Source organism: Pseudomonas agarici, from assembly GCF_001543125.1.
Lineage (GTDB): Bacteria > Pseudomonadota > Gammaproteobacteria > Pseudomonadales > Pseudomonadaceae > Aquipseudomonas > Aquipseudomonas agarici.
This window is the reverse complement of record NZ_CP014135.1, coordinates 767720-825390: the sequence shown is the minus strand read 5'-3', so window position 1 is coordinate 825390 and position 57671 is coordinate 767720. Positions and strand designations below refer to the sequence as shown.

The 57671-nt window shown below is 59.9% G+C and carries 47 protein-coding genes (2 of these 47 running past the window's edge); 22 read left to right on the top strand and 25 right to left on the bottom strand.

The window, feature by feature from the left end:
- The 8 genes from recO to lptF all read right to left on the bottom strand — a co-directional run.
- Positions 1-210, bottom strand: partial view of a DNA repair protein RecO gene (gene recO, locus AWM79_RS03760; protein ID WP_017130781.1) — the 5' portion only. The gene continues 480 nt to the left of window position 1, outside the view; only the first 210 of its 690 coding nucleotides appear in the window; the start codon lies at positions 208-210; its stop codon lies beyond the left edge, outside the window.
- A 110-nt stretch (positions 211-320) separates the two neighbouring features.
- Complete coding sequence (gene era, locus AWM79_RS03755) at positions 321-1223, bottom strand: GTPase Era (RefSeq protein ID WP_017130780.1); 903 nt, start codon at positions 1221-1223, stop codon at positions 321-323.
- The gene (rnc, locus tag AWM79_RS03750) at positions 1216-1905 is read right to left on the bottom strand and encodes a ribonuclease III (protein WP_017130779.1); all 690 of its coding nucleotides are present in this window, start codon (positions 1903-1905) and stop codon (positions 1216-1218) included. The genes era and rnc overlap by 8 nt, the downstream gene beginning before the upstream one ends.
- Entirely contained in the window at positions 1902-2279 is a 378-nt protein-coding gene (locus tag AWM79_RS03745; RefSeq protein ID WP_017130778.1) for a DUF4845 domain-containing protein, read from the bottom strand. Before AWM79_RS03745 ends, rnc begins: the two co-directional genes overlap by 4 nt.
- A gap of 65 nt (positions 2280-2344) precedes the next feature.
- Positions 2345-3199, bottom strand: a complete 855-nt coding sequence (lepB, locus tag AWM79_RS03740) for a signal peptidase I (protein ID WP_017130777.1) — start codon at positions 3197-3199, stop codon at positions 2345-2347.
- Positions 3200-3204: 5 nt separating this feature from the next.
- The gene (gene lepA / locus AWM79_RS03735) at positions 3205-5004 is read right to left on the bottom strand and encodes a translation elongation factor 4 (RefSeq protein ID WP_017130776.1); all 1800 of its coding nucleotides are present in this window, start codon (positions 5002-5004) and stop codon (positions 3205-3207) included.
- Between the two features lie 168 nt (positions 5005-5172).
- Positions 5173-6234 carry an LPS export ABC transporter permease LptG gene (lptG, locus tag AWM79_RS03730; RefSeq protein WP_060782181.1) on the bottom strand — a complete coding sequence of 354 codons (1062 nt, stop codon included), beginning with the start codon at positions 6232-6234 and terminating at the stop codon, positions 5173-5175.
- Positions 6227-7345, bottom strand: coding sequence for an LPS export ABC transporter permease LptF (gene lptF, locus AWM79_RS03725; protein ID WP_017130775.1), 1119 nt, complete (start codon positions 7343-7345; stop codon positions 6227-6229). The genes lptG and lptF overlap by 8 nt, the downstream gene beginning before the upstream one ends.
- 285 nt (positions 7346-7630) lie before the next feature.
- Here lptF and AWM79_RS03720 point away from each other — a divergent pair, with 285 nt between their 5' ends.
- The 5 genes from AWM79_RS03720 (at position 7631) to rlmF (ending at position 14252) form a co-directional block, all read left to right on the top strand.
- Complete coding sequence (locus AWM79_RS03720; RefSeq protein WP_017130774.1) at positions 7631-9121, top strand: leucyl aminopeptidase; 1491 nt, start codon at positions 7631-7633, stop codon at positions 9119-9121.
- A 58-nt stretch (positions 9122-9179) separates the two neighbouring features.
- Positions 9180-9608, top strand: coding sequence for a DNA polymerase III subunit chi (locus AWM79_RS03715; RefSeq protein ID WP_060782180.1), 429 nt, complete (start codon positions 9180-9182; stop codon positions 9606-9608).
- 8 nt (positions 9609-9616) lie between these two features.
- Positions 9617-10030 carry a hypothetical protein gene (locus AWM79_RS03710; RefSeq protein WP_017130772.1) on the top strand — a complete coding sequence of 138 codons (414 nt, stop codon included), beginning with the start codon at positions 9617-9619 and terminating at the stop codon, positions 10028-10030.
- 237 nt (positions 10031-10267) lie between these two features.
- Positions 10268-13114 (top strand): valine--tRNA ligase, encoded by a 2847-nt coding sequence (locus AWM79_RS03705; protein ID WP_017130771.1) that lies wholly within the window; start codon positions 10268-10270, stop codon positions 13112-13114.
- Positions 13115-13223: 109 nt separating this feature from the next.
- Complete coding sequence (rlmF, locus tag AWM79_RS03700) at positions 13224-14252, top strand: 23S rRNA (adenine(1618)-N(6))-methyltransferase RlmF (protein WP_017130770.1); 1029 nt, start codon at positions 13224-13226, stop codon at positions 14250-14252.
- Positions 14253-14314: 62 nt separating this feature from the next.
- On the opposite strand, the gene AWM79_RS03695 is transcribed toward rlmF, so the two are convergent.
- Entirely contained in the window at positions 14315-14596 is a 282-nt protein-coding gene (locus AWM79_RS03695) for an HU family DNA-binding protein (RefSeq protein ID WP_010445708.1), read from the bottom strand.
- A gap of 394 nt (positions 14597-14990) precedes the next feature.
- Between AWM79_RS03695 and yejK the strand changes: the two genes are divergently transcribed.
- Both yejK and AWM79_RS03685 read left to right on the top strand, forming a co-directional pair.
- Positions 14991-15998, top strand: a complete 1008-nt coding sequence (gene yejK, locus AWM79_RS03690) for a nucleoid-associated protein YejK (protein WP_017130769.1) — start codon at positions 14991-14993, stop codon at positions 15996-15998.
- Positions 15999-16001: 3 nt separating this feature from the next.
- Positions 16002-16361, top strand: a complete 360-nt coding sequence (locus AWM79_RS03685) for a glutaredoxin family protein (protein WP_060782179.1) — start codon at positions 16002-16004, stop codon at positions 16359-16361.
- Here AWM79_RS03685 and AWM79_RS03680 read toward each other — a convergent pair.
- The 8 genes from AWM79_RS03680 to AWM79_RS03645 all read right to left on the bottom strand — a co-directional run bounded on the left by AWM79_RS03680 (position 16358) and on the right by AWM79_RS03645 (position 24330).
- Positions 16358-17293, bottom strand: a complete 936-nt coding sequence (locus tag AWM79_RS03680; RefSeq protein ID WP_017130767.1) for a glutathione S-transferase family protein — start codon at positions 17291-17293, stop codon at positions 16358-16360. The two genes, AWM79_RS03685 and AWM79_RS03680, sit on opposite strands and share 4 nt — an antisense overlap.
- Before the next feature lie 142 nt (positions 17294-17435).
- Positions 17436-17753 (bottom strand): GIY-YIG nuclease family protein, encoded by a 318-nt coding sequence (locus tag AWM79_RS03675; RefSeq protein WP_060782178.1) that lies wholly within the window; start codon positions 17751-17753, stop codon positions 17436-17438.
- 93 nt (positions 17754-17846) lie between these two features.
- Positions 17847-19160: a CynX/NimT family MFS transporter gene (locus tag AWM79_RS03670; RefSeq protein ID WP_060782177.1), complete on the bottom strand. Its 1314-nt coding sequence runs from the start codon at positions 19158-19160 to the stop codon at positions 17847-17849.
- Positions 19150-19809: a FadR/GntR family transcriptional regulator gene (locus tag AWM79_RS03665; protein WP_060782176.1), complete on the bottom strand. Its 660-nt coding sequence runs from the start codon at positions 19807-19809 to the stop codon at positions 19150-19152. The genes AWM79_RS03670 and AWM79_RS03665 overlap by 11 nt, the downstream gene beginning before the upstream one ends.
- Before the next feature lie 361 nt (positions 19810-20170).
- Complete coding sequence (locus AWM79_RS03660; RefSeq protein WP_017130763.1) at positions 20171-20935, bottom strand: amino acid ABC transporter ATP-binding protein; 765 nt, start codon at positions 20933-20935, stop codon at positions 20171-20173.
- 10 nt (positions 20936-20945) lie between these two features.
- A complete protein-coding gene (locus tag AWM79_RS03655; protein ID WP_060782175.1) occupies positions 20946-22040 on the bottom strand; it encodes an amino acid ABC transporter permease in 1095 nt (364 codons plus the stop codon).
- A 10-nt stretch (positions 22041-22050) separates the two neighbouring features.
- Positions 22051-23232, bottom strand: coding sequence for an amino acid ABC transporter permease (locus AWM79_RS03650; RefSeq protein WP_060782174.1), 1182 nt, complete (start codon positions 23230-23232; stop codon positions 22051-22053).
- Between the two features lie 66 nt (positions 23233-23298).
- Positions 23299-24330, bottom strand: a complete 1032-nt coding sequence (locus AWM79_RS03645) for an amino acid ABC transporter substrate-binding protein (protein ID WP_060782173.1) — start codon at positions 24328-24330, stop codon at positions 23299-23301.
- 470 nt (positions 24331-24800) lie between these two features.
- Here AWM79_RS03645 and AWM79_RS03640 point away from each other — a divergent pair, with 470 nt between their 5' ends.
- Both AWM79_RS03640 and rhlB read left to right on the top strand, forming a co-directional pair.
- The gene (locus tag AWM79_RS03640; RefSeq protein WP_017130759.1) at positions 24801-25457 is read left to right on the top strand and encodes an alpha/beta hydrolase; all 657 of its coding nucleotides are present in this window, start codon (positions 24801-24803) and stop codon (positions 25455-25457) included.
- A gap of 75 nt (positions 25458-25532) precedes the next feature.
- A complete protein-coding gene (rhlB, locus tag AWM79_RS03635) occupies positions 25533-27008 on the top strand; it encodes an ATP-dependent RNA helicase RhlB (RefSeq protein ID WP_060782172.1) in 1476 nt (491 codons plus the stop codon).
- A gap of 22 nt (positions 27009-27030) precedes the next feature.
- On the opposite strand, the gene moaE is transcribed toward rhlB, so the two are convergent.
- The 5 genes from moaE to AWM79_RS03610 all read right to left on the bottom strand — a co-directional run bounded on the left by moaE (position 27031) and on the right by AWM79_RS03610 (position 31192).
- On the bottom strand, positions 27031-27480 hold the full coding sequence (moaE, locus tag AWM79_RS03630; RefSeq protein WP_060782171.1) for a molybdopterin synthase catalytic subunit MoaE: 450 nt from the start codon (positions 27478-27480) through the stop codon (positions 27031-27033).
- A 1-nt stretch (position 27481) separates the two neighbouring features.
- The gene (locus tag AWM79_RS03625; protein ID WP_017130756.1) at positions 27482-27724 is read right to left on the bottom strand and encodes a MoaD/ThiS family protein; all 243 of its coding nucleotides are present in this window, start codon (positions 27722-27724) and stop codon (positions 27482-27484) included.
- On the bottom strand, positions 27721-28194 hold the full coding sequence (gene moaC / locus AWM79_RS03620) for a cyclic pyranopterin monophosphate synthase MoaC (protein WP_017130755.1): 474 nt from the start codon (positions 28192-28194) through the stop codon (positions 27721-27723). Before moaC ends, AWM79_RS03625 begins: the two co-directional genes overlap by 4 nt.
- A 141-nt stretch (positions 28195-28335) precedes the next feature.
- A complete protein-coding gene (locus tag AWM79_RS03615) occupies positions 28336-29730 on the bottom strand; it encodes a PhoH family protein (RefSeq protein WP_017130754.1) in 1395 nt (464 codons plus the stop codon).
- A gap of 337 nt (positions 29731-30067) precedes the next feature.
- Complete coding sequence (locus AWM79_RS03610) at positions 30068-31192, bottom strand: polysaccharide deacetylase family protein (RefSeq protein ID WP_017130753.1); 1125 nt, start codon at positions 31190-31192, stop codon at positions 30068-30070.
- Positions 31193-31363: 171 nt separating this feature from the next.
- Between AWM79_RS03610 and yaaA the strand changes: the two genes are divergently transcribed.
- From yaaA to AWM79_RS03545, 13 genes are all read left to right on the top strand, one after another.
- Complete coding sequence (yaaA, locus tag AWM79_RS03605; RefSeq protein ID WP_017130752.1) at positions 31364-32143, top strand: peroxide stress protein YaaA; 780 nt, start codon at positions 31364-31366, stop codon at positions 32141-32143.
- Between the two features lie 1019 nt (positions 32144-33162).
- Entirely contained in the window at positions 33163-34479 is a 1317-nt protein-coding gene (locus tag AWM79_RS03600) for a nucleotide sugar dehydrogenase (RefSeq protein WP_017130751.1), read from the top strand.
- A gap of 104 nt (positions 34480-34583) precedes the next feature.
- Positions 34584-36065: a mannuronan synthase gene (gene alg8, locus AWM79_RS03595; protein WP_017130750.1), complete on the top strand. Its 1482-nt coding sequence runs from the start codon at positions 34584-34586 to the stop codon at positions 36063-36065.
- A gap of 36 nt (positions 36066-36101) precedes the next feature.
- Positions 36102-37274, top strand: a complete 1173-nt coding sequence (locus AWM79_RS03590) for an alginate biosynthesis protein Alg44 (protein WP_017130749.1) — start codon at positions 36102-36104, stop codon at positions 37272-37274.
- Positions 37275-37283: 9 nt separating this feature from the next.
- Positions 37284-38687 (top strand): alginate biosynthesis TPR repeat lipoprotein AlgK, encoded by a 1404-nt coding sequence (algK, locus tag AWM79_RS03585; RefSeq protein WP_060782170.1) that lies wholly within the window; start codon positions 37284-37286, stop codon positions 38685-38687.
- Entirely contained in the window at positions 38684-40183 is a 1500-nt protein-coding gene (locus AWM79_RS03580; RefSeq protein WP_017130747.1) for an alginate export family protein, read from the top strand. Before algK ends, AWM79_RS03580 begins: the two co-directional genes overlap by 4 nt.
- Complete coding sequence (gene algG, locus AWM79_RS03575) at positions 40183-41799, top strand: mannuronan 5-epimerase AlgG (RefSeq protein ID WP_060782169.1); 1617 nt, start codon at positions 40183-40185, stop codon at positions 41797-41799. Before AWM79_RS03580 ends, algG begins: the two co-directional genes overlap by 1 nt.
- Before the next feature lie 11 nt (positions 41800-41810).
- The gene (locus AWM79_RS03570) at positions 41811-43244 is read left to right on the top strand and encodes an alginate O-acetyltransferase (protein ID WP_017130746.1); all 1434 of its coding nucleotides are present in this window, start codon (positions 41811-41813) and stop codon (positions 43242-43244) included.
- An 11-nt stretch (positions 43245-43255) separates the two neighbouring features.
- Positions 43256-44374 carry a mannuronate-specific alginate lyase gene (locus tag AWM79_RS03565; RefSeq protein ID WP_017130745.1) on the top strand — a complete coding sequence of 373 codons (1119 nt, stop codon included), beginning with the start codon at positions 43256-43258 and terminating at the stop codon, positions 44372-44374.
- Positions 44375-44506: 132 nt separating this feature from the next.
- Positions 44507-46057, top strand: coding sequence for an MBOAT family O-acyltransferase (locus AWM79_RS03560; RefSeq protein ID WP_017130744.1), 1551 nt, complete (start codon positions 44507-44509; stop codon positions 46055-46057).
- A gap of 11 nt (positions 46058-46068) precedes the next feature.
- Positions 46069-47247, top strand: coding sequence for an alginate O-acetyltransferase (locus AWM79_RS03555; RefSeq protein WP_017130743.1), 1179 nt, complete (start codon positions 46069-46071; stop codon positions 47245-47247).
- Between the two features lie 16 nt (positions 47248-47263).
- Complete coding sequence (locus AWM79_RS03550) at positions 47264-47920, top strand: alginate O-acetyltransferase AlgF (RefSeq protein WP_017130742.1); 657 nt, start codon at positions 47264-47266, stop codon at positions 47918-47920.
- Between the two features lie 109 nt (positions 47921-48029).
- Positions 48030-49481, top strand: a complete 1452-nt coding sequence (locus AWM79_RS03545; RefSeq protein ID WP_060782168.1) for a mannose-1-phosphate guanylyltransferase/mannose-6-phosphate isomerase — start codon at positions 48030-48032, stop codon at positions 49479-49481.
- 185 nt (positions 49482-49666) lie between these two features.
- Here the strand turns inward: AWM79_RS03545 and AWM79_RS03540 are convergent, their stop codons facing one another.
- From AWM79_RS03540 to AWM79_RS03530, 3 genes are all read right to left on the bottom strand, one after another.
- Entirely contained in the window at positions 49667-52525 is a 2859-nt protein-coding gene (locus AWM79_RS03540) for an RHS repeat domain-containing protein (RefSeq protein ID WP_082712570.1), read from the bottom strand.
- Between the two features lie 449 nt (positions 52526-52974).
- The gene (locus tag AWM79_RS03535) at positions 52975-57459 is read right to left on the bottom strand and encodes a SpvB/TcaC N-terminal domain-containing protein (protein ID WP_060782167.1); all 4485 of its coding nucleotides are present in this window, start codon (positions 57457-57459) and stop codon (positions 52975-52977) included.
- A 104-nt stretch (positions 57460-57563) separates the two neighbouring features.
- Positions 57564-57671 carry the 3' end of a Tc toxin subunit A-related protein gene (locus AWM79_RS03530; RefSeq protein WP_060782166.1) on the bottom strand. The gene runs 4764 nt beyond the window's last position, so only the last 108 of its 4872 coding nucleotides appear in the window; its start codon lies off the right edge, out of view — the gene reads right to left on this strand; the stop codon is at positions 57564-57566.

Here is a 57671-nt window from a genome sequence, read left to right as displayed (position 1 = left end):
ACCAACGTTCTTCAATTCGCCGCGACCGCGAAACTCGACTTCAAGGGGCACGAAGGGTCGCGCCAGAGTCCCGGCTTTGCCCCGCGCACCGCGTAGTACCGCACGAAGCCGGCCTTGTGGGGTGATGAAATCCACCAGCGCACTGCTTTCGCGGTAAGCACGGGAGTGCAGGACGTAGGCCGGTTGGCCGGGAGGGGGCTGGGTGGACATCGGCGTATGAATGTCTCTGAAAGGATACTACGTGTGGCGGGCAAACTGATGGTGGCGAGCAGGCTTGCCCGCTCGCCACCAGAGCGCGTGCTTAGCCACAGGGTGCCGTGTTACAGATCGCCATAACCCAACGAGCGCAGCGCTCGCTCGTCGTCGGACCAGCCGCCCTTCACCTTGACCCACAGGTTAAGCATGATCTTGGCGTCGAACAGCAGTTCCATGTCCTTGCGTGCCTCGGTGCCGATGCGCTTGATGCGCTCGCCCTTGTCACCAATGATGATCTTCTTCTGACCGTCACGTTCCACGAGGATCAGCGCATGGATATGCAAGGTCTTGCCTTGCTGCTTGAACTCTTCGATTTCCACGGTGATCTGGTAAGGCAGTTCCGCGCCTAGCTGGCGCATGATTTTCTCGCGCACCAACTCAGCGGCGAGGAAACGGCTGCTACGGTCGGTGATCTGGTCTTCCGGGAAGAAATGCTGATTTTCCGGCAGATGCTGGGCAATCAGGCCTTCCAGGGCATCGAGGTTATGCCCTTGCTGGGCGGAGATCGGCACGATCTGCGCGTTCGGCAACTGCTCCTGCAACCAGGTCAGATGCGGCATCAACTCGGCTTTGTCTTCGATTCGGTCCGTCTTGTTCAACGCGACAATCACCGGACCTTCGACGTACTGGATCCGCTCCAGGACCATCTGGTCCTCTTCGGTCCAGCGGGTGCGGTCGACGACAAAGATCACCACATCGACGTCTTTCAACGCCGCCGAGGCTGTCTTGTTCATGTAACGGTTCAGCGCCTTCTCGCCACCTTTGTGCATGCCTGGTGTGTCGACGTAGACCGCCTGGATGGTGCCCTCGGTCTTGATCCCGAGCATGTTGTGGCGGGTGGTTTGAGGCTTGCGCGAAGTGATCGCCAGCTTTTGTCCAAGAATATGGTTCAGCAGCGTGGATTTGCCCACGTTCGGCCGGCCAACGATGGCGACGTAGCCGCAGCGTGTTGCAGTTGAATCAGTCATTACCATTCTCCACGCCCAGGGCGATCAATGCAGCAGCGGCCGCTACCTGTTCGGCAATACGACGGCTCACGCCTTGTCCTCGGCTTTTTTCATTCAATAGAGTGATTTCGCATTCGACGAAGAACATCCGGCAATGCGGTTCACCCTGGATATCCACCACTTCGTAGCGCGGCAGTTCACAGGCACGCGACTGCAGGAATTCCTGCAAACGGGTCTTGGGGTCTTTGTTGGTGTCCACCAGCGTCAGGCTGTCGAACTCCGAGGTCAACCAGGCGAGCACACGCTCGCGGGCCATGTCCATGCCCGCGTCGAGATAGATCGCACCGATCAGCGCTTCCAGGGCATCGGCCAGGATCGACTCACGGCGAAAACCACCACTCTTCAACTCACCGGAGCCCAGACGCAGGTAATCGCCCAATTCGAAACCACGGGCCAGTACCGCCAGTGTTTCACCTTTTACCAGGCGTGCGCGCAAACGCGATAACTGGCCTTCACGGGCCTGTGGAAAGCGATCGAACAGCGCCTCACCGGCCACGAAGTTGAGAATTGCGTCACCGAGAAACTCCAGGCGCTCGTTGTTGCGCCCGGCAAAACTGCGATGAGTCAGGGCCAGGACCATCAGCTCCTGATCCTTGAAGGTATAGCCGAGCTGACGCTCGAGACGGCTCAAGGACACGGTCACGGTTTACCCACGCTGAATTCGTGGTCGAACTTGACCACCAGATCGATGTTTTGGATCAGTGGATCACGCTGCTCGTATTTCAAATGGGCGAGGAACCGATTGTTCTCCACCGTCACGCTTAACGCTTTGTTCAAATCCACATCCTGAATACTGTTGACCTGCATACCGCGGGCAACATGAGTGTAAAAGTCGCTGACGGTGATGACGCCCGCTACCTTGTCGGTTTCCACCGACATGATGATTTTCTTCATCGACAGGTAGTCGAGGTAATGTGGGACCAACTTGAATGCCGTGCTGGCGACAAAGGCAACCAGCGCCAGCGCCAACAACCAGCCAAAAAACGACAGACCTTTCTGGGAAGCGGCGGATTTCATCGTTGCTCTCATATTGTTCAAGCACCTGAAAAGCATTCGGCGCCGTATTCACAGCGCCGCTTGGGTTACTTGATCAGGCCGACCCGCGAGAAATTCGGCAGGTGGCTGAACTTCGGATCAGGCCAGCTCATCCAGACCGCGAAGGCCTTGCCGACGATATTCTCGTCGGGAACCATGCCCTGTTCCTCCTTGGGAATATTGGGATCATCCCAATAGCGACTGTCGTTGGAGTTGTCGCGGTTGTCGCCCATCATGAAATAGTGCCCGGCAGGCACTTTCCACTCATGGTCAGGCGGCGCGCGATAACGGCCCATCTCTTGACGGATCAGGTGTTCGGCGGCGCCCAGCTTCTCTTTGTAGATTTCGGCACTGCCGAGCATGCCGGGCTCGCTGCCCACCAGTTGCTGGGCCACGGACTCGCCGTTGACGAACAACTTCTTGTCGCTGGTGTAACGCACCACGTCACCCGGCAGCCCGACTACACGCTTGATGTAATTGACATTCGGATCGCTGGGGTAGCGAAACACCATCACATCGCCGCGCTTGGGATCACCCATCTGGATCACTTTCTTGTCGATCACCGGCAAGCGGATCCCATAGGAGAACTTGTTCACCAGGATGAAGTCACCGACATCCAGGGTCGGTTTCATCGAGCCGGATGGAATCTGGAACGGTTCGACCAGAAACGAGCGCAACACCAGCACGATGAATAGCACCGGGAAGAAGGATTTGCCGTACTCAACCAGCAAAGGCTCCTTGTTCAGCTTCTCGACCACCTCGGCCTCGGGCTGCGAGACGCTGCCCTGGTAGGTGGAGATCGCAGCACGCCGACGTGGCGCCAGAAAGACCAGATCGAGCAACGCCAACAAACCGCAGACGGCGACGGCGATAACCAGCAACAGCGGGAAATTGAGTGACATAGGACCTAACTATCCAACTTGAGCACCGCAAGGAAGGCTTCCTGTGGAATTTCCACGTTGCCTACTTGCTTCATGCGTTTTTTACCGGCCTTCTGCTTTTCCAACAGCTTGCGCTTGCGGCTAACGTCACCACCATAGCATTTGGCCAGTACGTTCTTTCTGAGCGCCTTGACAGTTGTGCGCGCCACGATCTGCCCGCCAATGGCGGCCTGGATGGCAACATCGAACATCTGACGAGGAATCAGTTCTTTCATCTTTTCGGTCAACGCACGCCCTTTGTAGTGCGCGTTGTCACGATGCACGATCAACGCCAAGGCGTCGACCCTCTCACCGTTGATCAGCACATCCAGCTTGACCAGATTAGCTGATTGGTAGCGATCGAAGTGATAATCCAGCGAGGCATAGCCGCGACTGGTGGATTTGAGGCGATCGAAAAAGTCCAGGACCACTTCGTTCATCGGCAGATCATAGGTGACTTGCACCTGCGAGCCGAGGAACAGCATGTCATGCTGGAGCCCGCGTTTTTCGACACACAGTGTAATGACGTTGCCCAGATGTTCCTGCGGTACCAGGATATTGGCCCGCACGATCGGTTCGCGCATGTCTTCGATGGCGGACAGGTCCGGCAGCTTGGACGGGTTGTCAACGTAGATAGTTTCGCCGTTCTTGAGCTTGAGCTCGAAGATGACCGTCGGCGCGGTGGTGATCAGGTCCAGGTCGTACTCGCGCTCCAGGCGCTCCTGGATGATCTCCATGTGCAGCATGCCGAGGAACCCGCAACGAAAGCCGAAGCCCAGGGCGTCGGAGCTTTCCGGCGTGTACTGCAGCGAGGAATCGTTCAACGTGAGCTTTTGCAGGGCTTCGCGAAAGTCTTCGAAATCGTCGGAGCTGACCGGGAACAGGCCGGCGTAAACCTGTGGCTGGATGCGTTTGAAGCCCGGCAGCACGTCGACATCGGGAGTGGTGCTCAGGGTCAGGGTATCCCCCACCGGCGCACCATGAATGTCCTTGATACCGGCGATGATAAAGCCCACTTCGCCAGCCTTCAGGTCGACGGTGGCGGTGTGCTTGGGATTGAACACGCCAACGCTGTCGACCAAGTGCATCTTGCCGGTGGACTTGACCAGGATCTTGTCGCCCTTCTTCACGCGACCGTGGCGCACGCGCACCAGGGATACCACGCCCAGGTAGTTGTCGAACCAGGAGTCGATGATCAACGCTTGCAGCGGATCTTCGATATTGCCGGTCGGTGCGGGGATCGTGGCGACCAGGCGCTCAAGTACCTCATCGACACCCAGGCCGGTCTTGGCGCTGCAGGTGACGGCGTCGGTGGCATCGATGCCGATGATTTTTTCGATTTCTTCCTTCACCCGCTCGGGCTCGGCCTGTGGCAGGTCGATCTTGTTCAGCACCGGCATGACTTCCAGGCCTTGCTCGATCGCCGTATAGCAGTTGGCGACGGATTGGGCCTCGACGCCCTGACCGGCGTCGACCACCAGCAATGCACCTTCACAGGCAGCCAAGGAACGGCTGACTTCGTAGGTGAAGTCGACGTGGCCTGGGGTATCGATGAAGTTCAACTGGTAGGTGATGCCGTCTTTGGCTTTGTAGTACAGGGTAACGCTGTGGGCCTTGATGGTGATCCCGCGCTCGCGCTCAAGGTCCATGGAGTCCAGCACCTGCGCTTCCATTTCGCGCTCGGCAAGGCCGCCGCACATCTGGATGAAGCGATCGGCCAGAGTCGACTTGCCATGGTCAATGTGGGCGATGATGGAGAAATTGCGGATATGACTCAAATCACTCACGGGTCAACACTCAAAAAGGTTGCAGGCAGACTGCCCGCCGAAAAATAGCCGGGAATTGTACCTGATGCGCGACCTAGGCGTCACGCTCACAGGCAAGGCGACTGGCACAAAAAAACCCTGCTAACCGGCAGAGGCTTTTTTTCGGCCAGCCTGACGTGGTTGGCAGCCTTATCCGGCACGACGCAACAGCCAGAGCCCGGCGACGGCACAGATTCCCGCCGGAACCAGCACCGCCAACAGCGGCGAAAAGCCGAATACCAGGCTCGACGGCCCCAGCAGATCCTGGGCGATACGGAAGGTGAAGCCCACCAGCACGCCGGTAAACACCCGCTGGCCCAAGGTCACCGAACGCAAAGGACCGAAGATGAACGAGATCGCCATCAGCACCAGCGCGCCCGTGACCAGTGGCTGCAGGATCTTGACCCAGAACGCCAACCAGTAACGGCCGTTGGCCAGCCCCTGCTCCGACAGGTAATGGATGTAACCCCACAGGCCGCTGATCGACAGTGCTTCGGGCACCATCACCACGGTACTCAGCAGATTCGGGCTAAGGGATACACCCCAGACCTCCTCCGCTGTATTGATGACCTCGGTGTGGTCACCCCGGAAATAGGTGGTGGTGACATCCGTCAGGTTCCAGTGATCTTTGTCGAAGCGGGCCTGCCTGGCGAAGCTCGACGACAGCAGATGCCGCTGCTCGTCAAAATGATAGCGAGTCACCCCATAGAGCAGCCCTTGGGGTTGCACGGCGTTGATATGGATGAACTCATCGCCCTGGCGATGCCACAGGCCATGCTTGGAGCTCTGGGCATCACCCGAACCCTGGGCCAGTGCACGATTGGCCTGGGCCTTGCTCTCGGTGACCGGTGCCACATACTCGCCCACCAACACGCCAACGATCATCAGCACCAACATCGGCTTCATCACCGCCCAGACGATACGCCCGACGGACACACCCGCTGCACGCATGATGGTCAGCTCGCTGTTGCTTGCCAGGCTGCCCAGGCCAATCAGGCAACCGATCAGGCCGGCCATCGGCAACATGTCGTAGACCCGACGAGGCGCCGTCAACGCGACAAAACCGAGGATATCGCCCCATGTGTAGGTGTCGCTGACATTGCCCATCTCGTCGATAAAGGCAAACAACGAGGCCAGGCCCAGAATAATCCCGAGCACCGCCAGGATCGCCAGGAATACCGTGCTGCCAATGTAGCGGTCGAGCTTAACCACGAGCCATCTCCTTCAGGTGGCGGCGACTCGCCAGCTTCAAACGCAACGGTTCCCAATACAGCAGCCCCAGGCCGATCACCAAGAACAACCCATGCACCCACCACAAGCCGAGCAGTGGCGACAGGTGGCCTTTCTCCAGCGAACCACGGGCGGAAATCAGCATGGTCAGGTACGCCATGTACAGCAAGATCGCCGGCAACAGCTTGAGAAAGCGACCCTGGCGCGGATTGACCCGCGACAGCGGCACCGCCATGAGGGTCACGATAAACACCAGCAGCGGCAACGACAGACGCCATTGCAGCTCGGCAATCGCCTTACGTTCGCTGCTACCCCACAGGTCGCGGGTCGCGAGGGCGTCGCGGTCGGTCACCTCGTTGCTGATTTCCGGTTTTTCCATCTGCACGCCATAGGTGTCATATTTGATCGAGCGATAATCTGCCTGCCCCGGACTGCCGTCATAGCGGTAGCCGTTCTCGAGAATCAGGTAACGATTACCGTCAGGCTTGACCTCCAGGCGCCCGTGATCGGCGACCAGCACCGAGATGCCACGGTCTTTCTTGTCCTGGCCGAGACGCTTTTCCGAAATGAACACGCCGCCCAGGCGGGTGCGGTCATCCGACAGCTTCTCCGTGTAGGTGATCCGCGAACCATCGTTCAGTGCCTGGAAGCGCCCTGGCTCCAAGGTGTCGAATTCGGTCAGGGCATCCTGCTTGTTGAGCACCAGTTGGAACTGGTACGCCCCTTGGGGCGCCAGGCTCAGGCTCAACCAGGCCACCAACAGAGCCACCAGCAGGGCCGGCGCCATGGTCATGCCGAGCAGCCGCCGCTGGCTCATGCCGGTGGCGGACAACACGGTCATTTCGCTTTCCAGGTACAACCGGCCATAGGCCAGCAAAATCCCGAGAAACAACCCCAACGGCAGAATCAGTTGTAGGAAACCAGGCAGGCGAAAGCCCATGATCAGGAACAATGCTCCCGGATCTAGCGCGCCCGAAGCGGCCTGGGCGAGGAACTTGACGAAGCGCCCGCTCATGGTGATCACCAGCAGCACGGCGCTGACGGCAGTCAATGTAACCAGGACTTCGCGAGACAGATAACGAAAGACGATCAAACCAGACACTCCAGGGTTGTCAGGCTAAGGCGGCCGAACAAGCAGGCAATCAACATCGGCCCACACGGTGGACCGCCTAAAAAGATGGCACATTATCCTGTGATTGACCGCCCCTGTCACTGCGCACGCTCAACCGCGCACGCAAAGCTGTAATGCAGGGTTGTCAGCGGCGGGCGGCGAGGTTCAAACTGCGGCCTTTGTCGCTTGCACGCTACCGCGCTGCCAAGCCACCCAACGCGGAGCGCACGCTCGGCGCCCACTGAACCTTTATTCAGGGACCCAGACATGGAACTGGTTGTAAAGAGCGTTAGCCCGGAAACGTTGAAAACCGCCACCCTGGTACTCGCTGTCGGCGAAGGCCGCAAACTGGGTACTGTCGCGCAGAAAGTCGATGAACTGACTGGCGGCGCCATCAGTGCGATCCTCAAGCGCGGCGACCTGGCCGGCAAGGTCGGCCAAAGCCTGCTATTACAGAGCCTGCCGAATCTGAAAGCCGAGCGTGTGTTGCTGGTGGGCGTGGGCAAAGACGCCGAGCTGGGCGACCGGCCATTTCGCAAGACCGTCGCCGGCATCCTCGGCACCCTCAAGGGCCTGGGTGGCAGCGATGCCGTGCTGGCCTTCGACGAACTGGTGGTCAAGGGCCGCGACAGCTACGGCAAAACCCGTCTCCTGGCACAAAGCCTACTGGATGGCGAATACAGTTTCGATGCCTATAAGAGCCAGAAAACCGATCCGCAGGCCCTGAAGAAAATCACCCTGGTCACCATCAAGGCCGCCCAAGCCGAAGTCGAGCGCGCCGTGACCCATGCCAAGGCAATCGCCAACGGCATGGCTTTTACTCGCGACCTGGGCAATACCCCGCCGAACATCTGCCACCCCATCTACCTCGCCGAGCAGGCCAAGCATCTGGGCAAGACCTACAAGGACCTGAAGGTCGAGATCTTCGACGAGAAGAAGATCAAGGAACTGGGCATGGGCTCGTTCTACGCGGTAGGCCAGGGCAGCGACCAACCACCACGCCTGATCGTCATGCAGTACCACGGCGGCAAGAAATCCGAGAAGCCGTTCGCCCTGGTCGGTAAAGGTATTACCTTCGACACCGGCGGCATCAGCCTCAAGCCAGGCGCCGCAATGGATGAAATGAAGTACGACATGGGCGGTGCCGCCAGCGTCTTCGGTACCCTGCAAGCCGTGCTGGAACTGAAGCTGGCGATCAACCTGGTGTGCATCCTGGCCTGCGCCGAAAACATGCCAAGCGGTGGTGCGAGCCGTCCGGGTGACATCGTCACCACCCTCAGCGGCCAAACCGTGGAAATTCTCAACACCGACGCCGAAGGCCGCCTGGTGTTGTGTGATGCCTTGACCTACGTCGAGCGTTTCAAGCCCCAGGCAGTGATCGATATCGCCACCCTGACCGGCGCCTGCATCGTTGCCCTCGGCGCCCACACTTCGGGCCTGCTGGGCAACAACGACGAACTGATCGAACAATTGCTGAACGCCGGTCGCCAGGCCGACGACCGCGCCTGGCAACTACCACTGTTCGATGAGTATCAGGAGCAACTGGACAGCCCGTTCGCCGACATCGCCAACATCGGCGGTCCGAAAGCCGGCACCATCACCGCCGCCTGCTTCCTTTCGCGCTTTACCAAGAACCTGAACTGGGCTCACCTGGACATCGCCGGCACGGCCTGGACCAGCGGCGGCAAGGACAAGGGCGCCACCGGTCGTCCGGTTCCCCTGCTGACCCAGTACCTGCTGGATCGCGCCAAGGCCTGACATTGCCGACCACGGCGTCCTCCTCGGCGGAGGATGGCGCCATGGCTCAGGAGCCTCTATGACCCAAGTCGACTTCTATATCCTGCCCAGCCCCGATCCTTCAGCGCGGCTGGACTTTGCCTGCAAACTGACCGAAAAAGCCTGGCGCCTGGGACACAAGGTTTACCTGCACTGCAGCGATGCCAGCCAGCGCGATGAGCTGGATGCCCGTCTGTGGCGTTTCAAAGGCGAGTGTTTTATCCCCCACGGCCCGGCGGAAAGCGAGCCCGAGGGCAGCGTGGTCCTGGGATTGGGCGAAGACCCCGGCACTCATCAGGACCTGCTGGTGAACCTCGACATGAAAGTACCGACCTTTGCCTCGCGCTTTGCCCGCGTGGCGGAAGTGGTGGTGGAGGACCCAGCGATCCGCCAGGCGGCGCGAGAGAGTTTCCGCTTCTACCGCGGACAGGGATATCCTCTGCAAGATCACCGTCTACAGCGATTTTGAGCACCCCGATGGACACGCCAAAACAACCACAAAAAGCTGCACCGCTACTTGATGAGCTCGAATCGATCCGCAAGTTGCTGGGCGATGACACCCTGCAGCCACCGCTGCTGACCGAAGCGGTGACCAACGAAGGGCAGATTCCGCTGTTATTCGACAGGGTGAGCAAAAAAGCCGAAGCCGACGCGCTCCCTGAGATCGCCCCCACCGTAGAAGCGCAACCGGCGCCCGTCGGCGTCGTGGCAGCGCAACCGCTGAAAACCAGTGGCCAAGACGCCCTGTTGCACCTGGACAGCGAATTGCGCGCCGCCGCGCAACTGATCATGCAGGATGTGATCGACGACTTCGCCCCGCACATCGAAACCGAGATCAAACGCCGCCTGGAAGCCCGGATGGAGCGCCTGCTGAGCCAGTATCCTTCCTGACGCATCTCGCCCACCTTGTGGAAGCAGGGCCTGTTCCAATACCCGTTGGCAAAAAAATCGACGCCGAGCGCGACCTCGTGGTGAGCGCGCTCGATTGCAAACTCTCTGAGCTGACCGAGACTGAAAAGCCAGCGCGCATATTTGTACCGCCAGCCCTCGCCTCACTCTACGCCCCGCGCAATATCCCCGTTATACTTGTCGGCTTTCCTGAATTAATGCCTAAGGGTCCCGCCGCGCATGGATAAGACCTACCAACCGCACGCCATTGAAACTTCCTGGTACCAGACTTGGGAGTCCGAGAATTACTTCGCCCCGCAAGGCGCGGGCGACTCCTACACCATCATGATCCCGCCGCCGAACGTCACCGGCAGCCTGCATATGGGTCACGGCTTCAACAACGCGATCATGGACGCCCTGATCCGTTTCCGCCGCATGCAGGGGCGCAACACCTTGTGGCAGCCAGGCACCGACCACGCGGGGATCGCCACACAGATGCTGGTGGAGCGCCAGCTCGAAGCCCAGGGCCAGAGCCGTCACGACCTGGGACGCGAGAAGTTTCTCGAGAAGGTATGGCAATGGAAGGATCAATCCGGCGGCAATATCAGCCGGCAGATCCGTCGCCTGGGCTCTTCGGTGGACTGGAGCCGCGAGCGCTTCACCATGGACGACGGTCTTTCGGAAGCCGTCAAGGAAGCGTTCGTGCGCCTGCACGAAGACGGTCTGATCTATCGCGGCAAGCGCCTGGTCAACTGGGACACCCAACTGCACACGGCGATTTCCGACCTTGAAGTGGAAAACCACGACGAGAAGGGTTTCCTGTGGAACCTGCGCTACCCGCTGGCCGATGGCGCCAAGACCGCTGAAGGCCTGGATTACCTGATCGTGGCAACCACTCGTCCGGAAACCATGCTTGGCGACGCCGCCGTCGCGGTCAACCCACAGGACGGACGCTACAAGGCGCTGATCGGTAAGTTCGTCGAACTGCCGCTGGTCGGCCGCCGTATCCCGATCATTGCCGACGATTACTGCGACCCTGAATTCGGCACCGGCTGCGTGAAGATCACCCCCGCCCACGACTTCAACGACTATGAAGTCGGCAAGCGCCACGCGCTGCCATTGCTGAACATCTTCGACAAGAACGCCCGCGTCCTGTCCGCCTGCCAGGTGTTCAACCTCGACGGCACGCTCAATGACAGCATCGACGGCAAGATCCCGGCGCAATACGCCGGCCTCGATCGGTTCGAAGCGCGTCGGCAGATCGTCGCCGCTTTCGACGCCGCCGGCCTGCTGGTCAGCGTTGACGACCACAATTTGAAAGTGCCGAAGGGCGATCGCTCCGGCACCATCATCGAACCATGGCTGACCGACCAATGGTATGTGTCGACCAAACCTTTGGCCGAACCGGCCATCGCCGCCGTGGAAGACGGCCGCATCGCCTTCGTGCCCAAACAGTATGAGAACATGTACTTCTCCTGGATGCGCGATATCCAGGATTGGTGCATCAGCCGCCAACTGTGGTGGGGCCACCGGATTCCGGCCTGGTACGACGAGTCGGGCAAGGTCTATGTCGGTCGCGATGAGGCCGAAGTCCGTGCCAAGCACAACCTCGGTCCGGATGTTGTCCTGCAACAGGACAACGACGTTCTCGACACCTGGTTCAGTTCGGGCCTGTGGACCTTCTCCACCCTGGGCTGGCCGCAGCAGACCGACGCCCTCAAAACCTTCCACTCCACCGATGTGCTGGTGACCGGCTTCGACATCATTTTCTTCTGGGTCGCCCGGATGATCATGCTGACCATGCATCTGGTGAAGAACGCGGACGGCACGCCGCAGGTTCCGTTCAAGACCGTGTACGTCCATGGCCTGGTGCGTGATGGCCAGGGCCAGAAGATGTCCAAGTCCAAGGGTAATGTCCTCGACCCGCTGGACATCATCGACGGTATCGAACTCGAAGCGCTGGTGCACAAACGCACCACCGGCCTGATGCAGCCTAAGTTGCAGAAGACCATCGAGAAGCAGACCCGCGCCGAGTTCGCCGAAGGTATCGCCAGCTATGGCACCGATGCCCTGCGCTTCACCTTCTGCTCACTGGCTTCCACCGGTCGCGACATCAAGTTCGACATGGGCCGCGTCGAAGGCTATCGCAACTTCTGTAACAAGATCTGGAACGCCGCTCGCTATGTGTTGGACAAAGGCGAAGACTGCGGCCAGAACGGTGAAGCCTACGAGCTGTCCCTGGCGGATCGCTGGATCATCTCGCAGTTGCAGCGCACCGAAGCCGAAGTGACCCGCCAGCTCGACCAGTTCCGCTTCGACCTCGCGGCTCAGGCCCTCTACGAGTTCATCTGGAACCAGTACTGCGACTGGTATCTGGAGCTGTCCAAGCCGGTCCTGTGGGACGAGAACGCACCGATCGAGCGCCATCGCGGCACCCGTCGCACGCTGGTGCGCGTGCTGGAAGTGGCCCTGCGCCTGGCACATCCGTTCATGCCGTTCATCACCGAGGAAATCTGGCAGCGCCTGGCGCCGCTGGTCGGCGCTGTCGGCCCGACCATCATGCTGCAACCGTGGCCGGTGGCCAGCGAAGCGCGTATCGACCCGGTTGCCGAAGACGATATCGAATGGCTCAAGGGCTTGATGCTCGGCGTGCGCAACATCCGCGCCGAGATGAATATCGGCCCGGGCAAACCATTGGCGTTGTTCCTGAAGAACCTCAACGAGCAAGACCTGCGTCGCCTGAACGAGAACGAGCAACTGCTGAAAAAGCTCGCCAAGCTCGAATCGATCACCGTGCTGGCTGCTGGCGACGAGGCCCCGCTGTCCGCTACCGCCCTGGTGGGCGAGATGGAAGTGCTGGTGCCGATGGCCGGGTTGATCGACAAGAGCGCCGAATTGGCCCGCCTGGACAAGGAAATCCTGCGCCTGCAAGGTGAAGTGCAACGGGTGGGCGGCAAGCTGTCGAATGCCGCGTTCGTCGACAAGGCGCCCGCCGAAGTCATCGACAAAGAGCGCGCCAAACTGGCCGAGGCCGAACAGGCCCTGGGCAAGCTGGCCGAGCAACATGCGCGGATTGCCAGCCTGTAAGGCTGATGTTTGACTGAAAAAGGACTCTGCGGAGTCCTTTTTCATGGGCACTACCGGTGAATATGGGACAATGCCTGCCCTTCAAGTCCTACCCGAATCGATCCTGCCCATGAACGCCCCGAGCCACCCCAAAGCCCCGCGCAAGAAGCCCAAGCCCGTCGCCTCGGTCAAGGCCGTCGAGCCACGCGAGAAAGCCAGCCTGCACCCACGCAACCGTCACCAGGGCCGCTATGACTTCCCGCAACTGATCAAGGGTTGCCCCGAACTGGGCAAGTTCGTCATCCTCAACCCCCATGGCAAGCAAAGCATCGACTTTGCCGACCCGGCCGCCGTGCGCGTGTTCAACCGGGCGCTGCTCAAGGCCTTCTACGGTATCCAGCACTGGGATATTCCCACCGACTTCCTCTGCCCACCGGTGCCGGGACGTGCCGATTATGTGCACTTTCTCGCCGACCTGCTGGCCGAAAGCAATGAAGGCAACATTCCTCGTGGCGCCGCCGTGCGCGTGTTGGATATCGGGGTCGGCGCCAACTGCATCTACCCATTGATCGGCCACAGCGACTATCGCTGGCAGTTCCTCGGCTCGGACATCGATACCACCGCGCTGGCGGCCGCCAAGGCAGTCGTCCAGTCCAACGGCTTGAACAAGGCCATCAGCCTGCGCCAGCAAGGCAATCCAAAGCACATCCTCAGTGGCCTGCTGGAAAGCACCGAGCGTTTTGAGCTGACAATGTGTAACCCGCCATTTCACGCCTCCCTGGACGAGGCCCGGAGCGGCAGCCGGCGCAAATGGCGCGCCCTGGGCAAGGCTGATCCCAAGCGCAAGCTGCCGGTGCTGAATTTTGGCGGCCAATCGGCGGAATTATGGTGTGAAGGTGGCGAAGCCCGCTTCGTCACCCAACTGATCAGCGAAAGCCCGCCGTTGGCGAACCAGGTGCTGTGGTTCAGCACCTTGGTATCCAAGGCCTCAAACCTGCCGGCCATCGACGTGGCACTGAAGAAGGTCGGCGCCGTGGAGAGCAAGGTGGTGGAAATGTCTCAGGGCCAGAAGCAGAGCCGTTTCATTGCCTGGACCTTCCACAACAAGGCCCAGCAACAAGCCTGGGCACGGCAGCACTGGAGCGCGGCTCGCGCCTGAGTCTTTCACCAGGCGAAAAAAAACCGCGCCCGGATCGCTCCGAAGCACGGTTGCGCTGCGTCTTACTTGTTAACCGCGTCAGTCAGAGCCTTAGCCACGACGAGCTTGATAACTTTCTTGGCAGCGATTTCGATGGCGGCGCCAGTCGAAGGGTTACGGCCAGTACGGGCAGGACGCTCGGTCACTTTCAGCTTGCCAACGCCTGGCAGAGTGATTTCGCCACCATTTTCCAATTGATCAGCAACGATATCGGTCAGTTGCTCGAGAACCTTACGCACTTCAGTCTTCTGCAGAGCGGTAGCTTCGGCGATATCAGCGATCAGTTGGTCTTTAGTAATAGCCATTGAGATGTTCCTTCCCTATCAAATTCATTTGGATTGCAGAGTGCAGTGTCAGCCGTCGAGCCAAGTCTTGTGGACCTGACACCCCGCTGATAAACCACCACGGATCGCGGATGTAGATAACAAAAGCGGGGTTTGGTTCGACCTGATAGCTGCTGAATGCGCGCTTTGCGCCCTTACTGGGCGCAAGACGGGGCAAAACTAGCACAGAGACGGGGAAATATCCGCTTCTACCTAGCCATTTGGCCAGCTTTTGCTCCGGTTTTCGAAAAAAACTGCCAGAAACCGCCGCTCGACCCCGTTTGGCCTCGCGAACGCTGATTCCGTCCGCGTCTACGGTACACTGATAGCTTTTCCGGGGAGCTGCTGCTCCCCCTGACAATCAGCCGAGAAGCCCATGCCGATCCGTCATTGTATCGTCCACCTGATCGACAAGAAACCCGATGGCACACCTGCCGTACTCCACGCCCGCGACTCCGAATTGAGCGAGTCCCAGGCCATCGAACACATGCTGGCCGACCTCAACGAAAGCTATAACGCCAAGCAGGGCAAGGCCTGGGGTTTTTTTCACGCCGAGTCCGGCGCCCACCCTTTCAGCGGCTGGCTGAAAGAGTACCTGGATGGCGGCAGGGACTTTACCGCGTTCAGTCGGGTCGCCGTGGAGCACCTGCAGAAGCTGATGGAAGAGTCCAACCTCTCGGTCGGCGGCCATGTCCTGTTCGCCCACTATCAGCAAGGCATGACTGATTACCTGGCGATTGCCCTGTTGCACCACAGTGAAGGCGTGGCAGTGAATGCCGAGTTGGACGTCACCCCTTCCCGTCACCTGGACCTGGCCCAGTTGCACCTGGCTGCACGCATCAACATTTCCGAGTGGCAGAACAACCAGCAATCCAAGCAATACATTTCCTTTATCAAGGGCAAGAACGGCAAGAAGGTCTCGGAGTACTTCCGCGACTTCATCGGCTGTCAGGAAGGTGTCGACGGTCCGGGTGAGACTCGGACACTGCTCAAGGCCTTCAGTGACTTCGTCGAAAGCGAAGACCTGCCCGAAGACGATGCCCGCGAGAAAACCAAGACTCTGGTGGACTACGCCAGCAGCCAGGCCAAGATGGGCGAACCCATGGGCCTGGAAGAGCTCTCGGGGCTGATCGACGAAGACCGCCCGCGGGCGTTCTACGAACATATCCGTAACAAGGATTATGGCTTGTCGCCGGAAATCCCAGCCGACAAACGCACCCTGAACCAGTTCCGTCGTTTCACCGGTCGCGCCGAAGGTCTGTCCATCAGTTTTGAAGCGCATCTGCTGGGCTCGAAGATCGAATATGACGAGGAAGCCGGGACCCTGATCATCAAGGGCCTGCCGACCCAGCTCACCGATCAGCTCAAGCGCCGCAAGGACTGAATCGTGCTCCATGGCATGTTGAAGAAATTCCTGCTAATCCTGCTGGTGGTCGTGGTCCATCAGAACTGGGGCAAGATCGAGCGGCTGCTCAATCTCGGTTCGGCGGTCCCCGAACAAACCCTGGCCAAGGCCCGAGTGACCCTCTATGCCACCGACTGGTGCGGCTACTGCAAGCCGACCCGACGTTTTCTCGACCAACAAGGGATTCCCTATAAGGAATTCGATATCGAGAAAAACGCCGAGGCGCGCAAGGCCTATACTGCCCTGGGCGGCGCGGGCATTCCCATGCTGGATGTCAACGGCACCTTGATCCGCGGTTATCAGCCGGAGGCGATCATCGCCGCCCTGAAATACCCCCCCTAACGAGCCTCGATCTTGAACCCAAGGCGTGGAAAATGCACATGCACAACACCCGCGCGTTCATCTTCACGTCGCAGGATCAGTTCCTCGCACCCCGCAAACAGCAACTCGCCGACCACCGGATCAACACCGTAATCGGTCGCGGCAATTACCACCTCCTGACCGGCCTTGAAGCCGTTCGGGTCATTGAAGACTTCATCGGGGAGATCGGTTGGCGTGGCCTCCCGAGCGACCTGCAACGCTTCGTCCGCGCTCATGACATTCGAAGCGCCATGCCCGAACCTCATCACCCGAGCGAACCAGGCAGAGACAGCCGGATACTCGTCAACCAGCGGCGACGTGACAGGCGTGGCCTTGAGGAACCACAGCGAATGGGCCACTGCAATATCGGCAATGGATGGTTCGCCAAACAGGAAGTCACCCCCTTCACGCTGCAACTGCTGTTCCAGGCGCGCCATAAAGGTCGGCCACTGATGTTTGGCCTCTTCCAGGCGCACCCGCGTGGCCGAACCACCACTGAAAAGGCCGGCGCGATCAGCCTTGAAGACCTCGAGCTGCTCCGCGGACAATCGGGCAAAACGCACCGCCGCCGACTCCGGCTGGAAGACCAGGCTCGCCGCGTGCCTGAACAGTACCGAGTCGGCCCAAGCGGCGAAAGTCGCCACGACCATTTCCCGCCCTTCGGGGAACAGCGTCGGCGAAGCCTTTTGTTGTTCGAGACGCCGAGCGATCAGCTCGGTATCGCAATAGATATCCGCGCCCACCTGTAACACCGGCGTCTTGCGATAGCCACCGGTCAATGCCGTCAGATCCGGCTTGGGCATCACCGGCGAAATAGTCACCGAACGCCAGGACAGACCCTTGAACCCCAGCAGCAGCCGGGCCTTTTCGGCGAAAGGAGAAGTGGCATAGTGGTGAAGAATCAACTCAGACATGCTGGCGTCCCTCGGACAGATAGGAACTCGCAGCTTAGCCCGCAAATCGCAGGCAGCCTACCTGGGTGGCCTGATGTCGCCTTAGCACTGGTATCAATGACAGGCCAGCCTGTTTGTGATGGGCGCCGAAAGACGCCCTTTGTCATTTTTGGCTAGCCGAAAAGTCCTTCAGGCTGAAGCTCGCCGCCAAGTGTTCCTTGGCACTTTTTCGCAATTTCTTGATCAGGCGTTCCTGGCGCAAGGCCTCGCCCTTGTCCCGGCATGCCTCGACATACACCAGCGCCACTGCTGGGCTCGAATGAAAGAAGCGCGCGCCCTTACCGCTCTGGTGCGAAGCAAAGCGCCTTTGGGGATCATCGCTGATGCCGCAATACAGCGAGCCGTTGGCTGCCCGGACCAGATAGACAAACCAGGGCTTGGCAACTTCAGTGACGGCAATCGGCGCTTGGCAGGTGTTCACGTGACAACAGAACTCGGTGGCAGCGGGGCCGGCATTTTAGCAGACCTTAGCGGCTCGCCTGGAATCCCTTCAAACCGTATAGCGCGAGGTACTTCAGAGTTTTTCGCTGCTAACCTGCACATAGCGCGCCCGACCGGCGCCAAGGCCGGCAATGATGGCACCTAGACCGATCACGCCGAAGATCCAGCCCAGTGCCTGCCAGCTACCCGTGAAATCATGCACCAACCCCACCGCGAACGGCCCCATGGAAGCCAGGGTGTAACCGACACCCTGGGCCATGCTCGACAGGTTTGCCGCCACATGGGCATCCCGTGAGCGCAGCACGATCAGGGTCAGCGCCAGGCTGAAAGTGCCACCCTGCCCCAGTCCCAGCAGGATCGCCCAGCCCCACAGCCCATCGAGCGGCGCATACAGGCAACCGAACAGACCGCCCAGGGTCAGCAGCATGACCACCAGGATCGCCAGACGCTGGTCTTTGCCACGGGTCGCCAGCCAGGGCGCGACCAATGAGCTGGCCAATTGCAGGAGGATCGAACCGGACAGCACGATCCCCGCCTGGGTCGCCGTCAGGCCGCGACCGATCAGCACCGAAGGCAGCCAACCAAAGACAATATAGGCCAAGGACGATTGCAGTCCCATGTATAACGTCACCTGCCAGGCCAGGGGATCGCGCAACAGACCGCGCACGCGATACCCCGCCCGATGGGCGCCGTGCTTGCTGCCGACCTGTGGCAACCACAGTAGCGCCGCCACCAACGCGGGGATCACCCAGAAGCCCAGGCCCAGCGACCAACTGTTACCCAGGTGCTGGCTCAGTGGTACCGTCGCCCCCGCCGCCATCGCGGCGCCCAAGCACAGGGCCATGGTGTAGACCCCGGTCATGGTCCCGGCCTGTTTGGCAAAGTCGCGCTTGACGATTCCCGGCAACAGGACACCGATCACCCCGATACTCGCGCCCGCCATGATGCTGCCAGCAAACAAACCGAACTCGCCGAAAGAACTGCGCACGATCAGGCCCGCCGCCAGGGTCAACAGAATCCCCAGCACGACCCGCTCACTGCCAAAGCGTCGTGCCAACACTGGCGCCAAGGGTGCAAACAGCCCCAGGCAAAGCACCGGCAAGGTAGTCAGCAAGCCGGCTCTGGCCGACGACAGACCCAGGCTGCGGGACACCTCGCTGAGCATCGGTGCCATGCTCGACAGCGCGGGACGCAGATTAAGGGCCACCAGGATCAGCCCCAACAATAACAACCAGGGACGGCGCAGCAACGGTTGCCCCTGCTGGACGCTGGCGTCATCGGCTTCGGCATCGATCAGCAGCTTGTCGAGCTCCGACGACTGGACGGGCGTGGGTGTATCGGTAGCTGAAAAAGAACGGGGCATAGTGCTCTCGGATTCAAGGTTCATTGATCAAAGTCCGGCACAGGGCCTTGGCACGTTCCGGGTCGCGCTGCTCGACCGCCTCGAGCAAGGCGACATGCAGATCGAACACCGATTGGCGACGGGGCGTGATATCCAGCGTCTGGTGCAGCGCACCGGCAATCACACTGGAAAAATAACGATACAGCTCGCTGAGCATCGGGTTGTGTGCAGCGTCGATGAGGCGTTGGTGAAACACCAGGTCGCAGGCGATATAGTTGTCGAGGTCGCCGTGATAGTGATCACCACTGATCGCCAGGGCCTCGCGCAGGCCTCTGAGGTCCTCGTCGGTGCGGCGCAGGGCCGCCAGGCCAACAGCCTCGACTTCAAAACTGTGCCGCGTCTCACGGGCCTGATCCAAGGAACAGCGCGACAGCGCTTGCATGGTGGCTAACGGATCGGTGCTAGCGCGCAGGTAGCTGCCGTCACCCTGACGGATCTCGATCAACCCGGAAAACGCCAGCACGCGCATCGCCTCGCGCACGGTATTGCGGCTGATACCCAGCTCGGCAGCCAGCTCCGGCTCGGTCGGCAAACGCTCGCCCACGACCCAGCTGCCAAGGGTAATACGTTCACGCAATTGCTCCAGAGCCTGGTCAACCAGGGAACGCTTGATCAGGGGAATGCTGGAAGACATGGAATTGGCCTTAACATCCAATCATCGGATGAATTTACAAATAGCCTATCCCAGATCCCGTAATGAGCTCAAGGGTTAACGATTCCTACAACCCACGCAGAGGATGCCATCTATCTAAAAATTACCCTTCAATGCTCATTGGCCACCCGTCAATTGCGTCTGCTCGCCTGCTTTCGCCTTGCCTGCGCTCGAAAACATTTCGTGCAGACCCATCGGCCTGTGTGGTTAGTTCCGTTAGCCAATTTCGGCACCATAAGCCCCTGACCTCGCTGTTGTTCTTCGCCATAACTGGTCACATAGCGCGAACCCCAATGCAAAAAAACCCGGAACAAGTCCGGGTTTTTCATACAGCGCCTATCGATTAATGCAAGATCTGGCTCAGGAACAACCGGGTCCGCTCGTTCTGCGGATTGTCGAAGAACTCGTTCGGCACCGCCTGCTCGACGATCTCGCCTTTGTCCATGAAGATCACACGGTTCGCCACGGTACGGGCAAAACCCATTTCATGGGTGACGCAGAGCATGGTCATACCGTCTTCGGCCAGGCCGATCATGGTATCGAGTACCTCCTTGACCATTTCCGGGTCGAGAGCCGAGGTCGGTTCATCGAACAGCATGATCTTCGGTTTCATACACAGCGCACGAGCAATCGCCACGCGCTGCTGCTGACCGCCGGACAACTGCCCCGGAAACTTGTGGGCCTGCTCCGGGATACGCACCCGCTCCAAGTAGTGCATGGCGATCTCTTCCGCCTTGCGCTTGGGCAGCTTGCGTACCCACATCGGCGCCAGGGTGCAGTTTTGTAGGATGGTCAGGTGCGGGAACAGGTTGAAGTGCTGGAACACCATGCCGACTTCGCGGCGAATCGCTTCGATCTGCTTGAGATCGTTGGTCAGTTCCACGCCATCGACCACAATGCGGCCCTGCTGGTGTTCTTCCAGACGGTTGAGGCAGCGGATGGTAGTGGACTTGCCCGAGCCCGATGGGCCACACAGAACGATACGCTCACCCGGCTTGACGTTCAGGTTGATGTCCTTGAGCACATGGAACTGGCCGTACCATTTGTTCACGCCCTGCATCTGGATAATGCCTTCAGGGCTCACAGGCTGTTTGATCGCTTCACTCATGAAAAAACTCCTAACGCTTGTGGCCTGTGTCCAGCTTACGTTCCAAATGCATGGAATAGCGGGACATACCAAAACAGAAAATCCAGAACACCAAGGCGGCAAACACGTAGCCTTCAGTGGCCATGCCCAGCCATTTCGGGTCGGCGGCAGCTTGCTTGACGCTGTTGAGCAGGTCGAACAGACCGATGATGATCACCAGGCTGGTGTCCTTGAACAGCGCAATCAGCGTGTTGACGATGCCGGGAATCACCAGCTTCAGGGCTTGCGGCAGCACCACCAGGCCCATGCTGCGCCAATAGCCCAGCCCCATCGCGGCGGCGGCCTCGTACTGGCCTTTGGGGATCGCTTGCAGCCCACCACGGACCACCTCGGCGACATAGGCCGACTGGAACAGGATCACCCCAATCAACGCCCGCAGCAGCTTGTCGAAGTTCATGCCTTCAGGCAGGAACAACGGCAACATTACCGAGGACATGAACAGCACGGTGATCAACGGTACGCCGCGCCAGAACTCGATGAAGGTCACGCAGACCACCCGGATCGCCGGCAGGTTCGAACGACGCCCCAGCGCTAGCAGAATCCCCAGCGGCAAGGCACCGGCGATACCGACGGTGGCGATCACCAGGGTCAGCATCAATCCACCCCATTGGCTGGTGGCTACGTTTTCCAGGCCGAAACCGCCGTGCAGCAAAAAGTAGGCAGCAATCGGGAACGCCACCAGGAAGCCCAGGCCGTAGAGTGCCTTGTGCGGGAAGCGCGAGATAAACAACGGCGCCGCACCGATGATCGCCAGCCACACGGTCGAATCCACGCGCCAGCGCAGTTGCTGCGGGTAGTAGCCGTACATGAACTGGCCGAAACGCTGCTGGATGAACACCCAGCAGGCGCCTTCCTTGGTGCAGTCGGCACGGCTGGTACCGAACCAGTTGGCGTCCAAAATCGCCCAATGCAGGATCGGCGGCACCACCAGGTAGATCAGGTAGAAAGCAAACAGGGTCAACAACGTGTTGATCCAGCTAGAGAACATATTGGCCCGTATCCAGGCCATCGGGCCAAAGACTTTGGCTGGCGGCGGCATGTCGGGTTTGAAAGTATGGGAACTCATGGGCGTTTCCTCACCGCTCGATCAGCGCAATGCGCTTGTTGTACCAGTTCATCAGCAGGGAAATGCTGATACTGATCGCCAGGTACACACTCATGGTGATGGCAATGACTTCGATGGCCTGCCCAGTCTGGTTCAGCACCGTACCGGCGAATAGCGAGACCATTTCCGGGTAGCCGATACCGGCGGCCAGTGACGAGTTCTTCGCCAGGTTCAGGTATTGGCTGGTCAGCGGTGGAATGATCACGCGCAGGGCTTGCGGGATGATCACTTTGCGCAGCGTCGGACCATTGCGCAGGCCCAGGGAGCGCGCAGCTTCGGTCTGGCCATGGCTGACCGACCTGATCCCGGAGCGCACGATCTCGGCGATGAACGCGGCGGTGTACACCGTCAGAGCCAGGGTCAGGGCCAGCAGTTCAGGGATCAATACCCAGCCGCCGACGAAATTGAAGCCTTGAAGCTTAGGCATTTCCCAGTGCAGCGGAGCACCGAAAATCAGCGCACAGAGCGATGGGATCACGATGAACAGCGCCAGCCCGGCCCAGAACTTATGAAAGGGTACGCCGGTTTCTTCGAAGCGTCGGGTGGCCCAACGCGACATGAACACGATCGCGATGATGGCCAGCACCACACTGGCCACGAACGGCCAGAAACCTTCGGAGGCCAGTGCCGCCGGCATGTTCAGGCCACGGCTACTGACGAAGAAGGTATCGCCGAAGTTATGGCTATTGCGCGGCCCCGGCATGGTCAGAAATACCGCGAAGTACCAGAACAGGATCTGCAGCAAAGGTGGGATATTACGGAACACCTCGACATAGATTGTCGCCAGCTTGTTGATGATCCAGTTCGAAGACAGTCGCGCGATACCGATGATAAAGCCCAGCAGCGTCGCCAGGATCACACCGATAAAGGTCACAAGGAGGGTATTGAGCAGGCCGATGACAAAGACCCGCGAATAACTGTCCGCCTCGGTGTAGTCGATCAGGTGTTGAGCGATACCGAAACCGGCACTGCGCTCGAGAAAACCGAAACCCGAAGTGATGCCTCGGTGTTGCAAGTTGGTCTGGGTGTTGTAGAACAGGTACCAGCCCAAGGCGATCACCGCGACAACCGTGATGATCTGAAATAACCACGCACGCACTCGCGGATCGCTGAGGGTAAACCTCTGCTTTGGTGCGCCGATTTGATTTTGCATGTAGTGCCCCAGAAAAAACGGAACAGAAACATCGCCCGACGGTTAGTCCGCCGGGCGATAGATCAATCAGCGCACCGGTGGTGCGTATTGAATGCCGCCGTTGTTCCACAGGGCGTTCAAGCCACGGTCGATTTCCAGCGGGGTGCTCTTGCCGAGGTTCTTCTCGAAGATTTCGCCGTAGTTACCGACTTGCTTGACGATCTGCACGACCCAATCCTTGCGCAGCTTCAGGTCTTTGCCGTATTCACCGTCGGCCCCCAGCAGCCGGGCAACATCCGGGTTCTTGGTGGACTTGGCTTCAGCCTCGACGTTTTTCGACGTGATACCGGCTTCTTCGGTATTGAGCAGCGCATAGCCAACCCAACGAACGATGGCCAGCCACTCGTCGTCGCCGTTACGCACGACCGGCCCCAGAGGCTCCTTGGAAATGGTTTCCGGCAGAACCACGTAGTCCTTCGGCGAAGCCAGCTTACTGCGCTGGGCGAACAACTGGGATTTGTCGGAGGTCAGGACGTCGCAACGACCGGACTCGAGCGACTTGGCGCTTTCGTCGGAGGTGTCGAAGGTAATCGGGGTGTACTTCAGGCCATTGGCGCGGAAGTAGTCGGAAACGTTCAGCTCGGTAGTAGTACCGGCCTGAATACAGATGGTCGCGCCATCCAGTTCCTTGGCACTTTTCACGCCCAGTTTGTTGTTGGCCAAAAAGCCCACGCCATCGTAGTAAGTGACAAAGCCAGGAAACTTCAGGCCCATGCCCGCGTCACGGGAGCTGGTCATCGTGGTGTTACGCGACAGGATGTCGATTTCGCCGGACTGTAGCGCGGTGAAACGCTCCTTGGCGTTCAACTGGCTGAATTTGACCTTGGTCGCGTCACCGAATACCGCAGCAGCAACCGCACGGCAGACGTCAGCATCGATACCGAGGATTTTACCGGTGCCATCAGGCACCGAGAAACCTGGCAATCCGTCACTCACGCCGCACTGTACGAACCCCTTCTTTTGTACGGCATCGAGGGTGGCGCCCGCTTGGGCAAAACCGCTGGCACCGAGAACGACTGCTGCGGTCACGATTGCCAGGGTGGATTTCAACATCTTCATTCAAACCTCCAGTTTGCTCTTGTTGTGTCGGAGCTAGAGTCTTACCGCACCCTTATGAGGCGCTGTTGACCCGCGTTGGCTTATTTTTTGGGTCAAGTGGCAAAGAACTTGAGCTATGAGTCTAGAGGGGGAAAATCCCCCGGGGCACTCATTGCCCACCAATCGGTCGAGCGGGCTTGCGCCCTGCGTGTTCGCGAAGCCTTCCCGGCCATTGGCGAACGTCAATCTGAATCCGTTACCCGGATTTGTGCTATCCCACAGCGGGCGTTAGCCTGATAGTGTTACCGCCAGGCGAGAAAGCACACACTCGTGCCTGCCGTAGCAAAGCCCGTACCACAGTGGCGCTTATCGCGACTCTGCCATTGGTCAACCGAAAAACTTTCAAAGTTACGACATATTGTTAATAGATCAGCCATCGCGCACCACAATAACGCACCCAATCGGAGCGCACGCACACCCATGGAGCAGACATGACCGAGCCCTTGATCATCCACCCCGCCAAGCCCGCCGACGCCTGTGTTATCTGGCTTCACGGCCTGGGCGCGGACCGTTATGACTTCATGCCGGTGGCCGAGGCCCTGCAAGAGCGCCTGCTGAGTACCCGTTTCGTGCTACCCCAGGCGCCGACGCGTGCGGTGACGATCAACGGCGGCTACGCGATGCCCAGTTGGTACGACATCCGGGCTATGAGCCCAGCCCGCGCCATCAGCCACGAAGAGCTCGAAGCTTCCGCCGACACGGTCATCAAATTGATCGAAGACCAGCAAAAGGCGGGGATCGACCCGACGCGGATTTTCCTGGCCGGCTTTTCCCAGGGGGGCGCCGTGGTCCTGCATACCGCGTTTCTGAGGTGGAAAGGTGCCTTGGGTGGCGTACTCGCCCTGTCGACCTACGCCCCGACCTTCAGCGACACCCTGCAGCTTTCGGCCAGCCAGCAGCGGATTGCGGTGTACTGCCTGCACGGTTGTTATGACGAGGTGGTGCAGAACGCCATGGGTCGCACGGCGTATGAACACCTGAAACGCCTCGATGTCACCGTGAGATGGCAGGAGTACCCAATGGGGCACGAAGTGTTACCTGAGGAAATCAACGACATCGGCACCTGGCTGGCCGATCGTTTGCACTGATCGTTGTAACGCACTACGCCGCGCCCGATTCTTGCATTACACTGGCCGGCGTACATTCCTTAACCCATTGATGAGATGACCGTGCTCAAAGCACTCAAAAAAATATTCGGTAAAAGCGAGGCTGAGCAGCTCGCACCAGGTCCTAGCGCTCCCACCCCCAGCCCAGACAGCCGTACCGCCGGCCAACCGTCGAGGCGCTCCGAACCTGCCACCCAGCCGAAAGCCCAACCGGCAACCCCTCGCGTTGCACCCGAGCAAGCTGAAAAGCCACGTAACGAAAAGCCCAAAGCCGAGCAACCGCGCCGTGAGCGAGCGCCGAAACCGAAGCCTTTGCCATGGAAACTCGAAGACTTCGTCGTCGAGCCCCAGGAAGGCAAGACCCGCTTCCACGACTTCAAGCTGTCGCCGGAACTGATGCACGCTATCCAGGACTTGGGCTTTCCTTATTGCACGCCGATCCAGGCACAAGTGCTGGGCTACACCCTGGCTGGCAAGGACGCTATCGGGCGTGCCCAGACCGGTACCGGCAAGACCGCTGCCTTCCTGATCTCGATCATCACCCAACTGTTGCAGACTCCTCCGCCGAAAGAGCGCTACATGGGCGAGCCGCGAGCGCTGATCATCGCGCCCACCCGTGAGCTGGTGGTACAGATCGCCAAGGACGCCGCCGACCTGACCAAGTACACCGGCCTCAACGTCATGCAGTTCGTCGGCGGCATGGACTTCGACAAGCAGCTCAAACACCTCGAAGCCCGCCATTGCGACATCCTCGTTGCCACCCCAGGCCGGCTGCTGGATTTCAACCAGCGTGGCGAAGTGCACCTGGACATGGTCGAGGTGATGGTGTTGGATGAAGCCGATCGGATGCTCGACATGGGTTTCATCCCGCAGGTCCGGCAGATCATTCGCCAGACCCCACCGAAAAGCGAACGCCAGACCCTGCTGTTCTCCGCGACCTTCACCGAAGACGTGATGAACCTCGCCAAGCAGTGGACTACCGATCCGGCGATCGTCGAGATCGAATCGCAGAACGTCGCCAGCCAGAATGTCGAACAGCACATCTATGCCGTCGCCGGCGCCGACAAGTACAAGCTGCTGTACAACCTGGTCACCGACAACGGTTGGGAACGGGTCATGGTCTTCGCCAATCGCAAGGACGAAGTACGCCGTATCGAAGAACGCCTGGTACGTGATGGCGTCAATGCTGCGCAACTGTCCGGCGATGTGCCGCAGCACAAGCGCATCAAGACCCTGGAAGGTTTCCGTGAAGGCAAGATCCGCGTCCTGGTTGCCACCGATGTTGCCGGGCGCGGAATCCATATCGATGGTATCAGCCACGTGATCAACTTCACGCTGCCGGAGGTGCCGGATGATTATGTGCACCGCATCGGTCGGACCGGTCGTGCCGGAGCCGACGGGGTGTCCATCAGCTTCGCCGGGGAAGATGATTCCTACCAGTTGCCCTCGATCGAGGCCTTACTGGGGCGCAAGATCAGTTGCGAAACCCCACCGGCCGAACTGTTGCGCCCGGTGATTCGCCAACGCCCTTGAAACGACGCGCTCGGCGGTCCGTTTATTTCCAACGACCCGCCGCCGTCTGGTCGCTGGCGCGACCTTCGACCCAGCGCGGGCCATCGGCGGTGGTTTCCTTTTTCCAGAACGGTGCCTGGGTTTTCAGGTAGTCCATGACGAAATTGCAGGCATCGAACGCGGCCTGGCGATGGGCACTGGTCACCCCGACGAACACGATGGGTTCACCTGGCTCCAGGCTGCCGACCCGGTGCACCACTTCCAATCCAAGCAACGGCCAACGCTCCTGGGCCTGCACGACAATCTTGTTCAGGGCCCTTTCGGTCATCCCCGGATAATGCTCCAGAAACATCTGCGCCACTTCACGCCCGTCGTTGAAATCGCGGACATAGCCGACAAAGCTCACCACCGCACCGATCCCCAGATTGGCGGCGTGCAAGGCATTGACCTCCAACCCCGGATCGAACGCCTCTGTCTGCACTCGAATCGCCATCTCAGCCTCCGGTCACGGTAGGGAAAAACGCCACTTCATCGCCATCGAACAGCGCTTCATCGAGCTGGCAAAGGTCCTCATTGCGCGCGCACATCAGGTTCTGTTCGCCCAAAACCTGTGCGCCCTCGCGTGCGAGCAGCAGCCTGCGAACATCATCGACGGTGGCGAACTCTCCCTCCAGCGACAGCTCCTCTACTCCGAGCGCTTCGCGGTAGCGGGCAAAGAACTTCACGACAATCTTCATGCCTTATCCGCCAGGTAGTGTCCGCTCTTGCCGCCGAGCTTTTCCAAGAGCCGCACACTGTCGATGGTCATGCCACGATCCACCGCCTTGCACATATCGTAAATCGTCAACGCCGCCACACTCGCTGCCGTCAGCGCCTCCATTTCCACCCCGGTCTGCCCGGACAACTTGCAGCGCGCGACGATACGCACGGCATCCGCACCGTCGGCGCTCAGCTCGACCTTGACACTGGTGAGCATCAGCGGATGACACAAGGGAATTAGCTCGGAGGTTTTCTTCGCCGCCTGGATACCGGCAATTCGCGCCACCGCGAACACATCGCCCTTGGGGTGGCCGCCGTTGACGATCATTTGCAGGGTCTCGGGCAACATCCGCACGCGGGCCTGAGCCACCGCCTCGCGGAAGGTCACGGCCTTGTCGGTGACGTCGACCATGTTGGCGCGACCTTGGGAATCGAGATGAGTCAGCACAGCGATACTCCTGATCAGGAGCGTCGATTGTAAACCTGCGGGTCAGCTTTGCCCACGCCTGATCAAGTGGCCTGTCGGCCGCCCCTCAAGGTAGTTCCTGACGGACAAAAAACCGGGCGGTATCAGCCGCCCGGATCAGGATTACAGGTGGGATTCGGCGTATTCGGCCAGGATCGAGCGCGGCACGCCCTGCAGGGTGATGTGCACACCGTTCGGGAAATCCTTGAAACGTTCGGTCAGGTAGGTCAGCCCGGAACTGGTCGCGGACAGATAAGGGGTGTCGATCTGTGCCAGGTTGCCCAGGCACACCACTTTGGAACCGGCGCCGGCACGGGTGATGATGGTCTTCATCTGGTGCGGCGTGAGGTTCTGGCATTCATCGATCAGGATCAGGCTTTGCTGGAAGCTGCGGCCTCGAATGTAGTTGAGGGATTTGAACTGCAAAGGCACCTTGCTGAGGATGTAGTCGACGCTGCCATGGGTGTTTTCGTCATCCATGTGCAAGGCTTCGAGGTTATCGGTAATGGCCCCCAGCCACGGCTCCATCTTCTCCGCCTCGGTGCCGGGCAGGAAGCCGATTTCCTGATCCAGGCCCTGCACGCTACGGGTTGCGATGATTCGCCGGTAGCGCTTGCTGACCATGGTCTGCTCGATGGCCGCCGCCAGGGCCAGGATGGTTTTCCCGGAACCGGCGGCGCCGGTCAGGTTGACCAGGTGGATATCCGGATCGAGCAACGCGAACAGCGCCAGGCTCTGGTAGATGTCACGCGGTTTCAGGCCCCAGGCCTCCTGGTGCAACAAGGGTTCCTGATGTAAATCGAGGATCAACAGCACATCGGCCCGAATCTCCTTGACCCAACCGACAAATCCTTGCTCATCGATGATGAACTCATTGACATGCACGGCCGGCAGGTTGTCAGTCATCTGCACCTGGTGCCAGGTTCGACCATGGTCCTGGCGCGTCTCGACCTTGCTGACACGGTCCCAGAAGGAGCCAACCACATTGTGGAAGCCCTTGGGCAACAGATCCACGTCATCGACCAACTGGTCAGTGCTGTAGTCCTCGGAAGCGATACCGCAGGCGCGCGCCTTGAGGCGCATGTTGATGTCTTTGGTCACCAGCACCAGGCGCAGGCCCTTGTCGCGCGCGTGCATGTCGACCAGTTGGTTGATGATGATGTTGTCGTTGAGGTTTTCCGGCAGCAGCACATTGGGTTCGCTGCGCTTGCTCATCAAAATCGACAGCAACCCCTTGGGCCCACTCTTGCCGCGCTGGATCGGCACACCCAGTTCGACATCCTCGGGGCTGGCGTCACCCAGGGTCTTGTCGATCAGGCGAATCGCCTGGCGACATTCGGAGGCCACGCTGTGATGGCCGCTCTTGAGTTTGTCGAGTTCCTCCAGGACGGTCATTGGGATGGCGACGTGGTGTTCTTCGAAATTGAGCAGCGCGTTTGGATCGTGGATCAGTACGTTGGTATCGAGCACGTAAAGGATTGGCTGGTTGGAAGAAGGAATGCGTCCGTGATCATCCATACTCGGTCACCTTTGTGGGAGCCAGTCGACGCGAGACCTTGACGGTATCGCGCCTCGAAGTGACCGCCGAATTCGCCTGGAGGGGACAGGCGCTCTGTGCACAAGGTAGGACCTTGGGAGACGCCACCTGTGTCGCAGGTTTCGGCGGTCTGACTCCGTAATACCGCAAAACCCGTGACAGGAAAAAGCACTTTGACGCTTTTTTGAAGTTTATTTTTCAGAGTGACGAATAGCCCTTGGCGAGCCGGCCCGACACCGTTAAAGTCATAAGTCCGCCTGCATCGAATTTTACAAGAAATTTCCTACAAGCCCCGCAAATACGGGCCTCTTGGGTTCCCTATCGAAACGCCTCATTACAGCCTTTCCAGCCCAGTCCGCTTTGTGCGGTCTGTTGGAGTAGCCAGGATAATGCGCCGAGAGCTTTGTCCTGAGTGTCATGGAAGACGATTACGCCACGGCGCCACAACAGCATCAGGGTCATCACCCGTTGGGCCGATTGTTCGGCGGTGAGCTTGCCGGTGGCGTCGAGCGAGTCGATATCCCACAACACCACCTGCAAGCCCAGGGATGTGAAGAACGCCCCGCTGTCCGCCTGACGCTGTCCGTAGGGCGGGCGGAACAGTGGCAGGTAGTTCTCCGGCAACACGCTTTGCGCCAGCACAGCGCTACGCTTGACCGAGTCCTGCCAATCCTGCCAATGGCCGTGGGAACGATACTGCCAACCCAGGATGCCCACGCATTGCCCGTTATAGAGATCGCGCGCGGCCATGATCGACGCCTTGTCCACCCGCGCCTGCAAGGCGCTACCCAGGACAAAGAACAGGCCATGCATTTTCTGCCGACGCAGGTAGCCGGTCAGTTGCTCGGTATGGCCTGCCAAAGCCCCCGGACCACCGTCGAAGGTCAGCAGGAACAGCCGGTCATTGAACGCCTCGCCGTTGCGCTCCGGCTCACCGAACAGGGCGATCTCGCTGCTGCTTTGGGGAAACAGCGCAGCCAGGCGCAGCAACTCGTCCAGGTAACGTTGGTGAAACGCCCGGCTCGGTTCGGCCCAGCGCGCATAAAAGGAATCCTCGGCCACCCGGAACTTGCCGGCCTGTTCCTTCAGACTGTCCATGTCCTCGACGTAATAACAGAACGAGGCATCCTGATCGCAGCTTTGCCGGGCGAAGTTGTAGTTTTCCAGCAAGCGCCGCCAGAGGCGTTCTCGTACACGATTGATCGACGTCAGATTGATCTGCTTAAGGCCCAGGCGCTGCTTGAGTGCCGACTCGTCGGTCATTTCGCTGATCAGCAGAGCGTGGGCGAAAGAGAGAATTTCCGCCCGCGAGGCGACATCGAACAACGCTGGGCTACTCAACGATTCGGGCCAGGTGCTGCGATCCAGGGTCACTGCGTCGTTCGGCGCGGCGACGGCACCGAAACAGGCCAGCAGGGCCCAGAGGAAAAGAGCGATACGCACAGAGGTGACTCCATTTCAGAACCCGCCGCACTATAGCCGATCTGCCGACCTGAGCCCCTTCGATGCTCGCTCGCCACGAAGGGGATAGCAACGCCGAGGCTATCGCCCTCATAGGTGGAGTAAAACCGCTCAAGCCCCTAGAATCCCCAAACGATTACAGGAGACGACTTCATGCTGATGGTGATTTCCCCCGCCAAGACCCTCGATTTCGAAACACCGCCGGTGACCAAACAGTTCACTCAGCCGCGGTACCTTGATCACTCCCAGGAGTTGATCGAACAACTGCGCACCCTCAGTCCGGCACAGATCAGCGAGCTGATGCACGTTTCCGACAAGATCGGCGGCCTCAACGCCGCGCGCTTCGGTAGCTGGAATCCGCTCTTTACCCCAGACAACGCCAAGCAGGCGCTGCTGGCCTTCAAGGGCGACGTCTACACCGGCCTGCATGCCGAAGACTTCAGTGCCGCCGACTTTGACTTCGCTCAGACTCACTTGCGCATGCTTTCCGGTCTCTACGGTCTGCTGCGCCCGCTGGATCTGATGCAGCCCTATCGCCTGGAAATGGGCACCCAGCTGGCCAATGCCCGGGGCAAGGATCTCTATGCCTTCTGGGGCACGCGCATCAGCGAATGGCTCAATGAAGCCCTGGCCGAACAAGGCGACGATGTGCTACTGAACCTGGCCTCGAACGAGTACTTCTCGGCGGTGAAGCGCTCGGCCCTCAATGCGCGGATCATCAACAGCGAATTTCGCGATCAAAAGAACGGCCAATACAAGATCATCAGTTTTTATGCGAAAAAAGCCCGCGGCATGATGGCCCGCTTCGTGATCCAAGAACGCATCAAGAACCCCGACCAACTGAAGACATTCGACGAAGGAGGCTACCGATTTAGCACGGAGCTCTCCAGGCCCGACAACCTGGTGTTCCTGCGCGATCACGCGTCCGAATAACACCACCCAGGGGCTTGGGTGGCGAACTCTGCCAGTCTATTTCGGCAACACGGGCCCCTGGCCTGCGTTCTGCTCGCCATAGCGGGCGATGACTGCTTACGGCGCCTCGGCCATGAACCTGCGGCAGCCGAATTTGAGCCAACCAACTAACCGTACCGGCCACTCGTGGCGAGCGGCTTGCCCGCTCACCACTCAACATGTTTGTTACTGCGCACCTATTCGGGGCACTATACGCGATGTGTAATCACCGATAATCCCACCGGATCATTTCTCCCGCCGCACCAAAAAAACAATTACTTGACGCCAACAAATCGACTGCAACAGCCATGAAAATTCTTTCATTCGACATTCCGATTTTTTTTGCGTAGTGGCACCTAAAAATTTTTCCCATAATGGCATACAACCATCCAGGTACTTTTCATCCCCGTAACTAAAGGGCGAAACGGAAAGTGCTATCAATATGAAAGCAGTGCCATCTTTCACAATATTTCAAAAAATTTCGAAAATAAGATGAGCGGACAGGAACTTATGTTCCAAAGTATTGCTCATACCACCCGTAACGATTCTTGGCGATTTTGTAAGAGATGACTTACGCGGAGCAGGATTGGACGTTTAAGCCGCAATCACCGGCTTACAATTGCACTCCATCGTTTGAACTCAATCAAAAGGACAGGAGATACACAGCAACAATATCCCCTGTGCAGGCCAAGGTCGGCCCTCAGACAAAGCACGTGCAAGTGACTTATAACTTGTTGATTAACAAGGCCCCAGCGCAGGCGCAACAAGATTGCAAGCACACTGGCAGGGGGCTTTTTCAATGAAGGCCGGCGACATTAAAGGGCATGTCCCCATAACAAGACCGAGTTACGCACAATTTGAGTGCAATTATTTAGCCACTCGATATTTATATGCACAAACTTGGAGACTGACTTCACTTTGTCACACTTCGAGCGCAGTACGATCATTGGCGAAATTAACTCCGGCCATTTAATGGCATGATTAAGATAGAGGTAAATGCGATGCGCATTAGCATATTTGGTTTGGGCTACGTCGGTGCAGTGTGTGCCGGTTGCCTGTCTGCACGAGGCCATGATGTCGTTGGCGTTGATATTTCCAAAGACAAGATCGACCTGATCAACAACGGCAAATCGCCGATTGTCGAGCCGGGACTTGAAGCCTTGTTGGCGCAAGGTATTTCCAGCGGTCGGCTGCGGGGCACCACTGACTTTGCCGAGGCAATTCGCGCCACCGACTTGTCAATGCTGTGCGTGGGCACTCCCAGCAAGAAGAACGGTGACTTGGAACTTAACTACATCGAATCGGTATGCCGCGAAATCGGTTTTGTCCTGCGTGACAAGACCACCCGCCACACCATCGTTGTGCGCAGCACCGTACTGCCGGGCACGGTGAAGAACGTGGTGATCCCGATCCTCGAAGACTGCTCGGGCAAAAAGGCCGGCGTCGACTTCGGGGTCGCGGTCAACCCTGAGTTCCTGCGCGAAAGCACCGCGATCAAGGACTACGACTTCCCGCCGATGACCGTCATAGGCGAATTCGACAGCGCTTCGGGCGACGTCCTCCAGGCCCTCTACGAAGAACTCGACGCGCCGATCATCCGCAAGGACATCGAAGTGGCCGAGATGATCAAATACACCTGCAACGTCTGGCACGCCACCAAGGTCACCTTCGCCAACGAAATCGGCAACATTGCCAAAGCCGTCGGCGTCGACGGGCGCGTGGTGATGGATGTGGTCTGCCAGGACAAAACCCTCAATCTGTCTCAGTACTACATGCGTCCGGGCTTCGCCTTCGGCGGTTCCTGCCTGCCCAAGGATGTCCGCGCCCTGACCTACCGCGCCGGCGCCCTGGACGTCGAATCGCCCCTGCTCAACTCGCTGATGCGCAGCAACGAGAGCCAGGTGCAGAACGCCTTCGACATCGTCGCCAGCCATGACAAGCGCAAGGTCGCGCTGCTCGGCCTGAGCTTCAAGGCCGGCACCGACGACTTGCGCGAAAGCCCACTGGTGGAATTGGCGGAAATGCTCATCGGCAAGGGCTTCGACTTGAGCATCTACGACAAGAACGTCGAGTACGCCCGTGTCCACGGCGCGAACAAGGACTACATCGAATCGAAGATTCCCCACGTGTCGTCCCTGCTCAACGCCGACTTCGACTCGGTAATCGATAACAGTGACGTGATCATTCTCGGCAACCGTGATGAGAAGTTCCGCGCCCTGGCGGAGAACGCCCCGCACGGCAAACAGGTCATCGACTTGGTCGGCTTCATGTCTCAGGCCACCAGTGCCAGTGGCCGGACCGAAGGTATCTGCTGGTAAATCAGCCGTTCGCCCCTGGATCGCTCCGGGGGCGGACCTTACGCCTGCCTTAACCCCACCGGGCTGCCTGCCAGGCTCGCCCGAGATAGAGACGGACGCAGATTATGCACAGGCTAAAGCACGGCCTCCTTCAGGCCGCCGGTTGGCTGTTCTACTTGAGTTTGCTGTTGGGCCTGGCTACGTTGCTGCCCCCCTCGACCTTCGACGCCGAATCCAAGGACTTCATCTTCCTGATCGGCGCAGTGGGCATTTGGCGCTACTCCATGGGCGCGACCCACTTCGTGCGCGGGATGATCTTCCTCTACATCGTTTACCCGCACCTGCGGCGCAAACTGCGCAAGTTGGGCAAGGCCACGGACCCGTCCCAGGTGTTCCTGATGGTCACCAGCTTTCGCATCGACGCTCTGACCACCGCCCAGGTCTACAGCTCAGTAATTCGCGAGGCCATCGACTGCGGCTTCCCGACCACCGTGGTCTGTTCCCTGGTGGAAATGTCCGATGAATTGCTGGTCAAGAGTCTCTGGAAAAAAATGAACCCCCCTGGACGAGTCAAGCTCGACTTCGTCCGTATCGCCGGCACCGGTAAGCGCGATGGCCTGGCCTTCGGGTTTCGGGCGATCTCCCGACACCTGCCGGACCAGCGAGCGGTGGTCGCGGTTATCGACGGCGACACCGTACTCAGCGAAGGCGTTGTGCGCAAAACCGTGCCCTGGTTCCAGTTGTTCGGCAATGTCGGCGGCTTGACCACCAACGAATTCTGCGAAGTACGTGGCGGTTACATCATGAGCGAATGGCACAAGCTGCGCTTCGCCCAGCGCCATATCAACATGTGCTCCATGGCCCTATCCCAGCGCGTACTGACCATGACCGGGCGCATGTCGGTATTTCGTGCCAGCGTAGTCACCGATCCGGGCTTTATCGCCGACGTCGAAAGCGACTCGCTGCAACACTGGCGCCTGGGCCGCTTCAAGTTCCTCACCGGCGACGACAAGTCCAGTTGGTTCAGCCTGATGCGTCTGGGCTACGACACCTTCTACGTGCCCGACGCCGCGATCCACACCGTGGAACACCCGCCGGAAAAGAGCTTTATCAAATCCAGTCGCAAGTTGATGTACCGTTGGTACGGCAACAACCTGCGACAGAACTCTCGGGCGCTGGGCCTGGGGATCCGCCGCCTCGGCCTGTTCACCAGCGTCGTGCTGTTCGACCAGCGCGTCTCGATGTGGACCTCCTTGTTGGGACTGACCGTGGCACTGATCGCCAGCTTTAAGTACGGCATCGCCTTCATCCTCGCCTACCTCCTATGGATCGGCATCACCCGCCTGATCCTGACGATCCTCCTGGTCTGTTCGGGACACAGCATCGGTCCGGCCTACCCGGCGATTCTTTATTACAACCAAATCGTCGGAGCGCTGATGAAGATCTACGTGTTCTTCCGCCTCGACCGTCAATCCTGGACTCGCCAGGACACCAAATTGAGCCGCGACCTCGCCAGCTTTCAAGGTTGGTTCAACACCTGGTCGTCTCGGACCATGACCTTCTCCGCCGGCAGCATCTTCGTTGCCGTGCTGATGACAATGGTCTGACCCGACTCGCCTGAATTAGCTAACGGAGCTTTACCCATGAACTCGAAAGTCAACGCCAATGTCGTCCACGAATCCGAAGCCCAGCGCCAGCATGCCCGGGTGAAAATTCCCGCCAAGCTGCGATTCTTCGGCACCGAGGGCAAGCCGCTGGAAGCCCGGGTCCACGACCTGTCCGCCGGCGGCCTGAGTTTCAACTTGCCGCAGCAACAGACTCTGGCTCTCGGCGAGGTGTGCAAAGGGCGCCTGCAATTTGTCATCGACAACCTCGGCCTGGCCATGGACGTGGAGTTGCAGGTTCGCTCCTATGATCGCCAGAACGGTCGTGTCGGTTGCCAGTTCCAGAACCTGGAACAACAGGATATCGCCACCCTACGTCACCTGATCACCTCACATCTGGCCGGCGACATCGTCAGCATGGGCGACGTGCTCGCCACGCTGCAGCGCGACAACTTCACCAAGGCGCGCAAGAAAAAGGATGACGGCAGCGGCATGAGCGCGCTCGGCCGACTGCGCGCCGTGACCTTCAGCCTCGGCGTCTTCGTCGTCGGCCTCGCGGCCTTCGGCTTTGTCCTGAAGTCGGTCTATGGCATGTACTTCGTCAGCCACGCCCAGGCCGGCCTGGTCAGCGTACAAGGGATGAACGTCACCATGCCCCGCGACGGCACCGTGCAGAGCCTGATCAAAAATGATGGCATTGCCGCCAAGGGTGCCCCGCTGGCGACCTTCAGCACCAGCATGCTCGATGTGCTCAAGGGGCACCTGGACGAAGATCAATTACAGCCTGCGAAGGTCGAGGAGCTGTTCGGCAAGCAGATGACCGGCACCCTGACGTCGCCTTGCGACTGCACCGTTGCCCAGCAACTGGTCGCTAACGGTCAATACGCTAACAAGGGCGACGTGATCTTCCAACTGGTGCCCCGCAACAGCGTCGCTAACGTCGAGGCGCGGTTCTCCTATCGCCAGTTCGGCGAGGTGCGTCCGGGCACCCGCGTGAGCTTCCAGGTCGCCGGCGAAGATCAGGTCCGCCAGGGCAAGATCGTCAGCAGCACCAGCCTGAAAAGCGACGACCTGTCCTCGGATATCCGCGTCTTGATCAAGCCTGACGAACACCTCGACAGTACCCTTGCCGGCCGCCCGGTGGAAGTCAACAGCGACCGTGGACCGAACATGAACTGGTTGATCGACAAAGCCATGGCGGCTGGTCTGTAAGTAGAGGACATGCCCGTGACGACCTTACGAACCTTGCCGCTGACATTGGCCATGGCGATCAGCCTGGCCGGTTGCGCCGGCCTGCCCGACCAGCGCCTGGCCAATGAAGCGCTCAAGCGCGGCGATACCGCCCTGGCCGAACAGAATTATCGCAAGTTGGCGGACCTGGGCTACAGCGACGCACAGGTCGGCCTGGCCGATATTCAGGTAGAAAGCCGCGATCCGGCCCAGATCAAACAGGCAGAGGCAACCTACCGCGCCGTCGCCGACACCTCGCCCCGTGCCCAGGCGCGCCTGGGTCGACTGTTGGTGGCCAAGCCCGGCGCGAGCGAAGCCGAACACCACGAAGCCGAAGGCCTGCTGGAAAAGGCCTTCGCCAACGGTGAAGGCAACACCCTGATCCCGCTGGCAATGCTCTACCTGCAATTCCCGCAGAGCTTTCCCAACGTCGATGCTCAGCGCCAGATCAACCAATGGCACAGCGCCGGCTATCCGGAAGCGGGCCTGGCCCAAGTCCTGCTCTACCGTACCCAGAACACCTACGACCAGCACCTCGATGAAGTGGAAAGGATCTGCAAGGCCGCGCTCAACAGCACGGATATCTGCTACGTCGAACTGGCGACCGTGTATCAGAAACGCGCCCAGCCAGACCAGCAGGCCGAATTGCTCAAGCAACTGCAGGCGGCGTACAGCCGAGGTACTGTCGGCGCCCAGCGGATGGACAGCGTAGCCCGCGTACTCAGCGACTCGAGTCTCGGCCAACCGGATACGAAAACCGCGCAGGCGATGCTCGAACAGATCGCCCCCGGCTACCCGGCATCCTGGGTCAGCCTGGCGCAACTGCTCTACGACTTCCCCGACCTGGGCGATGTCGACCGGATGATGGAGTATCTGAACAACGGCCGTGCGGCCGACCAGCCCCGCGCCGAACTGCTGCTGGGCAAACTCTACTACGAAGGCAAGTGGGTACCGGCGGATGCCAGGCAGGCCGAGGCGCACTTTCAGAAAGCCCTCGGCAAGGAAGTCGCCGCCGATTACTACCTGGGGCAGATCTATCGTCGAGGCTACCTCGACCAGGTCTATCCGAAAAAGGCCCTGGACCACCTGCTCAAGGCGGCCCGCAACGGCCAGAACAGCGCCGACTTCGCCCTCGCCCAGATGTTTTCCCAGGGCCGTGGGACCAAGCCCGATCCGCTCAACGCCTACGTTTTCAGCCAACTGGCCAAGCTCCAGGACACACCGCAAGCCAATGAGTTGGCCCAACAACTCGACGAACAACTGCCGCCCGCACAGCGCGCCGATGCCCAGCGCCTGCTGCAACAGGAACAGCGCCTGCGCGGGACCCTGAGCCCCCGCACGCTGGACCTGCAACAAGCCCTGCAAGAAGGCGACAGCGAGGAAAAGACCCTATGACATTCAACCCTTTCGTGAAGGCCGGTATCGGCCAGCGCTTTGCCCTGGTCGGCTTCACCCTGATCTGGTCTACCGCGAGCCTGGCCGCGATCACCGATACCCAGAACTTCGGCCTCGAAGTGAAAATCACCGGTCAATCGGAAAACGACCGCGACCTCGGGACCCTCAAGGGCGGTGATGCCAATGGCGTCGGCCTCGACCTGCGCCCATGGGCCTACGGTGAACGCGGCAACTGGAGCGCCTACGTCATGGGCCAGGCCGTGACCGCCACCGATATCATTGAGACCGACACCCTGCAGCAGTCCGATGGCAGCCAGGAAACCTCGAGCAACGATGCGCGCAAGCCGGACAAGAGCTACCTGGCCCTGCGTGAATTCTGGGTCGGCTACAAAGGTCTGACGCCCTATCCGGGCGAGATTCTCAAGTTCGGTCGTCAACGCCTGCGTAACGATGACGGGCAATGGCGCGACACCAATATCGAAGCGCTGAACTGGACCTTCGACACCACCCTGCTGCGCGCCAACCTGGGCACCGCCGAGCGCTTCAGCGACTACCGCACCGACCTCACGGAACTGGCGCCCAAGGACAAGGACCGCCTGCATGTCTATGGCGACGTCGCCTACCAGTGGACCCCAGGACAATGGGTCGGCGTGCGCGCTCACCACACCCACGACGACGGCAAGCTCGACTACCCGACCCCAGGTGAGGCCGCCGATCCGCTGGACAAGAAGGAAAACGGCGACCTGACCTGGCTCGGCCTGGAGGCCAACAGCGACGCCTATAACTGGCGCAATACCAATACCGTCAACTACTGGGCCAGCCTGACCGGCATGAGCGGCAATCGCGACAGCGTTAATGCGCTCAACGCCGACAACACGCGCCCGGTCGACGCCAAGCACAGCGACAACATCAACGGCTGGGCCACCGACCTCGGTGTGCGCCTGCGCCTCGATCCCAACTGGCAGGTCGGCGCCGCCTATGCCCGTGCCAGTGAGGACTACGAGCAGAATGGCCTGGAAAGCAACCGTTCGAATTTCACCGGCACCCGCTCGCGCACCCACCGCTTCGGAGAAGCCTTCCGTGGCGAACTGAACAACCTGCAGACCGCCACCCTGTTCGGTTCCTGGCAGTTACGCGAGGACTACGACGCCAGCCTGGTCTACCACAAGTTCTGGCGCGTCGACGGTAACAAGGACGTCGGCAGCAACGGTATCAACGCCGTACAGAACAACTACGACGACGCCACCGGTGCCCTGCTTTCCAGTGCCTCGCTGCCACTGCGCGACGGCGAGAAGGACATGGGCCAGGAGATTGATCTGGTGGTCACCAAATACTTCAAGCAGGGCCTGCTGCCGGCAGCGCTCAGCCAATCCATCGATGAACCCTCGGCGCTGGTGCGCTTTCGCGGCGGCGTGTTCAAGCCGGGCGATGCCTACGGCAACAATGTCGATTCCTATATGCACCGCGCGTTCATTGACGTGATCTGGCGCTTCTGATGCAGCTCGCGAAGGGAGTGTCCGAGATGAACCATATCGCCACGCAAGGGCCGCTCAGTGTCTTGGCCGTAGCCCTGCTGCTGGCCAGCAGCGCTGCCTTCGGCAATGTCGAGCCGCCGCTCGCCAAGACGGAGCGCCCGCCGATCCTTGCCAAGGAACTGCAACAGGCCAAGACCTATACCGTCAGCAGCGCGCCGACCGCACCGCTGCACCTGGAGAAACCGAAACTGCCGGACCTCAGTGGCTACACCGCCGAGGCAGCGGCGGCGAAGATCGTGCGCAGCAAGCCGGGCAAGATCAGTGTGCGTCGGATGATGCAGGAAGACGCCCTGAAAGACTTTATCGGCGGCGACAACAAGATGGCCGAATGGGTGGTCCGTCAACACGGCATTCCCCAGGCGATCTTCGTCGACGACGGTTATATCAACCTCAAGGACCTGAGCAAGAAGCTGCCGAAGAACTACATCAGCGAAACCTCGCCAGGGGTGTTCCTCGCCAGGCTGCCGATCGTCGTCGGGCGCAAGGGTATTCTCGAAATCGACCGGCAAACCAAAGAACTGCGGCTGTCCCAGGAACGCGGCTCGTTTCTGGTCAACGACGGGCAATTGTTCATTCGCGATACCAAGATCACAGGCTGGCGCGAAGCGGACAACGCTCCCGCCACCTTCCGCTCGCCCAACGAGTTCCGTCCGTTTCTGCTCGCCTGGGGCGGCACCGAGACCTATATCGTCGACAGCCAGATGGCCAGCTTCGGCTACGCCAACAGTAAATCCTACGGCGTGAGTATTTCCCAATACACGCCAAACATGGCCAAGGTCCTCAAGCGGCCCGAACCGACCGGTTGGATCATCGGCTCACAGTTTTCGGACATGTGGTACGGCTTCTACTGTTACGAGACCCGCGACTTCGTGATCAAGGGCAATACCTACCGCGACAACATCGTCTACGGCATCGACCCCCACGACCGTTCGCACCGGCTGATCATCGCCGACAACACCGTCCACGGGACTAAGAAGAAGCACGGCATCATCATTTCCCGAGAAGTGAACGACAGCTTCATCTTCAACAACCGCAGCTATGACAACCACCTCTCGGGCCTGGTGATCGACCGTAACAGCATCAACAACCTGATCGCCTACAACGAGATCTATAAGAATCACACCGACGGCATCACCCTCTACGAGAGTGCCGACAACCTGATCTACGGCAACAAAGTGATCAGCAACAAACGCCACGGTATCCGTATCCGCAACAGCGTGAACATCCGCCTGTACGAGAACCTCGCCCTGGCCAACGGCCTGACCGGCGTCTACGGCCACATCAAGGACCTGAGCGACACCGACCGCGACATCAAGCTCGATCCGTTCGACGCCGAGGTGTCGCTGATCGTGGTCGGTGGCGAACTGGCCGGCAACGGCAGCGGCCCGCTGTCCATCGACTCGCCCTTGAGTGTCGAGCTGTACCGGGTGTCCATGCTCGCCCCGGCGAAGAACAGCGGTATCAGTTTCAATGGGATTCTCGGCGATCACCAGGACCAGATTCTCGACCTGCTGGTGCGCCAGCAGAAAGCCGTGCTGATCGACCCGGTCGAACGCCAGACCCAATTGCGTGATTGAGGATGACCTTTATGAACCCACACCTGATCAAACTACTCGGCCTGTCCGGCTTCGCCGTGGCGATCTACGCGGCCAGCGCCAGCCTGCGCGCCGAGGAAATCCAGGCGCCGAACTTTACCGCTGAGCCTTGCTGCAGCCTGTGCCCGGCGGCCCATGACGCAAAGAACTACGTCACCCGCTACCAGCAGAACTTCACGACGCTGGTGCAGGCCCAGGGCGACTGGCTGTTTCGTACCCAGGAAGACCTGCGCACCGAATTCGATACCACCCCCGCCGGCTACAGGCGCATGCAACAGCTGCATGACGCCTTCAAGAGCAAAGGCGTGGAGCTGGTGGTGGTCTATCAGCCGACCCGCGGCCTGGTGGACCGCAATAAGCTATTCCCAGCCGAACGCGCCAAATTCGACTACGAGAAGGCCCTGTACAACTACCAGGCCATGCTCACGCGCTTCGCAAAAATGGGTTATCACGTCCCGGACCTGTCGCCCCTGACTAACGAACAGCAAGCCCACGATTTCTACTTCCGTGGCGACCAGCACTGGACCCCATACGGCGCCGAGCGCACCGCCAAGATCGTCGCCGAGACGGTGAAACAGATCCCCGGCTTCGCCGACATCCCCCATCGCGAATACGAAACCAAAGTCTCCGGGCGTATGGGCAAAACCGGCACCCTGCACAACATGGCCGGCCAGCTATGTGGCACCAGCTACTCGATCCAGTACATGGAGCAGTTCAGCACCGAGCCCAAGGGCGAGGCGGCGGATGGCGACCTGTTCGGTGACGCCGGCAACCCGCAGATCACCCTGGTGGGCACCAGTCACAGTGGCAAGAACTACAATTTTGCCGGTTTCCTGCAACAGTACATCGGCGCCGACATCCTCAACGTCGCCTTCCCCGGCGGTGGCCTGGAAGGTTCGATGCTGCAGTACCTGGGCAGTGACGAATTCCAGAAGACCCCGCCGAAGATCCTCATCTGGGAATTCTCGCCGCTGTACCGTCTCGACCAGGAAACTATCTACCGGCAGATGATGGCGCTGCTCGACAACGGTTGCGAAGGCAAGAGTGCCGACATGAGCGCCAGCACCACAGTCAAGCCGGGCAAGAACGAACTGCTGGTCAACAGCAGCAACCGCGACCTGCGCAACAGCGGGCACCAGGTCGACATCCGCTTCGCCGATACCTCGGTGAAAATCCTGCACGCCACCCTCTGGTACATGAACGGACGCCATGAGGACATCAAGATCGAGAAGCCAGAAACCTCCGACACCGACGGACGCTTCGCCTTCGAACTGCGCACTGACGAAGACTGGGCCAACCAGAACCTGCTGGCCGTCGAAGTCGAGGGTCCGGAAGCGGGCGCCGCAGCGCAGAAAGTCGAAGCGAAGATTTGCAAACGCAATGTATTCCCCAGCGCCGAGCCCCATGCGGCTCAAGCCGGGTTATGAGGTATGCGCCAATGAAACTCCGGACACTGCTTGCTCCTTCACTGCTTGGCCTGGCAATCCTGGCCAATTCGGCCCAGGCCGCCGCGCCGTTGCGCCCGCCCCAGGGATACTTTGCTGCCGTCGACAAGTTCAAAGCCAGCGACAGCAGCGAAGGCTGTGAAGCCATGCCCACACCCTATACCGGCCAGTTGCAGTTTCGCAGTAAATACGAGGGCTCCGACAAGGCCCGCGCAACCCTCAACGAGCAGTCGGAAAAAGCCTTTCGCGACACCACTGCCGACATCACCAAGATGGAGCGCGGTACCAGCAAGCGCGTGATGCAGTTCATGCGCGACGGTCGTGCAGAGCAATTGAGCTGCACCCTGAGCTGGCTCACCGCCTGGGCCCAAGCCGATGCACTGATGTCCAAGGATTTCAACCACACCGGCAAGTCCATGCGTAAATGGGCCTTGGGTAGCATGGCCTCGGCCTACCTGCGGCTGAAGTTCTCCGACTCTCGTCCGTTGGCGACCCACCTGCAAGAAGCGCAACAGATCGAGGCCTGGTTCAGCAAAATGGCCGACCAGGTGGTCAGCGACTGGGACAACCTGCCGTTGGAGAAAACCAATAACCACTCGTACTGGGCCGCCTGGTCGGTGATGGCGACCGCCGTCGCCACCGACCGTCGCGACCTGTTCGACTGGGCCGTGAAGGAATACAAGGTCGGTGCCAGTCAGGTCGACCCACAGGGTTTCCTACCCAACGAACTCAAGCGCCAGCAACGCGCCCTGGCCTACCACAACTACGCGCTGCCGCCGTTGGCGATGATCGCCAGCTTCGCCTTGGTCAACGGCGTCGACCTGCGCCAGGAAAACAACAATGCGCTCAAGCGCCTGGGCGACCGGGTGCTGGCCGGGATCAAAGACCCCGAGGAATTCCAGGCGAAAAACGGCAAGGAACAGGACATGACCGACCTCAAGATCGACTCGAAATTCGCCTGGCTGGAACCGTACTGCACGCTCTACACCTGCCCGACGGATGTACTCGAACACAAGCATAAGTTGCAACCGTTCAAGACCTTCCGCCTCGGTGGCGACCTGACCAAGGTCTACGACCCGACCCATGACAAGGGCACCCAGAAAGGCGATTAAAACGCGCTGGTACGGCTGTTGTGGCGAGAGGCCAAGCCCCTCGCCACGGATGTAGGTAATGACTCTCCGGTTGCACGGGGGGTTTGGGGGGGCTGCGGCTCCCGAACATTGATAAAACAAGGAGAGATCGGAATGGTATTTTCATCCAATGTGTTCCTGTTTCTGTTTCTGCCGATCTTTCTCGGCTTGTATTACTTGAGCGGGCAACGCTATCGCAACCTGTTGCTGCTGATCGCCAGCTACGTGTTCTATGCGTGGTGGCGGGTGGACTTCCTGGCGCTGTTCGTCGGCGTCACCCTGTGGAACTACTGGATCGGCCTCAAGGTCGGCGCCGCCGGTGTGCGCACCCAGTCAGCCCAGCGCTGGCTGCTGATGGGCGTGGCCGTCGACCTGAGCATTCTTGGCTACTTCAAGTACGCCAACTTCGGGGTCGACAACCTCAATGCGATCATGACCTCGTTGGGTCTCGAACCGTTTATCTTGACTCATGTGCTGCTGCCGATCGGTATCTCGTTCTACATCTTCGAGTCCATCAGCTACATCATCGACGTCTACCGCGGCGATACTCCGGCGACCCGCAACCTGATCGACTTCGCCGCCTTCGTGGCGATCTTCCCGCACCTGATCGCCGGTCCCGTGCTGCGCTTTCGCGACCTCGCCGACCAATTCAACAACCGCACCCACACCTTGGACAAATTCTCCGAAGGCGCCACGCGGTTCATGCAGGGATTCATCAAGAAGGTCTTTATCGCCGACACCCTGGCGGTGGTCGCCGATCATTGCTTCGCCCTGCAGGCCCCCACCACCGGCGATGCCTGGCTCGGCGCGCTGGCCTACACCGCGCAGTTGTACTTCGACTTCTCCGGCTACAGCGACATGGCCATCGGCCTGGGCCTGATGATGGGCTTTCGCTTCATGGAGAACTTCAAGCAGCCCTACATCAGTCAATCGATCACCGAGTTCTGGCGACGCTGGCACATCAGCCTGTCGACCTGGCTGCGCGACTACCTGTACATCACCCTGGGCGGCAACCGCAAAGGCACGCTGACCACCTACCGCAACCTGTTCCTGACCATGTTGCTCGGCGGCCTGTGGCACGGCGCGAACATCACCTACATCGTCTGGGGCGCTTGGCACGGCATCTGGCTGGCGATTGAAAAAGCCTTGGGCATCAACACCACCCCGCGCAGCTTCAACCCGATCCGCTGGGTCCTGACCTTCCTGCTGGTGATCATGGGTTGGGTCATCTTCCGGGCCGAAAACCTGCACGTGGCCGGTCGCATGTACGGCGCCATGTTCGGTTTCAATGGCTGGTCGCTGTCGGAACTCAACCGCGCCAGCCTCACCGGCCTGCAAATAGCGACTCTGGTGGTGGCCTACGCGACCCTGGCGTTCTTTGGCCTGCGCGACTTCTACAGCAACCCGCCCGCGCCAAAAGCCAAGCCCGCCGACGGCCCGGCCACGGCGCAACCCGGCCTGATCAAGGCCGCCCCCGGCGAGGCAGCTGGCAGCATCCACGAGCCCGGCTACAGCGTCGGGATCGAAGCCCAGGTGCAACCGGCTTACTGGGTGGCAGACTGGCCGCGCTACCTGATGCGTGCCCTGGTGTTGCTGCTGTTTATCGCCTCGATTCTCAAACTTTCGGCGCAAAGCTTCTCGCCGTTCCTTTACTTCCAATTCTGAGGGAGCCGACCATGACCCGCTCATTACGCATCCTCTACGCTGGCCTGTTTCTCTTCATTTTGCTGGCGCTGGGACTATGGTCTCTGCGCAGCTTCATCGGTTTCAGCACCAACGCCGACGCGACCGTGCTCAACGGGCGCTGGACCAAGGCTATCGAGACTCGTTACGACGGCGAGTTCCCAATCAAGCGCCTGGGCACCAACCTTTGGGCCGCGCTGGACTTCAAGCTGTTCAACGAAGGCCGTCCGGGCGTGGTACTGGGCCGTGACCATTGGCTCTACAGCGACGAGGAATTCAACCCCATCGCCAACGGGCAACAGAACCTGCAAGGCAACTATGCGTTGGTCGAAGGCGTGCGCCAGACCCTCAAGGCCAAAGGTGTAAACCTGGTGATGGCAATCCTTCCAGCCAAGGCCCGCCTGTACCCTGAACACCTCGGCACAGCCCGCCCGTCGGGCATCCATAGCCACCTCTATCAGGACTTCCATGCCCGCGTCGCCGCCGACCGGATCCTCGCTCCCGACCTGCTCGGTCCGCTGCAACAGGCCAAGCAGCAAGGCCGGCAAGTGTTCCTACGTACCGACACCCACTGGACCCCAGACGGCGCGCAGGTCGCCGCGACCCAATTGGCCAGTGCCATCGCCGCACAGACGCCGCTCAGCGGTACGCCACAGCGCTTTGTCACTGAAACCGAGAAGACTGAGCCGCACAAGGGCGACCTGACCCTGTTCCTGCCCTTGGACCCGCTATTCGACAATCTGATGCCTGCGCAAGAGCCGTTGGAAAAACGCATCACCCGTGCCGCTGAAGACCCGTCGGCCGGCGGCGACGCATTGTTCGCCGACAACGAAGTCCCGGTGGCGCTGATCGGCACCAGCTACAGCGCCAACCCGAACTGGAACTTCGTCGGCGCCCTCAAGCAGGCCCTGCACAGCGACGTGATCAATTACGCCGAGGCGGGTCACGGCCCGATCTCGCCGATGCTCGCCTACCTGAAAAGCGATGCCTTCAAGAACAACCCGCCGCAGGTGCTGATCTGGGAGTTCCCGGAACGCTACCTGCCGGCCAACAACGACATCGGCGATGCTGATCCGCAGTGGGTCGCGCAATTGAAAGCCGCTGGGATCCGCCAACAAAACCTGGTCCGGAACACAACCCAATCCGAGTCGCCTGTACAGGCGCAAAACTGAAAGAGAGGTAGACACCATGACCTTCGACACTACTCGTAAAAATACCGTCAGGACCGTGGCCATTGCCGCCGGCCTGAGCCTACTCTCACTGCAGGTCTGGGCGGGTGGCGACGCCGCGCTATACGGCCCGACCGCGCCGAAGGGATCGAGCTTCGTGCGCCTGTACAACGCCAGCAACCAGGAAATCAGCGCCACCGTCGGCGCCACCGCCCTCAATGATGTCGCGCCCCTGGCCAGCAGTGATTTCAGCTTTATGCCCGGTGGCGACTACAGCGCCAAGGTCGGCAGCCAAAGCCTGTCGGTGAAACTCGCCGCCGACCACTATTACACCCTGGTCAACAATGCCAGCGGCCAGCCACAACTGATCGAGGAACCGCCGTTCAAGAACAAGCAAAAATCCCTGGTGCGGGTGCAGAACCTGAGTGACAAGGCCCTGACCCTGAAGACTGCCGATGGCAAGACCGATGTCGTCCAAGCGGTGGCCGCCAAGGGTCGCGGCGAACGCGAGATAAATCCGGTGAAGGTCAGCTTCGCCCTGTACGACGGCAACCAGAAGCTCAGCGACCTCAAGCCGGTGGCTCTGGAGCGCGGTGAGGCGGCGGTGCTCTACGTCACCGGCAACGGCAGCAGCTTGTCGCCGGTCTGGGTCAAGCGTCCGGTGTCGACCCGTTGATTCGAGGTTTCTGGTTTTCCGGCTGCTACGCAGTCGAACGGGGGCAAGCCCCCTCGCCACACAGCTCTACCCCATAGCCCATAGATAAATTGCTCAAAGGAGAAACACCATGATTCCGATTATTCTGTCAGGTGGTAGCGGCTCACGCCTTTGGCCACTTTCGCGCAAACAGTTTCCCAAGCAGTTCCTCGCCCTCACCGGCGAACAGACGTTATTCCAGCAGACTCTCGAACGCCTGGTGTTCGAAGGCATGGATGCGCCTATCGTGGTCTGCAATAAGGACCATCGGTTCATCGTCAATGAGCAACTCAATAGCCGCCGCCTCGAAGCCCAGCGCATCCTGATGGAGCCGTTCGGCCGCAACACTGCACCGGCCGTGGCCCTGACCGCGATGCTGCTGCTCAACGAGGGTCGCGACGAGTTGATGTTGGTGCTGCCCGCCGACCACGTACTGGAAGACCAGAAAGCCCTGCAACGCGCCCTGGCCCTGGCCACCGTGGCCGCCGAGCGCGGCGAGATGGTGTTGTTCGGCGTGCCGGCGACCAAACCGGAAACCGGTTATGGCTACATCAAGTCGAGCAACGATGCACTGCTGCCCGAAGGCGTCAGCCGGGTCTCGCACTTCGTCGAAAAGCCCGATGAAAAACGCGCCATCGAGTTCGTCGAAGCCGGCGGTTATTTCTGGAACAGCGGCATGTTCCTGTTCCGCGCCAGCCGTTTCCTCGAAGAATTGAAGAAGCACGATCCGGATATCTATGACACTTGTCTGCTGACCCTGGAGCGCAGCCACCACGAGGCTGACACCGTGACCCTGGACGAAGCCACCTTCGCCCAGTGCCCGGATAACTCCATCGATTACGCGGTGATGGAAAAGACCCAGCGCGCCTGCGTGGTGCCGCTGATCGCTGGCTGGAGCGATGTAGGTTGCTGGTCGTCGCTGTGGAACGTGCATGAAAAAGACGAGAACGGCAACGTCAGCAAAGGCGACGTGGTGATTCAGGACAGCCGCAACTGCATGATCCATGGCAACGGCAAGCTGGTGTCGGTGATCGGCCTGGAAAACATCGTGGTCGTCGAAACCAAGGATGCCATGATGATCGCTCACAAGGACAAGGTTCAGGGCGTGAAACAGATGGTCAACACCCTCAACGAGCGGGGCCGTAGCGAAACCCAGAACCACTGCGAAGTCTATCGTCCGTGGGGTTCCTATGACTCGGTGGACATGGGCGGACGCTTCCAAGTCAAGCATATCTCGGTCAAACCCGGAGCCTGCCTGTCGTTGCAGATGCACCATCACCGCGCCGAACACTGGATCGTGGTCAGCGGCACCGCCGAAGTGACCTGCGACGAGAACGTGTTCCTGCTCTGCGAAAACCAATCCACCTACATCCCGATTGCCTCGGTACACCGCTTGCGCAACCCCGGCAAGATTCCGCTGGAAATCATCGAGGTGCAATCGGGCAGCTACCTGGGCGAAGACGATATCGAGCGGTTCGAAGATATCTACGGGCGTTCGACGCCGGTCGAGCGTGGTATCTCGGTGAAAACCATCGCCCAGTAACTCCCAGCGTTCCACCCACCCCCGCCCCGCTGGCTGCGCCCCCTATCCGCAGCGAGTGGGACCGGGGGTGTTCTTTTTGGCGAATCAAAGCGTAGTGGCCCAACCCAGGTTTCCCGACCGTGTCGTTCTCCTGGAGGTGGGCTTCTCAGAACTCAGGCGCGCAGGCCTACAGCGCGCTATAGGGACTAACCCCCAAGCCAACTTCTGATGCGGCCGAACAACGTTGGCGGCGGAGCGTTCACACGCTCATACTCATGGTTTAGTGCGTAAACCAGGAGGGCGATATTGTCGGCATTATCGGTCATAGCCAGTTGCCGCACCACGGGATCACGATTGAAGGCATTCACAAACGTTTGTTTGTTCGAAAATCCGACCGGGAGATTTTTTACCTGCCCCTCAGAGGGGCCGTTTTTAACGATGTCATAGGCTTGCATCTTAAGATCTAAATAGGTCCATATGTCTTCATGCCTGGATATATTCCCCTTATTCATATACCAATAATCCTTCGTTTTAAGATATTGATGTGACCACTCATGAATAAGAGTCACAGCCAATCTTTCGGAGTCTTCCAGCACAGAGGAGGACATATTAATATATAGTGTTTTATCCGCATCACCCTTATAAACATATGCATTATCCCTACGCCCGCTCGCCTCAAAGCCGACTATTCGAGCAGGATTAACGGTGTACGCCTGATCTCTCAAATGTTCAAGCAAGCCACCGCCAAAACCGGCTGTCGGTCGCTGCTCGCTCCCTGTGAAGTTGTGCAATATCTCGCTGCCAGGGTATTCGTAAAACTCTTGATTTTCTGCCGAAAGCGCAGCGACCGCATTATCCAACATCGTATGGGCGCGCATGATTGCCGCGGCAATGGTCTTACCCGCCTGAGGGCTGGATCTATTGATAGAGAGCAGGCCTCGATGGGTGATTATTTGACTCGTCGGAAAAGAATAGCGCGGCGACTTGTTTTCATCGAAGCCGTTGAAGTTGGCATCATTAGCAAGATTAAGTCGCGCACCTTCCATCGCCTTGTTCCAGCGTTTCCCGACCAACCCGGCAGCATCGCTGAGCATAACAGGGTTATTTTGTACGAATTGATAGCGATTAAATCCGTCGATATTACCGGCCGGATCAGGATTGAGCCAACGTTGTCGCCATGGCATGTAATACCTGAACCCATAATAATAAAGCCCCGTCGCGTCGCGCTCCTTACCCGAATAACGCACAGTCTTGTAACTCGCCTCAACGTCACCGCGCCCGGCAAACCAGGCGGTGCCACCGTAAGGGTGATAGGTCTCCTGGCTGATCACCTCGGCTTCGCCATCCAACTCCAGGTTGCTGGAACCCAGATGGTCGGCCAGGTTGTAGCGGTATTGGTCATTGGTGATTGCACAGGGCGGCGCTGTTTCCCAGTGCAGTACCCGCACGCTGTTGCGTCCGGCTTGCAGGCTGATCACCTGCAACACTTCGCCAGTACCTGTATGGCTTCGAACTTCCAGGCCCGGCAGGTAGCGAACCTCGGAAATCAACGAACGTGCATGAGCCTGAGCCGAGCGGATCTTTCGCCGACGCATCCCATCACCACCGTACAGATAGAGTTCCCGATCAGCCTCGGCGCCGTCCCGTTGCACCGGTCGCACCTCACGCAACTGATTGCGCAGGTCCCAAGTCATCGTCTGTCCCGGTTGCAGCTCCTGCAAATTGCCGCTGTCATCAAAAGCAGCGCCAATCTCGTCTTCGGTGGGCGGGCGGCCATTGCGTTCGGGCAGGCAGCGGTTGCTATAGCGGGCCGCCGTCAGTTTGCGACTGTGACTTTGTGGACCGACATGGATCAGTTCCAACAAGTTGCCAGCAGCATCATAGCGATAGGTCTGCTGATAATTAGCTATCGCGCGCGGATCCTCGAAACGATCGAGTCCCGGCCCTCGGCTGGCGCCGCCGGCTTCCCAACCGGTGGCCCTGATCAACCGATAAAGGCTGTCATAGCCGTATCGCTGGACCGGTTCCACTCGCTGATTAGCAAAATAGCGGATCGGCAGGGCCGCATCTTCAATGCTCAGCACGTTGCCTACCGCATCGTAGGCATACTGCAGGTCCTGGTGGGTGACTTCATTTCCATATCGGGCCTGAAGCCGTATCAGGCGGCCATCTTCAGGACGATAGGTCAGCGTACTGACCACATCGTTGCCGGCCGTTTCCTGTTCGACCTGGCCGCCAGCACTGTAGCGAATGGCACTGACCAGCGTTCGAGGTGTGGCCTGACCGCTGAGTTGCAGATGGCTCGCCAACAACTGGCCAGCAACCGTGTAATCGAACAGTTGTCGGTTGCCCTTGGCATCAACCTGCTCCAACACATCGCCCAGCGGGTTGCAGCCCGACCGAGTGGTGGCCGCCTGCTCCAAAGGCTCCAGCAGCGCGTCTCGCGCCAACAGCTCCGGGGGCCAATCCGGTGTGTCCAGCACACTCAAAAAGCGCTGAGTCTGTTCAAGTACCTGGCCTGTCAGGGCGTACTCGTCCAATGTCCGCGTACCCGCCGGATCATCGTGCCGGATCAATTGCCCGCATTGATTGTGAGCGGCGAAATCGGTGCCGGCATCGGCGTATTCATAACGTTCGGTGCAGCGCGCCGCCTGGCCCGCGCCCTGCTCGGAGATGGCCAGCGGTCGCCGTAGATCGTCATACTCGATCCGCCGTTCAGTACCCCGACCGTCCCAGGTTCGCATCAACTGATCGCCCTCGCCGAACAGGTTGATCCGCTCGCCGGCATCGACGCTGGAGGAGCCTAACACCTTGCCGGAAAGTGACTGGCAATTGATCAGGTTGGCCGGTGTCGCCGCATCATCGGCACTAAGCGCCCACAGCCTGGGGTCCCATTGCCTGACCAAACGCCCCATCGCGTCGTAGGCATTACGGTTGACCCGCTCCTCGGCCTGCGTCATCTCGACGGAACGACAATAGGCGACCGAACGCACCGCCAGCCCGCGCGGATCAATGACCGTCAGGGTCGGTGTGTGAGTGTGAATATCCACCATCAGTCCCGACATGGCTCAGCTTCTTCATGGGAGGCGCCAGCCTAGTAACCACCTAAATCCAGGCCGCGACTACTGTCAAAAATGACAGGGCCGACAAATGGTATCGAGCTGTTTACGACTATTCCCTTTCGTTTGACCGAATTTGAGATCAAACGACCAGCGTATGCGGGTAGGCCTGCAGGGTGCCGTGGTGGGTCACCAGGCTGATACCCTCGACCAGCGCTTGGGCCACCATGATGCGACCGAAGGGGTCACGATGAGGTGACGCCGGTCAGCATTCCGCGCCGCTTGGGAGCGGTGATGGGAACCAGCTTGGCAACAGGGATGTTGTGAATCTGCATGGTATTGCCTCAATGGATGGCTTGAGGAGCCAACTTAGTCCACGACATGGACTAAAGATCCCGTCAACCTGTAGCCTTACCTGCCAGACGACGTCATGGAGATTGTGCAACGCCACAGTGTCATCGTTCATCCCCGCCCGGCTGATGAACCTTGGCCGCCATCGCCTCCTCATGCAGATCGTTCTCATCCTCACTGATGCCGTACCAGCCGAGGTAGCGTTGGCGGCGCCACTGCTGCCTGGCGGTAACGGTCAGGGTCGGGCGCCCCAAGGGGTCATAGTATTGTTGGTCGCAATAACCGAATTGGCGGAACGAGGCATCATTGATGTAGCGCTGCCGGTCGACGAAATAGGGACGATAGGTGCGGATCGCCAACCCTTTGTTGTTGTATTCGACCCGCTCGCTGACACGCCAGCGCTCGGCAGCCTCGACGATCACCGGGCGCCCGTCCTCCAGCACCAGGGCGCCCTGCTCGTCGACCTGGTAGGCATCGCCCGGTTCGACCTTTTGCCGGGTTTGCAGCACTCGCCCGAAACCATCCCAGCTGGTGCCGGACACGCGGATCTGCCGTTGCAGATCACCGGGATAACGGTCCGCTTGCAAGGTCAGGGCATGCACCGGTTCCCGCCGCGCTTCGCGCACGGCGCTCGCCCAGGTCGAATCCACGACCTCGTTCGAGGGCGCTGCGGCCAGACGCCAGCGGGCCGAACAACGGATATGGCCACTGGGCAACAAGTCGCCCTGGCTGACACGCCGAGCGAACGCCTCATGCGTGTGCGGGTCCAGACGGCCCATCCAACTGCAAGGGTCCTGGAACAAGGCACTGGCAGCATCCTGGAGTGCCGACTGCGGATCATTCAGCGCCTGTTCGGGACTCTCGAAGGGCCGGCGGTAATCGTCAAGAGGGGCAAAGCCCACCGGTTCGCCGCGCTCGGTGCCCTGAAAGCTGGTGGCCTGGAGCTCGCCATAGGGACCGTAGACTGCTTCCTGGACATTGAGATTGGGATCGATAACCCGAACCGGCCGCAGGAATCGGTAATCGTTGACCGCCTCGGTGGTGCAGCCATCCGCCGACCGCGTGACACTGATCGGCAGGCAATAGTAGGGGTCATAAATCACCTGGGTGGCGCTCTGCCCTGCCGTTGCCTTGACCGACAGCACTTTGTAAAAGCCTTCTGCTCCGGCGTAGGCAACAAATCCCTTACGCACCGACCAGAGCACCGGTACCGGATCGTCCGGCAGGAACACCGGCATGCGGCGGTAGCCAAGGTGCGTTAATTCAGCTTCCAGAGCCGGCCGCTCCAGCACCCGCTCGTAAGCCTGCAAGGCCGTCTCATCGAGCTCGGCGACTTCCAGTTCGCCAGGTAGCGCCAGGAAATTCGCCTGACCATCCGGCTCCAGTCCCGCACTCAAAGGTTTTTGATAACGCTGTAAGGACAGGCTGCCCAGTGCCCAGTCCGGCGCCGAATCGATGAGGCCTTCCGGGTCCAGGCAGCGTTCGTAACCGAGATCGGCGGGCGTCAGTCGCCGGGATTCGAGCACCAACACATTGTGCCGCGACTGATAGGGCAAGCCCAGCCGCCAGCCTTGTCGGTCGCTCAGGTGGATAGCGCGGCGGCGGATTTCATCGAGGTAATAATAGGCTTGCTGGGCATCGTGGGCCGCGCGCCACCAGTCGCCCTCGTGAGGATCGGCACAGGGCGGCGGATCAGTCGCACGCTTGCGCCGCGCATAATGAACGGTCAGTTCGCGGGTCGATCCACCGTAGGCATCTCGGGCCAGATGAATCCGGTGCTGACAGACTGGGTCGTCGGGCTGGCGTTCGTATTGATAACTGATCGATTCCAACTCCAGAGGGAGCATCACCGCCATGGGCTGCTGCTCACAAGCCGGCCGCAGTTGCCGGACCAGATAACGCCACTGCTGCACGCAATAAGGCAAACTGACCAGGCGACTGTCATCCAAGCCGAATATCTCGATCCGCAGCGGCATCCCGACCAAGGCATTGGCCATTTCCGACAAGGTATCAGGACTATCGGGTTCGACGATCACGTCACGTCCGATGGGCTCATCGAAATGACTGAGCAAGGTCTTGCCCAACGGATGGGCCTCGGTGTCCGAGCGGTCATAGCCCTCTTGCGGCATGTCGGGGAAGCGCCCGGTGTGAAACCAGGTTTTACTCAGGACCGGCGCCGTATAACCCTCGGTCAAGGCTTCGGCGTCAGTGCTTTCGGCATCGGTTTGCAGCAGGAGGCCAAAGCCACGGAACTTGCGCGCCCGGCCATCGTAAAAACCCTGGCGGTAGCTGAAGTGTTGCGTCAGGCGATTGCCGCTGATTTCATCCCGTTGTTCCTGCCGGCTGACCAGGTGCATGGACAACGGCAGCAGGCACTCGACCGCCCGCGCCTCGGCTTGCAGCGCCTGTTTTTCATCCAGCCACTCTTGCGCCGAGGCCCGATAGCTCACCGTGCCGGCAGCGCCCATATTGTTATTCGTGGTCGTCAACAAATAAGGCTTGGCGTGAACAAAATCACAACGCCAATGCCGTGGCGACATATGCGGCACAGTCAGGACCAGGCTGGAGCAACCCAGCCCCTGTAGGTCGGCGACACTCACTTGGCACAGCCGATCGTAGCGCACCCCCGGCGGCCAAGGCAGCTTGTACGCTGTGGTTTCGAACGCATTGCCGCCACGGTTCATGAAGATTTCGATATGCTCGGACGTGAGGTACAAAATGTCCGTCGCTCCCGAGCCGTCGAGATCGGCCAAGCGGATACGCGCCGCCTCGAACGCCTCATAGGTATAGGGCAACGTCGCCAGGCGACGACCGTTACCGAAGCGCCCATGACCAAGGTTCGGCCAGCATTTGACTTCGTCGTGGCGGATGCGCACCAGGTGCTGCTGGCCGCTGCCCAGCACATCGCTGAAAGCCACCAGCTCCGTGTCACTCTCGCCTGGCAGGGGCAAGGCGTCGTCCGGCGCCAGGCGTTCGACTTCGCAGGCGCCGGCGAATCCCTGTTCGCGTCGGTTGGCATACAGACGCACGCTGCGTGGGCCGATCAGTGCCAGGTCGGACAGGCCGGCACCGATCAAGTCGGCCATTTGCCCCTGCGGATGAAAGAACTCCTGGGGAAACGCCGCGAAACTGGCGAATGACGACCAACTGCGGTCCGGGTTCAAGGTAAAAAACCCACTCATTGCGGGCGCGCAGACGAGCCAGTCGAGACGCCCGTCTCCCGTGAGGTCGGTGAGTGACTGGCGCACCGAGGCAGCGCTGTCGGCCAGCGGCAGTTGCGGCACTTCGCACCACTCGCCGTAAGCCACGTCATCGGCATGCGCCGCCGGTTGCGCACGCAGCGGTTCGCGGTAGTACCAGGCCTTGTCACTGCGATACAACATACCCGGCAGGCCCTCGCCGTACAGATCCACCAATTGATAGCCTTGGTCGTCGTTCAGGCCAGGCAGGGCGTCAAACGGGCGATATCGGCTCTCGCCAAGGTCGAAACCCGCGTAGTCGAACTCCAGTGGCGGCCAGTCCCGCAGGCTCCCGGCGGCGTCGTAGGCCTGGTCATGGGCGGCCACCAGTTGGCTGTAACCCAAAGCGGTGGGGCGATGCTCCAACAGCAGGCGCCGGACCAGGCAAGGGGCATCGCCCAAGGTCGCGGGAAAGTGATGAAACATCAGCACCTGCCGGCACAAACGCAAGGTGCTCAACTCAAAGCCGAAGGCAAAACTCGCACAAGGATCTTCGCGCAACGGCCACGGCTGTACCGCCTCGTAACCCGGCTTGTCGGTCAAGCCGTAGGGGCGTTCGCCATAATCGAACAGCAGATCGAAATGCCAGTCGGTCGGCAGCGTGCTTTCCTCCCAGAGATACAAGCCGGAATACGCGCTCGGATTGCCATAACGGACCCGGCTCAAGTAACGCCAAGCAGTGGGGTCAGGCGGTATCCCAGACATCAGGCCACTGGCGTCTTCCGCTCGGTACTCATAGAGGATGTGTTCGCCATGGGCGCTCACGGACTCCTCCAGCAGCCACTGCGCCACACCCCCCGGCGGTGCGCCGACCTGCGCCTGTGTGCGCTTGCCGTACAGATGCAGGCTGCCGTCGGCACCGTGCACCAGCCAGAAGCCCGGGTCCGTGACACCCACGCGCCAATGCTCGATCAGGTCGAAGGCGCCTTCGACTCGTGGAAAATGGCGAGTCACCTCATAGGTCCGTGCCAAATCCCGGTCCTGGTAGTGGCTTACGCGGTCGCGCCTAACTGTACCGTCAGCGTGGCGTTCAGGTAGCCATTCGACCTCGCCGGGACCGACAATGGCATCCTCTTCGTCGTAGCGCGGCACACCCTTGCTGGTTCGCCGGGCTACGTGCCCCAAGGGCACGGACCAACCCAGGCCGAACTCACTGTTGCCAGCCAGGCTGCTGTAGACCAGTGCCAGCGAGGGGGCGAAACCGCGTCCGGCGGAGATTGGCAGAGCGATATCGAACGACGCGCCCCCCAAGGCGCCGACGCTGCCCCAGCCCTTGCCGATGCTGTGAATCGCCCCGCCGCCCTTGGGCAAGCTGGGCGGGGTGATCGTAAGGGGCTGCTGATGGTCCATGTCGATGCCCTCTCATGCTCTAGTGGCCTGTGTGGTGGGTTCTATGAGTCCATTTCGGCGCCCTAAATCCCTGGCCTGCGTTGCTGTTCCTCGCCATAGCCCGGCTATGACTCGTCACAGCGTCTTGGCCATGGACTTATGGCATCCGAACTTGAGCTAACGAACTCACCGTACAGGCCACTAGCGCTGTATTGCACATGCACAATGATGTC

Coding starts and splice junctions, on each gene's coding strand:
- era (WP_017130780.1), bottom strand. CDS start 1,223: ATGACTGATTCAACTGCAACACGCTGCGGCTACGTCGCCATCGTTGGC.
- AWM79_RS03745 (WP_017130778.1), bottom strand. CDS start 2,279: ATGAAATCCGCCGCTTCCCAGAAAGGTCTGTCGTTTTTTGGCTGGTTG.
- lepB (WP_017130777.1), bottom strand. CDS start 3,199: ATGTCACTCAATTTCCCGCTGTTGCTGGTTATCGCCGTCGCCGTCTGC.
- AWM79_RS03720 (WP_017130774.1), top strand. CDS start 7,631: ATGGAACTGGTTGTAAAGAGCGTTAGCCCGGAAACGTTGAAAACCGCC.
- AWM79_RS03715 (WP_060782180.1), top strand. CDS start 9,180: ATGACCCAAGTCGACTTCTATATCCTGCCCAGCCCCGATCCTTCAGCG.
- AWM79_RS03710 (WP_017130772.1), top strand. CDS start 9,617: ATGGACACGCCAAAACAACCACAAAAAGCTGCACCGCTACTTGATGAG.
- AWM79_RS03705 (WP_017130771.1), top strand. CDS start 10,268: ATGGATAAGACCTACCAACCGCACGCCATTGAAACTTCCTGGTACCAG.
- rlmF (WP_017130770.1), top strand. CDS start 13,224: ATGAACGCCCCGAGCCACCCCAAAGCCCCGCGCAAGAAGCCCAAGCCC.
- AWM79_RS03695 (WP_010445708.1), bottom strand. CDS start 14,596: ATGGCTATTACTAAAGACCAACTGATCGCTGATATCGCCGAAGCTACC.
- yejK (WP_017130769.1), top strand. CDS start 14,991: ATGCCGATCCGTCATTGTATCGTCCACCTGATCGACAAGAAACCCGAT.
- AWM79_RS03680 (WP_017130767.1), bottom strand. CDS start 17,293: ATGTCTGAGTTGATTCTTCACCACTATGCCACTTCTCCTTTCGCCGAA.
- AWM79_RS03670 (WP_060782177.1), bottom strand. CDS start 19,160: ATGAACCTTGAATCCGAGAGCACTATGCCCCGTTCTTTTTCAGCTACC.
- AWM79_RS03665 (WP_060782176.1), bottom strand. CDS start 19,809: ATGTCTTCCAGCATTCCCCTGATCAAGCGTTCCCTGGTTGACCAGGCT.
- AWM79_RS03660 (WP_017130763.1), bottom strand. CDS start 20,935: ATGAGTGAAGCGATCAAACAGCCTGTGAGCCCTGAAGGCATTATCCAG.
- AWM79_RS03655 (WP_060782175.1), bottom strand. CDS start 22,040: ATGAGTTCCCATACTTTCAAACCCGACATGCCGCCGCCAGCCAAAGTC.
- AWM79_RS03650 (WP_060782174.1), bottom strand. CDS start 23,232: ATGCAAAATCAAATCGGCGCACCAAAGCAGAGGTTTACCCTCAGCGAT.
- AWM79_RS03645 (WP_060782173.1), bottom strand. CDS start 24,330: ATGAAGATGTTGAAATCCACCCTGGCAATCGTGACCGCAGCAGTCGTT.
- AWM79_RS03640 (WP_017130759.1), top strand. CDS start 24,801: ATGACCGAGCCCTTGATCATCCACCCCGCCAAGCCCGCCGACGCCTGT.
- rhlB (WP_060782172.1), top strand. CDS start 25,533: ATGACCGTGCTCAAAGCACTCAAAAAAATATTCGGTAAAAGCGAGGCT.
- moaE (WP_060782171.1), bottom strand. CDS start 27,480: ATGGCGATTCGAGTGCAGACAGAGGCGTTCGATCCGGGGTTGGAGGTC.
- AWM79_RS03625 (WP_017130756.1), bottom strand. CDS start 27,724: ATGAAGATTGTCGTGAAGTTCTTTGCCCGCTACCGCGAAGCGCTCGGA.
- AWM79_RS03615 (WP_017130754.1), bottom strand. CDS start 29,730: ATGGATGATCACGGACGCATTCCTTCTTCCAACCAGCCAATCCTTTAC.
- yaaA (WP_017130752.1), top strand. CDS start 31,364: ATGCTGATGGTGATTTCCCCCGCCAAGACCCTCGATTTCGAAACACCG.
- AWM79_RS03600 (WP_017130751.1), top strand. CDS start 33,163: ATGCGCATTAGCATATTTGGTTTGGGCTACGTCGGTGCAGTGTGTGCC.
- alg8 (WP_017130750.1), top strand. CDS start 34,584: ATGCACAGGCTAAAGCACGGCCTCCTTCAGGCCGCCGGTTGGCTGTTC.
- AWM79_RS03590 (WP_017130749.1), top strand. CDS start 36,102: ATGAACTCGAAAGTCAACGCCAATGTCGTCCACGAATCCGAAGCCCAG.
- algK (WP_060782170.1), top strand. CDS start 37,284: ATGCCCGTGACGACCTTACGAACCTTGCCGCTGACATTGGCCATGGCG.
- AWM79_RS03580 (WP_017130747.1), top strand. CDS start 38,684: ATGACATTCAACCCTTTCGTGAAGGCCGGTATCGGCCAGCGCTTTGCC.
- algG (WP_060782169.1), top strand. CDS start 40,183: ATGCAGCTCGCGAAGGGAGTGTCCGAGATGAACCATATCGCCACGCAA.
- AWM79_RS03570 (WP_017130746.1), top strand. CDS start 41,811: ATGAACCCACACCTGATCAAACTACTCGGCCTGTCCGGCTTCGCCGTG.
- AWM79_RS03565 (WP_017130745.1), top strand. CDS start 43,256: ATGAAACTCCGGACACTGCTTGCTCCTTCACTGCTTGGCCTGGCAATC.
- AWM79_RS03560 (WP_017130744.1), top strand. CDS start 44,507: ATGGTATTTTCATCCAATGTGTTCCTGTTTCTGTTTCTGCCGATCTTT.
- AWM79_RS03555 (WP_017130743.1), top strand. CDS start 46,069: ATGACCCGCTCATTACGCATCCTCTACGCTGGCCTGTTTCTCTTCATT.
- AWM79_RS03550 (WP_017130742.1), top strand. CDS start 47,264: ATGACCTTCGACACTACTCGTAAAAATACCGTCAGGACCGTGGCCATT.
- AWM79_RS03545 (WP_060782168.1), top strand. CDS start 48,030: ATGATTCCGATTATTCTGTCAGGTGGTAGCGGCTCACGCCTTTGGCCA.
- AWM79_RS03540 (WP_082712570.1), bottom strand. CDS start 52,525: ATGTCGGGACTGATGGTGGATATTCACACTCACACACCGACCCTGACG.
- AWM79_RS03535 (WP_060782167.1), bottom strand. CDS start 57,459: ATGGACCATCAGCAGCCCCTTACGATCACCCCGCCCAGCTTGCCCAAG.